The organism is Allorhizobium sp. Av2, assembly GCF_021462805.2.
In the GTDB taxonomy this organism is placed as follows: Bacteria; Pseudomonadota; Alphaproteobacteria; order Rhizobiales; family Rhizobiaceae; genus Allorhizobium; species Allorhizobium vitis_G.
The window spans coordinates 3,253,672-3,310,018 of the sequence record NZ_CP192696.1 but is presented as its reverse complement, the minus strand read 5'-3'; the positions used below and the strand labels follow the sequence as shown (position 1 = coordinate 3,310,018).

53 protein-coding genes, 2 tRNA genes and 2 riboswitches (1 of these 57 cut by a window edge) are annotated in these 56,347 nt (G+C 57.8%); of the genes, 38 read left to right on the top strand and 17 right to left on the bottom strand.

Going from position 1 to position 56,347, the window contains the following annotated elements; genetic code table 11:
- Positions 1-191 carry the 5' portion of a hypothetical protein gene (locus FS819_RS15530; protein WP_156548212.1) on the bottom strand. 172 nt of this gene lie to the left of the window's left edge, so only the first 191 of its 363 coding nucleotides appear in the window; the start codon lies at positions 189-191; the stop codon falls past the left edge of the window.
- 316 nt (positions 192-507) lie between these two features.
- On the opposite strand from FS819_RS15530, the gene FS819_RS15525 reads away from it, so the two are divergent.
- Positions 508-1,812: a PAN domain-containing protein gene (locus FS819_RS15525; RefSeq protein ID WP_234624558.1), complete on the top strand. Its 1,305-nt coding sequence runs from the start codon at positions 508-510 to the stop codon at positions 1,810-1,812.
- Positions 1,813-1,827: 15 nt separating this feature from the next.
- Entirely contained in the window at positions 1,828-2,496 is a 669-nt protein-coding gene (locus FS819_RS15520) for a hypothetical protein (RefSeq protein ID WP_156548088.1), read from the top strand.
- A gap of 302 nt (positions 2,497-2,798) precedes the next feature.
- Here the strand turns inward: FS819_RS15520 and FS819_RS15515 are convergent.
- A tRNA-Ser gene (locus tag FS819_RS15515) sits at positions 2,799-2,888 on the bottom strand.
- A gap of 429 nt (positions 2,889-3,317) precedes the next feature.
- On the opposite strand from FS819_RS15515, the gene rplU reads away from it, so the two are divergent.
- From rplU to FS819_RS15495, 4 genes are all read left to right on the top strand, one after another.
- A complete protein-coding gene (gene rplU, locus FS819_RS15510) occupies positions 3,318-3,632 on the top strand; it encodes a 50S ribosomal protein L21 (protein ID WP_015917518.1) in 315 nt (104 codons plus the stop codon).
- Between the two features lie 38 nt (positions 3,633-3,670).
- Entirely contained in the window at positions 3,671-3,943 is a 273-nt protein-coding gene (rpmA, locus tag FS819_RS15505) for a 50S ribosomal protein L27 (protein ID WP_015917517.1), read from the top strand.
- Between the two features lie 126 nt (positions 3,944-4,069).
- Positions 4,070-4,702 (top strand): GNAT family N-acetyltransferase, encoded by a 633-nt coding sequence (locus FS819_RS15500; RefSeq protein WP_060718758.1) that lies wholly within the window; start codon positions 4,070-4,072, stop codon positions 4,700-4,702.
- Positions 4,702-5,289, top strand: a complete 588-nt coding sequence (locus tag FS819_RS15495) for a GNAT family N-acetyltransferase (protein WP_070166302.1) — start codon at positions 4,702-4,704, stop codon at positions 5,287-5,289. The genes FS819_RS15500 and FS819_RS15495 overlap by 1 nt, the downstream gene beginning before the upstream one ends.
- Before the next feature lie 36 nt (positions 5,290-5,325).
- Here the strand turns inward: FS819_RS15495 and FS819_RS15490 are convergent, their stop codons facing one another.
- A complete protein-coding gene (locus FS819_RS15490) occupies positions 5,326-6,186 on the bottom strand; it encodes an endonuclease/exonuclease/phosphatase family protein (RefSeq protein WP_234624557.1) in 861 nt (286 codons plus the stop codon).
- Between the two features lie 87 nt (positions 6,187-6,273).
- Between FS819_RS15490 and obgE the strand changes: the two genes are divergently transcribed.
- The 8 genes from obgE (at position 6,274) to bfr (ending at position 12,822) form a co-directional block, all read left to right on the top strand.
- The gene (gene obgE / locus FS819_RS15485) at positions 6,274-7,374 is read left to right on the top strand and encodes a GTPase ObgE (RefSeq protein WP_156548087.1); all 1,101 of its coding nucleotides are present in this window, start codon (positions 6,274-6,276) and stop codon (positions 7,372-7,374) included.
- Positions 7,371-8,549: a glutamate 5-kinase gene (gene proB, locus FS819_RS15480; protein ID WP_156548086.1), complete on the top strand. Its 1,179-nt coding sequence runs from the start codon at positions 7,371-7,373 to the stop codon at positions 8,547-8,549. Before obgE ends, proB begins: the two co-directional genes overlap by 4 nt.
- On the top strand, positions 8,542-9,825 hold the full coding sequence (locus FS819_RS15475) for a glutamate-5-semialdehyde dehydrogenase (RefSeq protein ID WP_156548085.1): 1,284 nt from the start codon (positions 8,542-8,544) through the stop codon (positions 9,823-9,825). Before proB ends, FS819_RS15475 begins: the two co-directional genes overlap by 8 nt.
- The gene (locus FS819_RS15470) at positions 9,800-10,456 is read left to right on the top strand and encodes a nicotinate-nucleotide adenylyltransferase (protein ID WP_070166307.1); all 657 of its coding nucleotides are present in this window, start codon (positions 9,800-9,802) and stop codon (positions 10,454-10,456) included. The genes FS819_RS15475 and FS819_RS15470 overlap by 26 nt, the downstream gene beginning before the upstream one ends.
- 35 nt (positions 10,457-10,491) lie before the next feature.
- The gene (gene rsfS, locus FS819_RS15465; protein WP_060718751.1) at positions 10,492-10,956 is read left to right on the top strand and encodes a ribosome silencing factor; all 465 of its coding nucleotides are present in this window, start codon (positions 10,492-10,494) and stop codon (positions 10,954-10,956) included.
- Between the two features lie 163 nt (positions 10,957-11,119).
- Positions 11,120-11,602 carry a 23S rRNA (pseudouridine(1915)-N(3))-methyltransferase RlmH gene (rlmH, locus tag FS819_RS15460; protein ID WP_156548084.1) on the top strand — a complete coding sequence of 161 codons (483 nt, stop codon included), beginning with the start codon at positions 11,120-11,122 and terminating at the stop codon, positions 11,600-11,602.
- Between the two features lie 121 nt (positions 11,603-11,723).
- Positions 11,724-12,035, top strand: coding sequence for a (2Fe-2S)-binding protein (locus FS819_RS15455; protein WP_197434110.1), 312 nt, complete (start codon positions 11,724-11,726; stop codon positions 12,033-12,035).
- Positions 12,036-12,336: 301 nt separating this feature from the next.
- On the top strand, positions 12,337-12,822 hold the full coding sequence (gene bfr, locus FS819_RS15450; protein WP_060718748.1) for a bacterioferritin: 486 nt from the start codon (positions 12,337-12,339) through the stop codon (positions 12,820-12,822).
- A 63-nt stretch (positions 12,823-12,885) separates the two neighbouring features.
- On the opposite strand, the gene htpG is transcribed toward bfr, so the two are convergent.
- On the bottom strand, positions 12,886-14,817 hold the full coding sequence (gene htpG, locus FS819_RS15445; RefSeq protein WP_156548082.1) for a molecular chaperone HtpG: 1,932 nt from the start codon (positions 14,815-14,817) through the stop codon (positions 12,886-12,888).
- Between the two features lie 485 nt (positions 14,818-15,302).
- Between htpG and FS819_RS15440 the strand changes: the two genes are divergently transcribed.
- Positions 15,303-16,160: an RNA polymerase factor sigma-32 gene (locus tag FS819_RS15440; protein ID WP_015917504.1), complete on the top strand. Its 858-nt coding sequence runs from the start codon at positions 15,303-15,305 to the stop codon at positions 16,158-16,160.
- Between the two features lie 135 nt (positions 16,161-16,295).
- Here the strand turns inward: FS819_RS15440 and FS819_RS15435 are convergent, their stop codons facing one another.
- From FS819_RS15435 to thiB, 4 genes are all read right to left on the bottom strand, one after another.
- The gene (locus FS819_RS15435) at positions 16,296-17,777 is read right to left on the bottom strand and encodes a M48 family metalloprotease (protein ID WP_156548210.1); all 1,482 of its coding nucleotides are present in this window, start codon (positions 17,775-17,777) and stop codon (positions 16,296-16,298) included.
- Between the two features lie 294 nt (positions 17,778-18,071).
- On the bottom strand, positions 18,072-18,821 hold the full coding sequence (locus FS819_RS15430; RefSeq protein WP_156548081.1) for a thiamine ABC transporter ATP-binding protein: 750 nt from the start codon (positions 18,819-18,821) through the stop codon (positions 18,072-18,074).
- Positions 18,818-20,584, bottom strand: coding sequence for a thiamine/thiamine pyrophosphate ABC transporter permease ThiP (gene thiP / locus FS819_RS15425; protein WP_234624556.1), 1,767 nt, complete (start codon positions 20,582-20,584; stop codon positions 18,818-18,820). Before thiP ends, FS819_RS15430 begins: the two co-directional genes overlap by 4 nt.
- Positions 20,557-21,567 carry a thiamine ABC transporter substrate binding subunit gene (gene thiB / locus FS819_RS15420; RefSeq protein WP_156548208.1) on the bottom strand — a complete coding sequence of 337 codons (1,011 nt, stop codon included), beginning with the start codon at positions 21,565-21,567 and terminating at the stop codon, positions 20,557-20,559. The genes thiP and thiB overlap by 28 nt, the downstream gene beginning before the upstream one ends.
- A gap of 69 nt (positions 21,568-21,636) precedes the next feature.
- Positions 21,637-21,745, bottom strand: a riboswitch (TPP riboswitch).
- Positions 21,746-21,991: 246 nt separating this feature from the next.
- On the opposite strand from thiB, the gene FS819_RS15415 reads away from it, so the two are divergent.
- The 3 genes from FS819_RS15415 to FS819_RS15405 all read left to right on the top strand — a co-directional run bounded on the left by FS819_RS15415 (position 21,992) and on the right by FS819_RS15405 (position 25,375).
- Positions 21,992-22,732 carry a hypothetical protein gene (locus FS819_RS15415; RefSeq protein WP_071203091.1) on the top strand — a complete coding sequence of 247 codons (741 nt, stop codon included), beginning with the start codon at positions 21,992-21,994 and terminating at the stop codon, positions 22,730-22,732.
- Positions 22,733-22,892: 160 nt separating this feature from the next.
- Complete coding sequence (locus FS819_RS15410) at positions 22,893-24,665, top strand: ABC transporter ATP-binding protein/permease (RefSeq protein WP_156548080.1); 1,773 nt, start codon at positions 22,893-22,895, stop codon at positions 24,663-24,665.
- Positions 24,666-25,087: 422 nt separating this feature from the next.
- Positions 25,088-25,375 (top strand): hypothetical protein, encoded by a 288-nt coding sequence (locus tag FS819_RS15405; RefSeq protein WP_060718743.1) that lies wholly within the window; start codon positions 25,088-25,090, stop codon positions 25,373-25,375.
- A 269-nt stretch (positions 25,376-25,644) separates the two neighbouring features.
- Here FS819_RS15405 and FS819_RS15400 read toward each other — a convergent pair whose 3' ends face one another.
- The 4 genes from FS819_RS15400 to FS819_RS15385 all read right to left on the bottom strand — a co-directional run bounded on the left by FS819_RS15400 (position 25,645) and on the right by FS819_RS15385 (position 28,870).
- A complete protein-coding gene (locus tag FS819_RS15400) occupies positions 25,645-27,474 on the bottom strand; it encodes an ABC-F family ATP-binding cassette domain-containing protein (RefSeq protein WP_156548079.1) in 1,830 nt (609 codons plus the stop codon).
- Between the two features lie 3 nt (positions 27,475-27,477).
- Positions 27,478-28,137, bottom strand: a complete 660-nt coding sequence (locus FS819_RS15395) for a thiamine diphosphokinase (RefSeq protein WP_156548078.1) — start codon at positions 28,135-28,137, stop codon at positions 27,478-27,480.
- A gap of 179 nt (positions 28,138-28,316) precedes the next feature.
- Positions 28,317-28,565, bottom strand: a complete 249-nt coding sequence (gene rpsU, locus FS819_RS15390; protein WP_015917494.1) for a 30S ribosomal protein S21 — start codon at positions 28,563-28,565, stop codon at positions 28,317-28,319.
- A gap of 35 nt (positions 28,566-28,600) precedes the next feature.
- Positions 28,601-28,870 (bottom strand): hypothetical protein, encoded by a 270-nt coding sequence (locus tag FS819_RS15385; RefSeq protein ID WP_015917493.1) that lies wholly within the window; start codon positions 28,868-28,870, stop codon positions 28,601-28,603.
- 481 nt (positions 28,871-29,351) lie between these two features.
- Here FS819_RS15385 and FS819_RS15380 point away from each other — a divergent pair, with 481 nt between their 5' ends.
- The 6 genes from FS819_RS15380 to FS819_RS15355 all read left to right on the top strand — a co-directional run bounded on the left by FS819_RS15380 (position 29,352) and on the right by FS819_RS15355 (position 35,603).
- On the top strand, positions 29,352-30,218 hold the full coding sequence (locus FS819_RS15380) for an AAA family ATPase (protein WP_156548077.1): 867 nt from the start codon (positions 29,352-29,354) through the stop codon (positions 30,216-30,218).
- A 59-nt stretch (positions 30,219-30,277) separates the two neighbouring features.
- Positions 30,278-30,355, top strand: a riboswitch (SAM riboswitch).
- 69 nt (positions 30,356-30,424) lie between these two features.
- A complete protein-coding gene (metA, locus tag FS819_RS15375) occupies positions 30,425-31,354 on the top strand; it encodes a homoserine O-acetyltransferase MetA (protein ID WP_156548076.1) in 930 nt (309 codons plus the stop codon).
- A complete protein-coding gene (locus tag FS819_RS15370; protein WP_156548075.1) occupies positions 31,351-31,803 on the top strand; it encodes a GNAT family N-acetyltransferase in 453 nt (150 codons plus the stop codon). Before metA ends, FS819_RS15370 begins: the two co-directional genes overlap by 4 nt.
- Positions 31,804-31,809: 6 nt before the next feature.
- Complete coding sequence (locus FS819_RS15365) at positions 31,810-32,997, top strand: vWA domain-containing protein (protein ID WP_156548074.1); 1,188 nt, start codon at positions 31,810-31,812, stop codon at positions 32,995-32,997.
- 177 nt (positions 32,998-33,174) lie between these two features.
- Complete coding sequence (locus tag FS819_RS15360) at positions 33,175-34,185, top strand: aldose epimerase family protein (RefSeq protein ID WP_197434109.1); 1,011 nt, start codon at positions 33,175-33,177, stop codon at positions 34,183-34,185.
- A 182-nt stretch (positions 34,186-34,367) separates the two neighbouring features.
- The gene (locus FS819_RS15355; RefSeq protein WP_156548207.1) at positions 34,368-35,603 is read left to right on the top strand and encodes an MFS transporter; all 1,236 of its coding nucleotides are present in this window, start codon (positions 34,368-34,370) and stop codon (positions 35,601-35,603) included.
- 191 nt (positions 35,604-35,794) lie between these two features.
- Here the strand turns inward: FS819_RS15355 and FS819_RS15350 are convergent.
- A tRNA-Gly gene (locus FS819_RS15350) sits at positions 35,795-35,869 on the bottom strand.
- Between the two features lie 306 nt (positions 35,870-36,175).
- On the opposite strand from FS819_RS15350, the gene FS819_RS15345 reads away from it, so the two are divergent.
- The 4 genes from FS819_RS15345 (at position 36,176) to FS819_RS15330 (ending at position 38,955) form a co-directional block, all read left to right on the top strand.
- Positions 36,176-36,685 carry a prolyl-tRNA synthetase associated domain-containing protein gene (locus FS819_RS15345; RefSeq protein ID WP_156548072.1) on the top strand — a complete coding sequence of 170 codons (510 nt, stop codon included), beginning with the start codon at positions 36,176-36,178 and terminating at the stop codon, positions 36,683-36,685.
- Positions 36,686-36,882: 197 nt separating this feature from the next.
- Entirely contained in the window at positions 36,883-37,881 is a 999-nt protein-coding gene (trxA, locus tag FS819_RS15340) for a thioredoxin (protein WP_156548071.1), read from the top strand.
- A 177-nt stretch (positions 37,882-38,058) separates the two neighbouring features.
- The gene (locus FS819_RS15335) at positions 38,059-38,733 is read left to right on the top strand and encodes an LON peptidase substrate-binding domain-containing protein (protein ID WP_156548070.1); all 675 of its coding nucleotides are present in this window, start codon (positions 38,059-38,061) and stop codon (positions 38,731-38,733) included.
- Positions 38,734-38,766: 33 nt separating this feature from the next.
- A complete protein-coding gene (locus FS819_RS15330) occupies positions 38,767-38,955 on the top strand; it encodes a Trm112 family protein (protein ID WP_015917483.1) in 189 nt (62 codons plus the stop codon).
- A gap of 51 nt (positions 38,956-39,006) precedes the next feature.
- Here FS819_RS15330 and FS819_RS15325 read toward each other — a convergent pair whose 3' ends face one another.
- Positions 39,007-40,221 carry a ubiquinone biosynthesis hydroxylase gene (locus FS819_RS15325; RefSeq protein ID WP_156548069.1) on the bottom strand — a complete coding sequence of 405 codons (1,215 nt, stop codon included), beginning with the start codon at positions 40,219-40,221 and terminating at the stop codon, positions 39,007-39,009.
- An 86-nt stretch (positions 40,222-40,307) separates the two neighbouring features.
- Between FS819_RS15325 and tesB the strand changes: the two genes are divergently transcribed.
- The 8 genes from tesB to FS819_RS15285 all read left to right on the top strand — a co-directional run bounded on the left by tesB (position 40,308) and on the right by FS819_RS15285 (position 51,457).
- Positions 40,308-41,192: an acyl-CoA thioesterase II gene (gene tesB, locus FS819_RS15320; protein WP_156548068.1), complete on the top strand. Its 885-nt coding sequence runs from the start codon at positions 40,308-40,310 to the stop codon at positions 41,190-41,192.
- Between the two features lie 218 nt (positions 41,193-41,410).
- Positions 41,411-41,761: a P-II family nitrogen regulator gene (locus tag FS819_RS15315; protein WP_272492752.1), complete on the top strand. Its 351-nt coding sequence runs from the start codon at positions 41,411-41,413 to the stop codon at positions 41,759-41,761.
- 28 nt (positions 41,762-41,789) lie between these two features.
- On the top strand, positions 41,790-43,148 hold the full coding sequence (locus tag FS819_RS15310) for an ammonium transporter (RefSeq protein ID WP_156548066.1): 1,359 nt from the start codon (positions 41,790-41,792) through the stop codon (positions 43,146-43,148).
- Between the two features lie 292 nt (positions 43,149-43,440).
- Positions 43,441-46,068 (top strand): DNA translocase FtsK, encoded by a 2,628-nt coding sequence (locus FS819_RS15305; protein ID WP_156548065.1) that lies wholly within the window; start codon positions 43,441-43,443, stop codon positions 46,066-46,068.
- Positions 46,069-46,188: 120 nt separating this feature from the next.
- Complete coding sequence (locus FS819_RS15300) at positions 46,189-46,842, top strand: outer membrane lipoprotein carrier protein LolA (protein WP_156548064.1); 654 nt, start codon at positions 46,189-46,191, stop codon at positions 46,840-46,842.
- Positions 46,843-47,216: 374 nt separating this feature from the next.
- On the top strand, positions 47,217-49,502 hold the full coding sequence (locus FS819_RS15295; RefSeq protein WP_156548063.1) for a glycoside hydrolase family 3 protein: 2,286 nt from the start codon (positions 47,217-47,219) through the stop codon (positions 49,500-49,502).
- Between the two features lie 214 nt (positions 49,503-49,716).
- Positions 49,717-50,520 (top strand): exodeoxyribonuclease III, encoded by an 804-nt coding sequence (locus FS819_RS15290; RefSeq protein ID WP_156548062.1) that lies wholly within the window; start codon positions 49,717-49,719, stop codon positions 50,518-50,520.
- A gap of 28 nt (positions 50,521-50,548) precedes the next feature.
- On the top strand, positions 50,549-51,457 hold the full coding sequence (locus tag FS819_RS15285) for a HEPN domain-containing protein (RefSeq protein ID WP_156548061.1): 909 nt from the start codon (positions 50,549-50,551) through the stop codon (positions 51,455-51,457).
- A 399-nt stretch (positions 51,458-51,856) separates the two neighbouring features.
- Here the strand turns inward: FS819_RS15285 and FS819_RS15280 are convergent, their stop codons facing one another.
- Entirely contained in the window at positions 51,857-52,312 is a 456-nt protein-coding gene (locus FS819_RS15280; RefSeq protein ID WP_156548060.1) for a cyclic nucleotide-binding domain-containing protein, read from the bottom strand.
- A 37-nt stretch (positions 52,313-52,349) separates the two neighbouring features.
- Positions 52,350-53,033 (bottom strand): response regulator transcription factor, encoded by a 684-nt coding sequence (locus FS819_RS15275; RefSeq protein ID WP_156548059.1) that lies wholly within the window; start codon positions 53,031-53,033, stop codon positions 52,350-52,352.
- Positions 53,034-53,152: 119 nt separating this feature from the next.
- Here FS819_RS15275 and FS819_RS15270 point away from each other — a divergent pair, with 119 nt between their 5' ends.
- Both FS819_RS15270 and FS819_RS15265 read left to right on the top strand, forming a co-directional pair.
- Complete coding sequence (locus tag FS819_RS15270; RefSeq protein ID WP_156548206.1) at positions 53,153-53,713, top strand: L,D-transpeptidase family protein; 561 nt, start codon at positions 53,153-53,155, stop codon at positions 53,711-53,713.
- A 192-nt stretch (positions 53,714-53,905) separates the two neighbouring features.
- Positions 53,906-54,736, top strand: a complete 831-nt coding sequence (locus FS819_RS15265; protein ID WP_234624555.1) for an aldo/keto reductase — start codon at positions 53,906-53,908, stop codon at positions 54,734-54,736.
- 76 nt (positions 54,737-54,812) lie between these two features.
- Here the strand turns inward: FS819_RS15265 and leuC are convergent, their stop codons facing one another.
- Positions 54,813-56,222, bottom strand: a complete 1,410-nt coding sequence (gene leuC / locus FS819_RS15260) for a 3-isopropylmalate dehydratase large subunit (RefSeq protein ID WP_156548057.1) — start codon at positions 56,220-56,222, stop codon at positions 54,813-54,815.
- Between the last annotated feature and the right edge of the window lie 125 nt (positions 56,223-56,347).

Below are 56,347 nucleotides of genomic sequence, written 5' to 3'. Positions count from 1 at the left end.
CGTCCGGTAAGCCGATAGCGAGCCTCAGAGAAGTGCCAGATCTTTTCGAAATCCTGCTGGCTGATACGAGCTTTCAAAGCTCTCCTCGTAATCGCCTTTTCGGTTGAACCATCGCTGTGCGCAACCGACGGAATTTGAAGGTCAACTTCTTCCGCATCGTCCAGTATAAAGGCAAATTCGTCTGGCCACATCCGTTTCACGTAACGCTCCTCCCAAAGCTTTCCGTCCATTAGCGCCACGAGTGTAGCGCTTTTGCTGTGAGAGGCAAGGCTGATATGAACCACGCCACCCAGAGGCTTCGCGAGCTTCCGGATCGTTGCCATGTGATCTCAAATCGTTGTTGGAGATCGTGCATAGGATGCCCCAGGAGGTGAGGACTATCCCGATGCAGCAATGTCCTTGTGGGTGATCGACTAAGTGCAATTTTGATATGCACCACCCAGAAATTGGCAATCTTGCCAGCCCGAGCCACATGCTGTTTGATATACTCATGGTTGGGGTGTGGGTATGGGTAAAGCTTTTCGATCAGTTGTAAGCACTATTGTCGGGGCTGTGGTTGTTGCTGTCTGGAGCGGTTCAGCGCTGGGGGCAGAGAAACGGTTCGGTCCGTTCTCAATCAACGACGCAAAACCTGACGTTATCTCCATGGACGGCGTTATCGACGCGGGTTCAGCTTTGAATTTCCGCCGCGTGTTCCAGGCCGCTCCTAATGCAAAGCTGATAACGCTCAATAGCCCAGGCGGCGACGTGCAAATGGGGCTGCTTATCGCCGACGATATCCATCAGCGTAAGTTCGCCACTTACATTCCTAAGGAGAGCAAGTGCTATTCCGCGTGTTCCTACGTTTTCCTTGCCGGCAACGAGCGGAAGGTCGATGGTGAACTCGGCGTGCATCAGATTTCATCAGATTCGCCAGACCTTGTTGGGGCGCAGTTGGCAATATCCGACATCATTGAGGTGTTAAACCGCTTCAGCACACCGATGGACGTGATGCAGATCATGTTCAAGACCCCACCTGATGATATGCACGTTTTCACCCAGGATGAGATTGAGCGCTATAAGCTCAATCGTTCTGGTAGCGAGGCTTCCGGCACACCGACCACGATCAACATCCCAGCACCGACAACAGGCACTGCTTCCGGCACGTCAAATGCATTGGCAGAGGGAAATGCAACATCACCTGCTGCGCCTGCAGTTTCATCTGCAGCGCCACTTAAGGGCGATGTCGATTCGCAGGCTGAGCTGTCGCCGCTGGAAGAGTTTACGAAACGCGTAAATCGGATGGTGATCTACACCGGCATGGATATGTTCGGGGATGATATATCTTCCATTCAGGTCAATGATGCCGGTGTTTGCGCTCAGCGTTGCTTGGCTATGAACGGGCAGTGCAAGGCCTTCACCTTTAACGCGAATCCGAAGATTAAGAAAGGACCGAACTGTTTTCTGAAATCCAGCGCAGGTCGGGCGGATGGAAACAGTGTTGCTCTCTCCGGTCGCTTCTTGAGCGCTGCTGAAGCCGACCCCTCCAGCATCACGCTTGGCACCATCGATCCGCAAAGCTCGTTGTTTGAGGATATTGATCTGCCGGGCGGCGATCTCTTCCGATACCCCGAACGTTCAGCACAAACCCCAATTGACTGCCGACTGACCTGTATCGATGACAGACGGTGCATCGCATTCACTTACATCACGGCTAAAAAGGAGTGTTGGCTGAAGGGAGCTATAGGCACGCCGAGCTTCGTCAAAGGAATGGTTTCTGGTGTCAAGAAAGTTCAGACATTTGCGCCAACGAAGATCATTAGCTTAGATTGAAACCGGAGCATAATCATGACGAGCGGATCCGACCGACCGACGCTCACACAAGTCCAGATCATTCAGTCGTTGGCGGAAGCTTTATCCTGGTTCGAGAAAGAGATCAGCTGGGGTGTCAGTCCCGGCGAGCTTTACGCTGCGATGATCACCCGTGGCCAAATGGCACTGGATATCAATCAGCGCGGTTATGATGTCGTTTCTGCTTCCAATGAACAGATATCGGTCAAGAGTGTCACCACTTCCAATCATGTGGACTTCAACCAAAACACGTTTCACCATGTCGACCGTGTTATGGTGTTACGCGTTAATGTCGATGAAGAGAAGGGCGTGTCGGTTGAAGAGCTTCTTGACGTGCGAGCAGACGAGGCCCGTCGGCTGATGCGCGTTCAGGGCAACAAGTTTGTTTATCCGATCAGTCGTGCCCCTCGTGAGGCACGACCAGTCGAAGATCTAGAGATTACAGCAAGAGCACCGTATTCAGATATCGAGATCGTAAGGTATGAAAATGGTGTAATCCGGGTGTTTCGCGGTGGCGCGAAGCAGCCGATGGTCGTCAAGGAGATCCTCAGATCGATAGCGCCCAAAGTCGGCGTGGATGTCTTCAATTCGAAGGGCGGACTGAAGAATACGCAGCAACTCGGTGCCGACGTTATTCGTGCATTGAACGCTCAAAGCAGTCAGTGAGATGTTCTTGGCCTGAAGCTTTTCAGACGACATCGTTTGGCAAGAAGAGCTGTGGTGTGGCTTTAACATGTGCGTCCTGACATGTTAACCAATGGCGATATTTTTAACATGTTGGGCTGCACATGTTAAATTCCGGTTCTCGTAGCAACGCGGAACTCGTCCGTCGAATTCGATCCCAATAGGTTTCTGTGCCAGGTCGCGCCGATAACGTGGCCCTGCGATCATTTGTGATCGCAAGTTCGAATCTGCTGACCGTTATAATTCTTAGATAATAGGCTAAAATATTGAATTTATTAATTAAATGGCGGAGAGGGTGGGATTCGAACCCACGATACGGTTGCCCGTATGCCGCATTTCGAGTGCGGTGCTTTCGACCACTCAGCCACCTCTCCGCGGTCTGGTCGGCGCTTGTGTGGCGCGGGCTGTCTCATAGCGGCGATTGAGGGGGCTGGCAAGAGCGAAAAAGGCATAATTCTCTGCGGCGTGACGGATCGCTCGGATGGATCGCCGTGCTGGTATGCTGCCTGTCTGTTGCAGGAAAGACAAAGGGCGAGGGTGATGTGATGCGCGGGTGGTCTATCGTCTGGAATTCTCTTTGTGTTTAGGGGCTTTCGCCTTGACAGCTTGGGGCTTCTCACGTATGCGACGTGCGACTTTAGATATGGGTGATCCCTCTGTGTGGGTTCTCAAGTCTATAATCGCTTCTCGCTTTGCCGAGAGGTTTCCACCGGCAGATCTCAAGATCTGCTCTCCGACTGACAAAAAGACGGTCGTCCGGCACCTGCCGGTCAGAACCGGTAACGAACATGGAAGGATAAAATATGTTCGCAGTCATCAAGACCGGCGGTAAGCAGTACCGCGTAGCCGCCAACGACGTGCTGACCATCGAAAAGCTGGAAGCCGAAGCTGGCGCTATCGTTGAATTCACCGAAATTCTCGTTGTTGGCGTTGGTGCCGATGCGACGATCGGTGCGCCTTTTGTTGCTGGTGCAACCGTGAAGGCTGAAGTTGTCGAGCATAACCGTGGCAAGAAGGTCATCGCGTTCAAGAAGCGCCGTCGCCAGAATTCCAAGCGGTCGCGCGGCCATCGCCAGCACCACACAGTCGTTCGCATCACCGACATCGTCGCTGCGTAATCGGTCAACGGGAAACCAGGTTTTAAAGGAGAACTCCAATGGCACATAAAAAAGCTGGCGGTTCGTCGCGCAACGGTCGCGATTCCGAGTCCAAGCGCCTTGGCGTGAAGAAGTTCGGCGGCGAAGTCGTCATTCCAGGCAATATTATCGTTCGTCAGCGCGGCACGCAGTGGCATCCGGGCGCAAACGTCGGCATGGGCAAGGACCATACGATCTTTGCACTCACCACCGGCAATGTCACCTACCGTACGAAGTCCAACGGCCGCGTATTCGTGTCCGTCATGCCGAAAACGGCGGAAGCCGCAGAATAAAGCCGGTCGCTTACCAACAGCCGGCGTCTCATCGACCCGGCTGAGCGTACAGGTTCAGTCAGACAAAAGGGAAGATGAGGCGCCACCTCTCTTCCCTTTTTTCTTACCTCCAAAGGAGACTGAGCCATGGAACGCTTATTACTGAGGGATGACCAATTCCGGTCACCCGACGATCGGCTGAGGCCGGATCGGTTAAGGCAAAGTTGCCCCGTCCTCTTATCGCAGCGGCTGGTTATGCGCGCTCCGCATGTAGAAGACATTGACGCCCTTACCCATCTCGCCAATAACGCCGCCGTTGCGACCATGGTGTCGCGTATGCCACATCCTTACACGGCAGCCGATGCCGCCGATTTTGTGCGACGTTCCAATCTCGGCGAGATCGGTAAATGCGTCTATGCGATTACGAAGGGCGAAAATGGCGAATTTCTCGGGTGCTGCGCGCTCGAGCCGCATACCGACCTGGAGACACTGGAAATCGGCTATTGGCTGGGTGAGCCCTATTGGAACAATGGCTACGCCACCGAAGCCGCCCATGCCCTGATCGACATGGCCTTCCGGACCCGTGACATCGCCTTCATCGATGCCCGTTGCCGGGTCACCAATGTGGCGGCACGGCGGGTCATCCAGAAATGCGGCTTCCAGTTCCAGGGTTCCGGCATGGTCGGCCATCTGGCTGCCCGTGGCATGGTGCCGGTGGAATGGTACCGGCTGGATCGGAAGACCTGGATGTCACTGAAGAGCTGGGGGGAGATGCGGTGATGGCTGCGCTTGAAAAGCCCCGGCTGCAAACGCGGCTTCCCTCGCTTGGGCCTTGCCCGGTGATTGAAACGCAACGATTGGTGCTGCGTCCGCATCGGCTTTCCGATGCGGATGCCATTGCCGCCTCGCTGAACGACTGGCAGGTCACCCGGATGTTGAGCCGGGTACCGATGCCTTATGATCGGCAGGATGCTTGCGACTGGCTGAACCGCACCAGTGCCGGTGTCATGCCGGATTGGCATCTGGCCATCACGTCGGGCGATGACGTTCATATCGGCATGGTTGGCCTGGAGCTGCGCCATGGGCTTTGGCATCTCGGCTATTGGCTCAATCGTTTCTACTGGGGGCGGGGGCTGATGAGCGAGGCAGCCCGGGCTGCGGTGGAACGGTTCTTCCGGCGTATGCCGGAGGCGGTGCTGCATTCCGGCGCCTTTGCCGATAATGCCGCATCGTTGAAGATCCAGGACAAGCTGGGCTTCACTCTGACCCGCTGCGCCGATCTCTACAGCCTGTCGCGCAATGCCATGGCACCGCATATTGAAACCCGCCTGACGCAGGACGGGTTTCAGAGAGCGAAAGCGTTTTAAAAACAGTTGCGGCGGCCGGACGCGGTCGCCGCATCCTCAATCCAATTCCACCCAGACCGGAAAATGGTCTGAGCCGACCGCATCGGTATCGACGCTTGCCGCTTTCAGGCGATGGGCCAGCGAACCGCTCAGGAAGCAATAATCGAGATGCATGCGCATATCCGGCTTGCCGACCTCTTCCCAGCTGTAACTTTCGGCATTGAGTTTGCCGAGCCGGGCCAATGCGTCCAGAGGGGTGTCGGCGCGGGCGGTGCGACCGTAGTAAGCATCGATGGTTCCGACCATCTCGCGATACTCCGGCGAATCCGGCTGCATGTTGAAATCGCCCATCAGCAGGAAATCCTCCGGCAGCGGCGGTTGCGGCAGGGCAAATTCCTGCCCGCCGGTCATTGCTCCGCCTTCCTGGATGAAGTTGATGGCGCGGTCCTTGAGGAACCGGATCTGGGCGATGCGCTCGTCCGGTGCGACATGGTCGAGATGGACGGAATAGACCCGGAGCGCCCCGCCGGGCGCATCGATCACCGCTTCGGTCGCTGCGCGTTGATTGTTGAGCTTTTCAAAGGTGCGGGTGCGCGGCAAAAGCAGCATCCGATTGGCGAGGATCGGCCAGCGCGACAGCACCATATTGCCAAACTGGAAGCGTTTGTCGACGCGGCGGCCCTTGATCAGCGCCGAAGAGGCGTGCAGGTCGCAGGCCGGTCCATAGACCCAATGATATTCGGGAAAATGGTTGGCGAAAATTTCCGGCAGGTCGGCCCCGCCATTAGCGGGATAACCGCGGGTGACTTCCTGGAGGGCGATGACATCGGCACCCTCGAGGTTTTTGGCGATCCTGATGGGGTCGAATTTGCCGTCCAGGCCGATCCCGTATTGAATATTGTAACTGACGAAACGCACGATACTCTTTGACCTCCGCGTCAAGCGGCGATAACGATGGCCGCATATATGATATGAGTATCCTGACACAGGAAGTATGGCAGCGACATGAAATTTCTCGACGAGGCAAAGGTCTATATTCGATCAGGTGACGGCGGCGCAGGTGCCGTCTCGTTCCGCCGCGAGAAGTTCATCGAGTTCGGCGGGCCGGATGGTGGCGATGGCGGGCGCGGTGGCGATGTTTGGGTAGAGGCCGTCAATGGTCTGAACACCCTGATCGATTTTCGTTTTCAGCAGCATTTCAAGGCGACGGTCGGCACCCATGGCATGGGGCGCAACCGCACCGGCGCCAATGGCGAGCATGTGACGCTGAAAGTGCCTGTTGGCACCCAGATCTTCGAAGAAGACGCGGAAACGCTGATCGTCGATATGGTCACCGAGGGCCAGCGCTTCCGGCTGGCAGCGGGCGGCAATGGCGGCTTTGGCAATGCGCATTTCAAATCGGCCACCAATCAGGCGCCCGATTGGGCCAATCCCGGTCTGGAAGGCGAAGAAAAGACTATCTGGCTGCGGCTGAAGTTGATTGCCGATGCCGGTCTGGTCGGCCTGCCCAATGCCGGAAAATCCACCTTCCTGGCGGCGGTGACACGGGCGCGCCCGAAAATCGCCAATTATCCCTTCACCACGCTGCATCCCAATCTGGGTGTGGCGACCGTGGATGAGCGCGAGTTCATTCTGGCCGACATTCCGGGCCTGATCGAAGGTGCCCATGAAGGGGTTGGCATTGGCGACCGCTTCCTCGGCCATGTCGAGCGCACGCGGGTGCTGCTGCATCTGGTGTCAGCCCAGGAAGAGGATGTCGCCAAGGCCTACACCACGGTTGCCCATGAGCTGGAAGCCTATGATGGTGGTCTGGAAGACAAGCCTGAGATCGTCGCTCTCTCACAGATCGACGTGCTGGACGAGGATGAGCTGAAAAAGAAGCTCAAGGCCCTGCAAAAGGCCTGCGGCAAGAAGCCGATGATGATTTCCGCCATTACCGGCAAGGGAATGCTCGAAGTCCTGCGGGCATTGCGCGACGTGATCGTTGAAAATCGCAGCTATGACGACGAGACGATTTCGCAGCGTCCGAAGAAACATCGCCACAAGCTGGAAGATCGGCCCCAACACGAAGATGGACCAGAGGAGAGTGAGGAGGGCGAGGAATGAGCGCACCGCTTGCCTCTCTCTCGCGCTATAAGCGTATCGTCATCAAAATCGGCTCGGCCCTGCTGGTGGACCGGGGTTCCGGCCTCAAACATGCTTGGCTTGATGCCGTCTGTGACGATATTGCCGCACTGCGCGCCAAAGGTGTCGAGGTGCTGGTCGTGTCGTCTGGTGCCATCGCGCTTGGCCGCACGGTGCTGAACCTGCCAGCCGGTGCCTTGAAGCTGGAAGAAAGCCAGGCGGCGGCAGCCGTGGGGCAAATTGCTCTGGCGCGGCATTGGTCGGAAAGCCTGTCGCGGTCATCAATTGTTGCCGGCCAGATCCTGCTGACTCTGGGTGATACGGAAGAGCGTCGCCGCTATCTCAATGCGCGCGCCACCATCAATCAGCTGTTGAAGCTGGGGGCGGTTCCGATCATCAATGAAAACGACACAGTAGCGACCACCGAAATCCGTTATGGCGATAACGATCGTCTGGCGGCCCGGGTGGCGACGATGACCGGTGCGGATCTGCTGATCCTGCTCTCCGATATCGACGGGCTCTATACCGCGCCGCCGCATCTCGATCCTGACGCGAAACTTCTGCCTGTGATTGCCGAAATCACCCCGGAAATCGAGGCGATGGCGGGCGGTGCGGCCTCGGAATTTTCGCGCGGCGGCATGCGCACCAAGATTGATGCGGGCAAGATTGCCACAAGTGCGGGCTGCGCGATGATCATTACGTCGGGCAAGCTGCTCAATCCGCTGCGCGGCATTGATGAGGGTGCGGCCCATTCCTGGTTCGCGCCGTCTGCCATGCCGGTGACGGCCCGCAAGACCTGGATTGCCGGACAATTGCAGCCTGCTGGTATTCTGAGCGTCGATGCGGGCGCTGAAACAGCACTTCGGGCCGGTAAAAGCCTGCTGCCCGCAGGCGTGCGCGAGGTGTCCGGGCAGTTTCATCGTGGCGACACGATTTCGGTGATCGGGCTGGAGGGGCGGGAAATTGCCCGTGGCCTGGCGGGTTATGATGCCGATGAGGCGCGCCGGATTGCCGGGCATAAATCGGCGGAGATCGAAGCGCTGCTCGGCTATGCCGGGCGCTCGGCGATGATCCATCGTGACGATCTGGTGATGACGGAACAGACCGGCAGGAAAGCCGGCAAGAGTACAAAGAAGAAGGATGAGGCCCATGCTTGACACAGTCGCCAAGGCGGATGGTATCGACGCGCTGATGCTGGACATCGGTGCCAAGGCCAAGGCTGCTGCGCGACCGTTGGCCATTGCCTCTGCTGACCAGAAGAATGCCGCGTTGATCGCCATGAGTGAAGCGATCCTGACTGGAAAAAGCCAGATCATCGCCGCCAATGCCATCGATCTCAAGGCTGCGCAAGCGGCAGGGCAGGCGGCCTCCTTTATCGATCGGCTCACGCTGAATGACGAGCGAATCACCGCGATGGCCAAGGGCCTGCGTGAGGTGGCTGAGCTGAAAGACCCTGTCGGGGAAGTCATCGCGGCCTGGGAGCGTCCGAACGGTTTGAAGATCGAACGGGTGCGCACGCCGCTGGGCGTGATCGGAGTGATTTATGAGAGCCGCCCGAATGTAACGGCGGATGCGGGGGCGCTTTGCCTGAAATCCGGCAATGCCGTGATCCTGCGCGGCGGCTCGGACTCGGTCAATTCTTCGCGGGCCATTCATGCCTGCCTGGTGGCGGGGCTTGTGGCTGCCGGTCTGCCGGACCATGCCATCCAGCTGGTTCCAGTCACGGATCGCGCTGCGGTTGGCGCGATGCTGACCGGGCTGAACGGCACGATTGACGTGATCGTGCCGCGGGGCGGCAAGAGCCTGGTGGCGCGGGTGCAGGCGGATGCGCGGGTGCCGGTCTTTGCTCACCTGGAAGGCCTTTGCCATGTCTATGTCGATGGCTCCGCTGATCTCGACATGGCGAAAAACATTGTCGTCAATGCCAAGATGCGCCGGACCGGTATTTGCGGTTCAGCCGAAACCCTGTTGATCGACAGCGGGGCCATCGGCAGCCATCTGATGCCGATCCTCGAAGCCTTGACCGAGGCGGGATGTGAAATCCGGGCGTCTGCGGCGGTGTTGAAAGTCTTTCCCGGACTGAAGGCTGCCGTGGACGAGGATTGGCGCACCGAATATCTCGATGCGATCATTTCCGTTGCCGTTGTTGATGGCATCGGTGGGGCCATCGACCATATCGCCCGCTATTCTTCCAATCATACCGAGGCGGTGATTGCCGAGGACCCTGCTGTGGTCGAGCGGTTTTTCAATGAAGTGGATTCGGCCATCCTGCTGCACAATGCCTCGACGCAATTTGCCGATGGTGGCGAGTTTGGCATGGGCGGTGAAATCGGCATTGCCACGGGCAAAATGCATGCGCGCGGGCCGGTTGGCGTCGAGCAATTGACCTCGTTCAAGTACCGGGTGCATGGCACCGGCCAGATCCGGCCCTGACGTGAGCCATCCCGGGGTCGCTGCACACTATCTGCGCATGCCGCATACCGAGCGCGGCATGGTGGTCGGCCTGTTCGGCGGATCGTTCAATCCGCCGCATCAAGGCCATGTGCTGGTGGCCGAGATTGCCCTTCGCCGGTTGGGCCTGGATCAGTTGTGGTGGATGGTGACGCCCGGAAACCCGCTGAAAAACCACAGCCAGCTGGCGCCTTTGGCCGAGCGGCTGTCGCTCTGCGAGGGCCTGGCGCAGGACCCCCGGCTGAAGATCACTGCGTTTGAGGCAGAGCTGGGCACGAGCTACACCGCCCGCACGCTGGACCATGTGAAGCGGTTGAACCCGCATGTGCATTTCATCTGGATCATGGGTGCGGATAATCTTCGCTCCTTTCACCATTGGCAGGATTGGCAGAAGATCGCCATGACCTTTCCAATTGCGGTGATCGACCGGCCCGGTGCGACCCTGTCTTATCTGTCGTCGAAAATGGCGCAGCGCTTCGATTTTGCCCGGGTCGATGAAAGCGATGCCGGTGTGCTGTGGCGCAGACAGGCACCCGCCTGGACCTTCATTCACGGACCGCGCTCAATGCTGAGTTCGACAGCGCTTCGCACAGGGCCTGTCTTGAAAGATTAACTATTCAGTGCCACCTTATTCTTGGCTCACTGGCAATGGGTGCCTCTGAGTCGTTTTCGTGCTGTTACCGACGGAAAGGACAAACTCTGACAACAGTACACACCAAGGGCCGCGCCACTGTCGCGATCCCGCAAAGCCCGGAACGTGGCGTCGATGCCGCAGCCCGCGCGCTTGAGCTGGTCCTCACAAGCCTTGAGGACTCGAAAGCAGAAGATATCGTCTCTATCGACATTGCCGGAAAATCGGCGCTGGGCGACTACATGGTGGTCGTGTCCGGTCGCTCATCCCGTCACGTCGTGGCGATCTGCGAACATCTCGTCTCCGATTTGAAGGATGAAGGCTTTGGCGCTCCGCGCGTCGAAGGCCTTGAGACCGGCGATTGGGTGCTGATCGACGCCGGAGACATTATCGTGCATGTCTTCCGCCCCGAAATCCGCGAGTTCTACAACATCGAAAAGATGTGGGCCGCACCGGATATCGAGGAAAGCCGACTGCACTAACCCTCACAGGCGGTATATTTGCCGGTCTGGAGATGGTATCGAGCCCGATAAAGGCAATGATCGTCGCGTGTTTTCGACGGGATGATCCTTGTCTGCCAAGAAAGCGAGCGGGTTTCCGTTCAGCTGGTATTGGTTTTGCGGATCGAACCTTCAAGAGGATGGGATGCGGATAGGCATTGTTGCCGTTGGCCGGTTGAAAGCCGGGCCAGAGAAAGATCTTGTGTCACGTTATCTGGACCGCTTTGCCAAGGCCGGTCCAGCAAGCGGGCTGGAATTTTCTCGTGTCAGCGAGCTGCCGGAAAGCAGAGCCTCGAATTCGGCCACCCGCAAGCGGGAAGAGGCGGTGCAGATCGAAAAATCCCTGCCGGACAATCCTCTTGTCGTGGCACTCGATGAGCGCGGCAAAAGCTGGGACAGCCAGGAATTCGCGGCTTATGTGGGCGACCACAAGGATCGTGGTCGCCGCGACATGGTGATCGCTATCGGCGGGGCCGACGGGCTGGACCCGGATTTCCGCGACCGGGCCGATCTGGTGCTGAACCTCGGAAAAATGACCTGGCCGCATCAGCTGGTGCGCATCATGCTGGCCGAACAGCTCTACCGTGCTGTTACCATCCTCTCCGGCCATCCCTATCACCGTTCCTGACGCATTTTATGCGCACAATACAACATGTCTGTGATCGGCGCGTTTTTTCTTGACAGACAGCCTCCTCTTTAGCCATAAAACGAGAGAGTAGATGTCATGTTTGTTTAACGGGCTGAAGCCGATGCTGGTGTGCAGTTGCAATTTCATCACCGAGAAAGAGATCCGCGATACGATCACGGAATTTCTTGAGCAGGACTGTTGGCAGTTGATTGTGCCTGCAAAGGTCTATCACGCCATGGAAAAGCGTGGTCGCTGTTGTGGGTGCTTCCCGAATGTCGTGGATATCATCGTCTCGACCACCCAGGCCTTTCACGCTCAGCGCAATAGCGATGGCGAAAACCTCGTGAATTTCATGGAGCGCTTGAAGCGTTTCCAGGAAGAACAGAAAAACGAGCTTATCGAACGCCGCAATCGTGTCAGCCGATCTGCCTGATCACTGGCGCGTTGAGATACTGCAAACCCACCCACAGCCCCGCTTCATGCGGGGTTTTTTCGTTTTAGCAGCCTGCAAATGTGTCACGAGATCTCGTGTCAGGATTAGGCCATCCTCGTCTTTTTGGAATCATTCTAAAATTAATGCTCGACTTGGCAATTCAATCCTGCTTTTATCGCGCATATCGCTGGCAAGTTGTGCGAAGCGTTGTAAAACATTGGAGCGCACTGATAATTCTGTCGATTGCAGGCAATCGAAGCAGTTATCCGTGCCGGTAACCGTTTAAGATAGGGGTCCTGCGATGAAGGGCGATGCAAAAGTTATTGAACGTTTGAACCAGGCATTGTTTCTGGAACTGGGTGCTGTCAATCAGTATTGGCTGCACTACCGTCTTCTGGAAGATTGGGGCTATACCAAGCTTGCCAAGAAGGAACGGGCGGAATCCATCGAAGAAATGCAGCATGCCGACAAGCTGGTCGAGCGGATCATTTTCCTGGAAGGCCACCCCAACCTTCAGACTCTGGCGCCTTTGCGCATCGGTCAGACCGTCAAGGAAGTGCTGGAGGCCGATCTGGCTGGCGAATACGAAGCCCGGACGTCCTACAAGGAATCCCGCGATATCTGTTATCAGGCTGGTGACTACGTCACCATGAAGCTGTTTGAACAGCTGCTGATGGATGAGGAAGGCCATATCGACTTCCTCGAAACCCAGCTCGAACTGTTCTCCAAGCTTGGCGCCGAAAAATACGGCCAGCTCAACGCTGATTCCGCTGACGCTTCGGAATAACGTTGTTCCCATGAAAAAGGCCCGGTTTGCAGCTGCGAACCGGGCCTTTTTATTTTTCATTGATCAGGTGCGAAGCGCCTTTTCAAACAACCGTCCCATGCGCTCCGCAAAGGCCCGGGCATCGGCTGGTTTTTCGCCATCGAGAATGCGGGCCTGGTCGTAGAGCAAGTGGATCGCATCATTTTGCAGGGCTGGTGCATGTTGGGCACCCGCCATGGCCTTCACCAGCGCGTTATCGGCATTCAACTCCAGCACTGGCTTGGAAGTTGAGGCAAGCTGGCCTGCTCCGGCCAATATTTTTTCCAACTGACGATCATAACCGCTTTCCGGTGCTACGAGGCAGACGGGGCTTTCCGTCAGCCGGTCTGAGGCGCGGACATCGGCAACCAGATCTTTCAACTGCTCCTTGGCGAGCGCCAGGAAGCCGGCAATATCTGCCTTTGCCTGGTCGTTGGTATCCTGGTCGCTATCAGTCCCGGCGTCGGCCTTGGCGAATTTGGCAAGGTCGGCTGCACCCTGACTAACGGATTTGAAGGTCTTGCCTTCGAATTCAGGCGCATTCATCACCCAGAAACTGTCAATCTGGTCGGAGAGTAGCAGAACCTCGACGCCGCGGGCGCGAAAACCTTCCAGCTGCGGCGAGGCCTTCAGCTGTTCGATGCTGCTCCCGGCCAGGTAATAAATGCTGTCCTGTTCCGGCTTGAGGTCCTTGATATAGTCGGCAAGGCTTCGCTGGTCGTCGCCTGATGTCGTGGTGCGAAAACGGGTAAGTCCCAGCAATTGGTTGCGCCGTTCGAAATCCTCATAGAGCCCTTCCTTCAGCACAGCGCCGAAATTTTCCCAGAGCGTCTTGTAGGTTTCCGGCTCGTTCTGGGCCAGTTTTTCCACGGAGGTCAGGATGCGATTGGTCACGCCCTTGCGAATGGCAGACAGGATCGGGCTTTCCTGGATCATTTCACGCGACACGTTCAGCGGCAGGTCGGCAGTATCGACCAGCCCGCGCACGAAGCGCAGGTAACGCGGCAGAAGTTCGGCATCGTCGGTGATGAACACCCGCTTCACATAGAGCTTGATGCGGCCTTTGCGGTCGGGATCAAACAGGTCGAAAGGGGGCGTGCCGGGCACAAAGGCAAGGGCGGTATATTCGTGGCGGCCTTCAGCGCGGAAATGCACCGTCAAGGCCGGTTCGTCATATTGACCGGAAATGCCGCGGTAGAAATCGGCATAGTCCTCGCTGCTGATCTCGGATTTCGAGCGGGTCCAGAGCGCTGTGCCTTCGGTGATTCGGGTTGGTTCCTCGCCGGGCTTTTCAACCAGGGTAATTGCAACCGGGACATGGCCTGATTGCTGCTTGACGATCCGCTCGACGCGGGCGCGGGTAGCATAGTCCTCGGCATCCTCCATCAAATGCAGAGTGATACGGGTGCCACGGGCTGGCGCGTCGTCGGCATTGATCTCACTGATGGAATAGCTGCCCTTGCCATCGGAGGTCCAGGCCCAGGCCTGGACCTCACCGGCACGGCGTGTTGCCACATCCACCTTATCCGCCACCATGAAGCAGGAATAGAAGCCGACACCAAACTGGCCGATCAGCTGGGCATCCTCGCCGGTCTTGCCTGCTTCAGCCTTGCTGGCCTCGATCCGCTCCATGAAGGCACGGGTTCCTGAGCGGGCAATGGTCCCCAGCGCCTCGATCAACTCGGCCCGGCTCATGCCAATGCCATTGTCTTCGAGGATCAATTGCCTGTTATCCGCATCGAGCCGCAGCTGGATGCGGGGATCGGGATCGCTGGTGAGAAGGCCCGGCGTGGTAATCGCCTCATAACGCAGTTTCTCGCAGGCATCGGCGGCATTGGAGACCAGTTCCCGCAGGAACACATCCTTGTCCGAATAAACCGAATGCACCATCATATGCAGAAGGCGCGCCACATCGGCTTCGAACACATGTGATTCTGGCGTTGTTTCACCCAGCTTTTCGGCGGTTTCTGTCGACATTGTAACTCCCGTATGACGTCAGGCAGCAGGCCTGGACCGGTCCTGTGACCGGTCGCTCGGCATGCGGCAAAAAGAGCATTTTGCTGGCAGCGTAAAGGATGTTCCACCTGCGGCCCGCAACCGCCTTCAGGTGGCGAAAGATCAGCTGAAATTCAAGAGCTGAGATGTGGCGGGATGATCGTCATCCGCTTTTTTTGAGCTAAGCGAACACATTGATACGTGCGGGCATGGGGACGATGGGCGCGCAACAGAATTTGTCCAGCCCTATAGCTGGAACATTCCGCATCCTTAAGCGTTACAGCGACGTTGGTACGGGCAAAACACCATCTCATAACTGAGCACATTAGCTAAATCTATAAAAGATATGTCGCGCAGTGATCCGTTTGGCAAGTCCCATCGTAAAAGAATGAAACATTCATTGCCGTGGTTTCAACCTTTAAATTGCTCTCGACGCGGCCCGTGGTGCCGCGCGAATGGAGGTCGTAATGAATTCCCTGCAAGCCGATAAGAAGCTCATCAGGATTGCAATGGCCGCACCGTATCTGGAGCGCCAGGAGGAGCATGATCTGGCGGTACGCTGGAAACACGGCAACGACCAAGTGGCCCGCAACCAGATTGCCCATGCCCATATGCGGCTGGTGATTGCCATGGCCTCCAAGTTCCGTGGCTTCGGCCTGCCGCTCGGCGATCTCATTCAAGAAGGCTATATAGGGCTGCTGGAAGCTGCGGCAAGGTTCGAGCCAACCCGAGATGTGCGTTTTTCGACTTATGCCGGCTGGTGGATTCGCGCCTCCATGCAGGATTATATCTTGCGCAACTGGTCCATCGTGCGCGGCGGCACCAGTTCCTCCCAGAAGGCGCTGTTTTTCAACCTGCGCCGGTTGCGGGCTAAGCTTGCCCAGGGCGATCAACGCCTGACCGATCAGGCCATTCATCAGGAAATCGCCACAGCGCTTGGTGTCAGCCTTGCCGATGTCCAGTCGATGGACGCTCGCCTCTCGTCCAATGATACGTCCCTGCAAGCACCGATTTCCAACAATGGTGAAGAGGGTGCCGAGCGGCTGGACATGCTGGCCAGCGATGAGCCGACACCGGACGAGCAGGTGACGGATATGATCGATACCGAGCGTCGCCTGGATTGGCTGCGCGGCGCCATGGCCCATCTAAACGAGCGCGAAATGCGCATCATTCGCGCCCGGCGGCTTTCGGAGGATGGCGCGACTCTTGAAGAGCTGGGCTGTGAGCTTGGTATTTCCAAGGAGCGGGTGCGCCAGATCGAGACCCGGGCGATGGAAAAGTTGAAGGTCGCGCTGGTTCAGGCCAATCCCCAGATGGTGGCCTGACCAGACCACATAGATCGAACCAAATCTCTACAGTGTCCTTTGTGCGTTTTATAAAACGCACAAAGGACACTGTAACGTTTTAAATCTGCTGCATAATTCCTTAAATCGATTGCGATTTAAGGAATTATGCATAGGTTATTCCGAGACGATCTTGACCCGGCTGCCGAGCGCCGGGCTTTGCCCGGCGGGAATGGCGTTCAACACCTTGAACAATTCCAGCTTTCGATCCGTTCCCATCATCCTGGCCGACAGGCTGGCCAGCGTGTCGCCTTGTCCAACGGTGACGACCCGGACGCGCAGTGGTTTCAGCGTCTTGGCTTCCTCGGGTGTGATGCGCCGAAAGGTTTGGCGCAGAAGATCGGATGTCGGCGCCAGCTGGTCGCTGCCTTTTGGAACGGCGGTCAGGAAGCGGAAAATCTGATTGCCCAGTCGCACCACGGTGACGTCGAAATCCCAGCGATCAGCCGAGGCCCTGGCGGTCGCGGCCTCCATGCCATTGATCTTGGTTTCGTGAATGCTGTCCGGCAACAGGCCGGTGACCCAGCCGCTGGAAATATAGTTGGTCAGGCTGCGGTTCTGAGTATCGGCCACGCCGTCGAAGCGGATGGCGACATCGCCCGGCCCGGTGGCCATGACCGCCTCCACCTTGTTGTCGATCTGAAAACCGTCTGGCACGTCGAAGCGAATGCCGAGGCCGCCATGCAGGAACGTGTGGCCACGGACATAGCCCTCTTGTGGGCTGTCGCCATACAGCATGCCATCGATGCCATCGAAAAAGTAATCGCGGCCCTTGTCGCCGGTCGATCCGTCGGGTCCGAAGGCGCGGGCATGGTCGCGCGCCAGTTCCACCCGCTGCGGTGTGCTGGGATGGCTGGACAGGAAGTCCATGCTCTGGTCGGCATTCGGGTCGGATGAGCTGTAATGCTGATAGGCGGCCATGGAATCCAGGAAGCGCGCCGCCGCATAGGGATCGTAACCTGCTTCGCCCAGCGTGCGCACCCCGATCGTATCGGCCTGCAATTCCTGCTGGCGTGAGAAGGCAGCCAGCCGCAGCTTGCCACGGGCCAAGGCCTGCTTGCCAGCGAGATCGCTGGACAGGACCTCGGCAACCACCCGGCTGGCGATGACCTCGGCTTCCTCGCGCCGCTGGCGCTCGATGCCATGATTGGCGGTGACATGGGCCATTTCATGCGACAGCACGGCGGCAACTTCCGACGCGTCATTGGCCAGCGCCAACAGGCCTCGGGTGACGTAGAGATAGCCGCCGGGCAGGGCAAAGGCATTGATCGCAGGCGAATTCAGAATGGTGATGCGGTAGGACTGCTGCGGGTTTTCAGACACCACCGTCAACGCACCGGCAATTTTCGCCACCAGGCGTTCGGTTTTTTCGTCGTGATATTCGCCGCCATAGCTTGCCACGATACGGGGATGCTCACGCGCACCCATCTGGGCCCGGGGATCGTCCTTTTGGACTTCCTGAACGATCTGCGGTGAAGACGAGGGCGAGATGTTCGGCTGGTAGGACTGCTCAACCATCGACTGGCAGCCGGCAAGCGACAGGGCGGCGATAAGGCCGAGGCTCGCTTTTAATCCAGGGCGCATTTTTCCCACCACCATTCGCGTGGTCTGCCAGGTGCCTCGCTGTGCAGGGGCCATCAGGATCATATTGCAGCGCATCCTAGAAACGTCTTCGTCCCCTCGCCTGTTCAAGCCTTGCCCGCCATTTCGCCGGTATTGCGAAGCGGGATGTTTCACGATTTTTATCCAAATCCTTAACAGCATATTATTGAAATGGATAAAACTGCGCATCGCACAAGATCAGTCAATTGGATAAGAAAATGTTAATGATCGCATTGATTTGTGCTTTGTATGTACCACGCCATGCCAGCCAGTCGCGTCGAAATCATGGCCTCAAAGCCGGTCACGATCATGAAAAGGACCGAGAAAGGTCTTGAGTGCGGCTGGGCCTTCGCCGGAAAGGAAGGTTTTTGCGTCGCAATGCAATAAAATCCGGCCTTGATCCAGAAATAGCACATCATCAGCCAGACGCTTAACATCCTGGGGATCGTGGCTGACGATCAATACGCTCTGGCCGGTTTCGCGGTGCAGATCCAGCAGCAGTTCTGCCATGCTGGCGCGCAGGCCAGGATCGAGGGCGGCAAAAGGTTCGTCCAGCAACAATACCGGCTTGCGCCGCACCAGCGCACGGGCAAAGGCGGCGCGCTGTTTTTCTCCGCCGGAAAGCGTCGCGGGCTTGCGTCGGTCATAGCCACCAAGCCCCACTCTTTCCAGCGCCTCGCTCACCGCCAGCCGATCCGCCGCGCCAAGCCGTAGAGACGGATCGATGCCAAGGCCGATATTGGTGGCGAGATCGAGATGGGCAAACAGGTTATGGTCCTGGAACACCAGCGAGGCTGGACGCCTGGCGGGGGGCAGATCGGTGATGTCTTCCGACCCAATTCGGATACGGCCATGATCGGCGATCTCGAATCCGGCAATCAGGTTCAGCAGGGTGGATTTTCCGGAGCCCGACATGCCGGTAATCGCAGTGATCTTTCCGGATGCGATCTGATCGTGGAAAGCAAAACTCTGGTTTCCCAGACGCAGGTGCACGGTGTCGAGCACAATTGCTGCATCGGGAATAATGGCCGTCTCGCTCAAGGTCGATCCTCCAGTTTGCCAGCGCTTGAGCCGCCCGCCGTTCCAATCATGGTCAGCACAAGGCAGACAAGGCCGAGCAGCAGTGCCAGACCATCCGCATCGGCGGTGCGGTAGCTGCCCATCCGGCTATAGATCAGCCATGGCAACGTCGCCAGATTATTGGCACCGAACAGGGCAACCGCCCCAAGGTCTCCAAGCGATAGCGCCATGGCAAAGGACAGGGCCGTCAAGATCGGACGGCGCAGGCCCGGCCAGTCGATATGGCGGATCTTGGCCATTCCGCCAAGGCCGAGGCTTGCAGACAGGCGTGCCGTGCGGTGGTGATGGGTGGTAATGGCCGGTGCCAAGACCCGCATGGTAAAGGGCAGTGCCATGATCGCGTTGATCGCCACCACCACCGGCCCGGCAAACCCTGCCGCATTGCCCATCTGGCGCAGCAGCAGGAACCAACCGGTGGCCAGCACGATGACCGGCACCAGCAGAACCAGCGAGGATGTTGCGCCAATCAGCCGGGACAGAGTGGCTGCGGCCAGGGTTTTTCGCCGCAGGCCTGCCAGTGCTGTTCTGGCATTGATGAAGACGAGGCTGAGACCCAGCGCCAGCAGGGCGGCAGGAAAGGCGATGGCTAGGCTGAGACCGGCAGCCTGCCAAACCGAGGGATCACCCAGCAGTTTCAGGAGATCGGCTTTGACGCCAGCAAAAGCGATATTGGCAAGCGGCGTGACAAGGAAGAGCAGAGCAACCAGCAGCACAACCCCATCCCAGGCCCGCGCTGCCAGCCCCTTGCCATCGAGCCGCAGCACAGGTCGTTCATCGGGTATTGTTTGGTCGTCCGGTGCCGGAAACAGCGCCAAAAGGCCAAGCAACAGAGCCGTGACGGCTAGTTGCAGGGTGGCCAGGGACACGGCCAAGGGCGGATCGAAATCAAAGCGCAACGCCTGATAGATCGCCACTTCCAGCGTAGTGGCGCCCGGCCCGCCGCCTAGCGTCAACACCAGCGTGAAACTGGTGGCGCAGAGCATGAAGATCAGCCCGGCAATGCCGGGAAGCAAGGGGCTGAGGGCTGGCCATTCGATCATCCGGAAAATGGCAACCGGACCCATGCCAAGGCTGGCGGCCATGCGCCAATAATCGGGAGGCACCCGTTCCAGCCCGGCGAGCAGCAGGCGGCATGTCAATGGCATGTTGAAAAACACATGGGCAATGAGAATGCCGGTCAGGCCGTAAATGCTGACCGGTGTCTGGCGGCCGAGCAGCGCCAGCAGGTCATTGGCAAACCCGTTGCGACCCCAGATGCCGATCAGGCCCAGCGCACCAATCAGCACCGGCAGGCCCATGGGCAGGGCCATCAGCCGGATCAGCCAGCGGCGGCCCCAGAAATGCCGTTGCCTCGCCAGGGCAAGCGCCACAGGCAGGGCAAAGACAAGAGACAGCAATGTCGATAGCCCGGCCTGCACCAGGGTGAAGCGCAGGATGGACAGGGTGTAACTGTCCAGCGCCAGCGGCACGTTGCCACCGGTTGCCACCAGCAAGGCGGTGATTGCCAATCCGATAAACGCAAACAGGCTGGCAAGGCCAATGACCCCACCGGCAATCGGTAGCAGGTTTTGCCGTGCGAGAGCATTTTTGCTTGTCGTTGAACCGCGAAAATGCGCTCGCACTTTGTTTTTGCGCATTTCCGGACGCAAAACCGCTAAACACTTTTGCTGGAAATGCTTGAGAGCCATGCCGGACCTTACTTTGCCGCCATTGCCGCCTGCCATTCCGCAATCCAGCTCTTGCGGTTGGTAGCAACCTCCTGCGGGCTCATCAGGAAGGTCTTGGCTGGCTTGACCAGACGGTCGAAAGCCTCTGGCAGCGGGGTCGAGGTCTTGGTGACTGGCATCATCCAGTTGTTGGTGGGGATCTCATCCTGGAATCCTGACGTCAGCATGAATTTCAGGAAATCCTCGGCCAGTTGCTTGTGCTTGGCATTCTTTAGCAGGCCCGCCACTTCGATCTGGATGTAATGCCCTTCCGAAAAGGACGCGGCCTGATAACGATCGGTGTTTTCTGAAACCATGTGGTAGGCGGGCGAGGTCGTATAGGAAAACACCATCGGCACTTCGCTCTTGGTGAACAGGCCATAGGCTTCCGACCAGCCGGGAGTGACGGTCAGCACCCGATCTTTCAATTTTGCCCAGGCGGCGGGCGCGTCCTTGCCATAGACGGATTTAACCCAGAGCAGCAGGCCAAGCCCCGGCGTCGAGGTGCGCGGGTCTTCGATGACGATCTTCTGGGCGGGGTCTCCCTCCACCAGTTCCTTCAGGCTTTTGGGCGGATTTTTTATGGTCTGGGTGTCATAGACGACGGCGAAATGTCCGTAATCGTAAGGCACGAACATATCGTCTTTAAAGCCGCCAGGCACCTGGGCTGCCGAGGCATCAATGCCGTGCGGGGCGAAAAGTCCGGTCTGCCTGGCTTCCTCGGTGAGATTGGTATCCAGCCCCAGCGCCAGATCTGCCTCGCTGGAAGCGCCTTCCAGCTTCAAGCGGTTCAGCAGTGCCACGCCATCTTCCAGTCCGACAAACTTGACGGTGCAGCCGCAGGTCTTTTCAAAGGTGGCTTTCACCTTCGGCCCCGGGCCCCATTCGGAAACGAAGCTTTCATAGGTGTAGATGGTCAGTACCTTGTCTTCGGCCTGGGCGGCGGGCGTGCCAATGGCGAGAAGCGTCAGTACAGCAGTTGCTGGGATGGACAAGAACATGCGTGGGGACTGGTCAGCCATGGCTTTTCCTCTTTAATGTCAATAGCGCGAGATGGGAAAAGGCGGTATGGCAGCCGCGCATCTAATCCCTCCGCCGGTGTTAGCCGGATCAGGTTCCGCGGGTTGGCGGCGTCGCCTCTCAGCAATGGCAGACACCATTGCACCCCGTTAGATCTCTAGGAGGTTTAGCGGTGGGGAATGAAACTGACAAGGGGTGATTGGATGGGACGGTGAGTGACCCTTCATTGATCTTGGAGGGCCAGTGGATTTCAATCGTCACGGATCAGTATCGTCATTCATATTGCGCCGAATTTGACGCAAATGAGATATTTTATTGACGCCATGTCCTGCCATCTGGTTTACTGCGGCTCTTAAGCTTTGAAAAGTATACGCTTGCTTGCCTTGGTTGATGGAGGAACATCGCATGCCATTGGAAAAAAGTGATATTGATTTTGTATGCAACAGTGTGCGGTTTACCGGCAAATACACAGACCATGGTCAGACATGGTCTGACCTGCAGATCATGACGCTTGCCAAGGCAAGAACCATGGATAAAGGCGGTCGGGCAGAACAGTTCCTCAATCACTATCTGGCGGGCTCGGGTGAGCCGATCCATTTTTCGCTTCGGACATTGATGGAAGAGGACCCGGGGGTACGTGCTCGCATCTTTGGTGCAATCAATGCGGCGCGGGCGCCGTTGAAAAATTCAAAGGGGGAAAATTCAAGGACTGCGCCAATCCTGTCCCCGTCATCTCACCCTGCCTCTTCCGGCATCGTGGATATTCCGCAAACCAATTTTCGAAATCACGATTGGCAGTTTGCGACGGGCTCATTGAATGTGAACTGGCAATTTATTGAAGAAATCAATCGCAATGGCGTTATTATGATGAAAGTCGAGGTCTGGACGACCAACATCTACCGGTGGCATCCAGAGGATGATCGACGGACACAATGCGTGCATGAGGCGGCCGCCAATCTTCAACATCCCAAGCAGGAAAGCTATTTTCCGATTGATGATCGTATCCACGGATCTGGAATGCTTCCTGGCATGGTGACGCCGAATTATTCCAAGAAGAAGACCACGAACTATAAGCCAGCCAAGGATTTTCTGATGGTGGCCAAACCCGAAGCCGTGCTTATTCCCAAGGTGGCGCCTCCGCGTTGATCTTGTGCGATTGCGGTGCCATTCCAGTGAATGAAGCCCACTGAATGAAGTCCGGGGGGTGAGGATTTCTCTACGGCTTTTTATGGTTTGGGAGTAGCACAATAGCGTTATCGCGGGCATGATGGGAAACAGAACTTCTTTTCATGGCCGATCACCACTGATGACCGCATCCAAGACCATACTTCCGGACAACGAACCCGCCGCGCCGGACCTGACATTTGCCGAACAGATGCGCATGGCTGGCCAATCCTTCTGGTCCAGCCATGTCAGAGGACGAATTCTGCTGCTGGCGCTTTCGCTGCTCGCGGTCATTCTGCTTCTGACCTACGGCCAGATATTACTCAATCGCTGGAACCAGCCGTTCTACAACGCCTTGGAAAATCGCGATCTATCGGCCTTCTGGCAGGAGTTGCGCAATTTTTTCTTCATTGCCGCCTTTCTGCTTGTCATCAATGTGGCGCAGACCTTTTTCAGCCAGATGACCGCGCTTTACATGCGCGAGGGATTGGCCCGCGATATGGTCGATCAATGGCTGAAGGGAAGGCGCGCCTATCGGCTGTCGGTTTCCAGCCCGCTTGGTGTCAATCCGGATCAGCGCCTGCATGAAGATGCGCGCAAGCTGGCGGAATCGACGACGTCGCTCACCGTCGGCCTGGTCCAATCCACCATTCTGCTCGTCAGTTTCATCAGTGTGCTCTGGAAATTGTCGGGTGATTTTTCGCTGACGCTGTTCGGGCATCAGATCGCTATTCCCGGTTATATGGTCTGGGCGGCGCTGATCTATGCGGGTGGGGCGGCGGTGGCCAGCAATCTGGTCGGCGCGACGCTGACCCGTCTCAACGCCACCCGCTATGCCCGCGAGGCCGAGCTTCGTGCGGCCCTGATGCGCAGCAACGAGCATCTGGAGCCGATTGCGCTCGCGCGCGGCGAGGATGTCGAGCGCGCCCAGATCCATGCCACCATCGACCGGGTGCTGGCGATTATTTCCAAGCTGGCGCTGGCGCTGACCAATCTGACCTGGGTGTCGGCAGCCTTCGGCTGGCTGGCGCTGATCGTGCCGGTGCTGATCGCCTCGCCAGCCTATTTTGGTGGGACGATGACCTTCGGCGGCCTGATGATGGCGGCCTCGGCTTTCACGCAGGTCTATACGGCGCTGCGCTGGTATGTCGATAATTTCGGGGCGATTGCCGATTGGAAGGCGACGTTGCTGCGGGTGATGGTGCTGCGCGCCGCCCTGATCGAACCGGCGCTGACCGAGACGGTGGAAGGCCAGATCCGGGTGGAGGCCGGAAAGCCGGGCGAACTGGCTTTCGAAGATGTCTATATCCGCACCCCCGTCGAGGCTGAGGCCCATTGGGGCGGTTATCATCTGAAAGAGGACAATCCCACCATCCTTGCCGGTGAACATGTGATGGTTAACGGCGATCCCGGCATCAACCGGCGGCAATTCTTCAATGCCATCGCCGGACTCTGGCCCTATGGCGAAGGCTTGATCCGTCTGCCGCAGGAAGATCATATCCTGTTCGTGCCGCAGTCCCCCTATCTGCCGGAGGGACGATTGCGCGACATTCTGGCCTATCCTGAGGATGCCTCCACCTATGGTGAGGAGGCTATGGCGCTGGCGCTGAAGACGGTGAAACTCAGCCGCCTTGCTAGCGCGCTGGACGAGCGGCAGCGTTGGGACCGGGTGCTGGACAAGGATGAGCAGATGGCGCTGGCCTTTGCCCATATCCTGTTGCGCAAGCCCCGTTGGGTGGTGTTCAACGATGTGCTTGATGGCGTGGAGCCGGAAACGGTGGCGATCCTGACCGGCGTGATGACGCAGTTAGAGGAGGCGACGCTGATCTATATCGGTCGCGCCCAGGGCTTCATCGATGCGGTATCGCCGCGCATCCTGCATCTGGAACGGATGGACGTGCCGGTGCCGGAATAGGCCTGCTCGACAGCATGACGCCTTAAAGCGGGTATCATCTCGTCCGATTTAAGGAATTATCCAGTAGACTCTCTGCCCACAGAAGCTTACTGCATAATCTTTAAACCAGATATGGATTAAAAAAGCGAAATTGCGCGCCAAGCTGACTATGACATCGCCCTCGGGGCGTTCTGCACGGGCGCTCGCAATATCAGAATTCATTGGGCCGTTTTCCACGTGCCACCGCATCATGCCAATAGCCGTTCACAATGGCAGTCGGTATTCCGTTGCGACTATCTCAAGCCTGTAAGGCACTTGAGATGGTCGTTTTTTTTTCAAGGCAGGGATGCATGCGCGTCTTCGGGCCTTGGTATAACACAAAAGAGACAGAGCATTTCCTGGAGCGTCCCTGGCGCTGGAAATGGTCCCACTAGAGGCTGGATATGATCGAATTGACACCCACGCAGATCCGCGGACTGAAGCTTGCCAAGGACGGCGATCTATATCCCCAGCCGTTGAAGAAATGGACGCATCTGAACGCAGAGGTGACCTATTCCCGGACCGACCGTTTCAAGGAACGGCCGCAGAAGATCAAGTTCCTCACCACCACGACCGTGACGGAACTGACGGACCTGGGCCTGCTGGAACGGTGCAATACGGCGGAAGAAGCCGAGCAAGATTCCCGCCGGATCACCATGGCCGGCAAGATGTGGCTGCTCAAAACCAAATAATGGTTACTGCATCATTCTTTAAACCGGAATCGGTTTAAAGAGAAAATTATGCAGCAGATATAAAGCACTACAGCCAATGCCTGGAAATGTCTTTGTGCCTCCAGGCATTGGGAATGCAAGGCGTCATGCCACACATGTAAAGCGCTAGAGCATCGGACCGAAAAGTGGGAACCGGTTTTCGGATAAATCCGATGCGTAAACAAAAACTTAGAGCATCGGTCCGATGCTCTAGACCGGACCTTTGCGCACGCTGCTATAGAGCGCTTGGGTTACCCCTCCAGTTCTTCGCGCAGCATTTCCAGTTCCAGCCATTCTTCTTCCATGCGGGCGATGGACTGGCGCAGCACTTCCATTTCGGCGGCGAGTTTGTTGAAGGTAGCGGGGTCCTTCACGAACAGGTTGGGATCGGCCATTTTCGCCTCCCGCAGACCGATCTCCTTCTCGGCCTTTTCCATTTCCTTCGGCAGGTTTTCCAGCGCGAATTTCTGCTTGAAGGACAGTTTTCCCTTGTTCTTGGCTGTCGTATCGGCGCTTTTGCCGCCGCTGTCCTGCGTCTTGGCTTTTTCCGCTTTTTCCATGCGCTTGCGCTCGTCTTCCACACCCCGGCGCTGCGCCAGCATGTCGGAATAGCCGCCGGCATATTCGATCCAGCGGCCATCGGGGGCCTCCGGATTGGCGGGGGCGATGGTCGAGGTCACGGTGCGGTCGAGGAAATCGCGGTCATGGCTGACGAGAATGACGGTGCCGGAATATCCGGTAACGATTTCCTGAAGCAGGTCCAGCGTCTCGATGTCGAGGTCGTTGGTCGGCTCGTCGAGGATCAGCAGGTTGGAGGGCTTGGCCATGATCCGCGCCAGCATCAGCCTGGCCCGCTCGCCGCCGGACAGGTTGCGGATCGGGGTGCGGGCCTGTTCCGGCTGAAACAGGAATTCCTTCATATAGCCGGTCACATGTTTCTGCTCGCCATTGACCAGCAGGTTTTCGCCGCGTCCGTCGGTCAGGTAATTGGCCAGCGTGTCATCAGGGTTCAGATCCTCGCGCTTCTGATCGAGCGTGGCAATTTCCAGATTGGTGCCGAGCTTGATCGTGCCTTCGTCAGGCGAAAGTTGACCGGTCAGCATTTTCAACAGCGTGGTTTTGCCAGCGCCATTCGGGCCGACCAGGCCGATACAGTCGCCGCGATGCACGCGGATTGAAAACGGCGCGATGATCGTCCGCTCGCCATAGGCCTTGGTGATTTTCTCGGCCTCGATCACCAGCTTGCCGCTTTCCTTGCCCTCGGTGGCACTGGCAAGGATGGTTCCCTGCGGACCTTTATGGCCGCGATAGTCGGCGCGCAGGGTCTGGAGGTTGCCAAGCCGGCGCATATTGCGCTTGCGCCGTGCCGTTACGCCGTAGCGCAGCCAATGTTCTTCGCGCTCGATGGCTTTGCCCAGCTTGTGCTGTTCGATCTCTTCTTCTTCCAGCACCTTGTCGCGCCATTCCTCGAAATGTCCAAAGCCGCGCGCCAGACGGCGCGACAGGCCGCGATCCAGCCAGACGGTGGCGGTCGAGCATTTCTCCAGGAAGCGACGGTCATGGGAGATGAGGACAAGAGCGCTGCGGGTCTTGCGCAACTCTTCTTCCAGCCATTCGATGGTCGGCAGGTCGAGATGGTTGGTCGGCTCGTCCAGCATCAGGATGTCGGGTTCCGGTGCCAGCACCCGCGCCAAAGCAGCACGGCGCGCTTCACCGCCCGACAGGCTTTTCGGATCTTCCTGGCCGCTCAGACCCAGATGTTCCAGCAGATACGTGACCCGGTACGGGTCGTCGCCGGGGCCAAGGCCTGCCTCGGCATAGGCCTGCACGGTGGCGTGGCTGCCGAAATCCGGGGCCTGTTCGAGATAACGGATGGTGGCCGAGGGGTGGCGGAACACTTCGCCCGACTGGGCCTCGACCAGACCCGCAGCGATCTTCATCAGGGTGGACTTGCCAGAGCCGTTGCGGCCGACAAGGCAGATTCGGTCGCCCGGTTCGACTTGCAGGCCAGCGCCGTTGAGCAGCGGTGCGCCGCCGAAGGACAGGAAGATATTGTCAAGTTTCAGGATTGGCGGTGCCAAGGGTCACGCTCCGGTCATGTCATAAGGGCGGGCAAGGATCACGGCGTCGCCGCTGCCAAGCGACAGCGTTACCGGACCTTCGGCCACATTGGAAATGGTGCGGGACGATCCGAATGGTAGATCGAAGCCCTGTAATGGATAGCGGGCACCGGCGATGGTCAGCCCGGTCAGCGCGGAAAAGCCGAGAATAGAAAACAACGAACCCTGCGGTAGGTCCAGGGTCACGGTTTTGCCCGGCAGAAGCGGCCACGCCTCTTCCTCGCCGGAGGTGAGGTGCAGATCAAGCCCCTGGGCCGCCAGTGCCACCGCCAGCAGCAGATGCATCAGCGCATGGTCGGATCGTTCTCCCCCAAGCGCGCCCGCCAGCAGGAGAGAGGTCGCGCCGCGCTTGCGGGCTTCTTCAATGGCGATTTCACCATCGGTGAGGTTCTTGCGGGCGGGATAGGGAAGGCGCGGGATATCCGGAAACCGGTCTGCGGGCAGATCGTCGGAACTGTCGAAATCACCCACCCAAAGCTCAGGTGTCAGTCCCAGCGGTTCGGCATGGCGCATGCCGCCATCGGCGGCAATGGCGCGGGTTCCTGCAACAGTGCCGAGCAGCCGGGGCGTGATGGCGAGGGGACCGCCGAGCAGAATGGTGAAGGTGCTTTCCGTCATGGCCATGCCATAACGCATCTGAGGCCAAATGCAAAAGGCGTTCCGTGATCAACGGAACGCCTGCGGCATTTTCCAGTCCGATTGCCCGAGGCATAATTGCCTGGAACAAAGGATTCGAGACCTGCACGGATTTGCCCGGTCTCGATTTCATGGCCAAGGGCGATGTGTCCCTTGCCCTTCGGCCCTTACCCTTGGGCGCGCGGTGCAAAAACTTTTTTCTTCGGCGCAGGCAGAAGGCCCTCGCGCTGAAGCTTCTTGCGGGCCAGCTTGCGGGTGCGGCGCACGGCCTCGGCCTTTTCGCGGGTCTTCTTTTCCGACGGCTTTTCATAGGCCGAACGGGCCTTCATTTCACGAAACAGGCCTTCGCGCTGCATTTTCTTCTTCAGCACGCGCAATGCCTGCTCAACATTGTTATCCCTGACGAGTACCTGCACTGTCTCTCCTTTGATGGTTGAGGATGATAATCTGGTTATTTCGAATTGACTGGCGTTGCCCAGGCCCCGCCGGCCTTTTGTGTTTTTGAGGCCGTGCCTGACCGTGGCGAACGGCTGACATCGATCTCGTCCTCGGCAATCGACCGGTCGAACGTTTCGCTCTCGAAGCGAACCCGATACCGCCGAGCGCCCTGGGATTCCGGCAGGGTGGCAAGCACCTTGCACACGCCGACCGACCGGGAAAGCCTGACGGGACCGTCTTTCAGCACGACCATGTCGCCTGTCTTGTATAAATGCGCCGTCATGCCGGTCTCCTTGCAGGACTACTGCTCGCGGATCAAATGCCGAAACGAAAATGCGCCGGGAAACCGCTTTGGTTTCGCCGGGGCGAAAAGATGCGGACAACAGTGCGAACGGCGCGGTGCGGATTTTTGCAGCGCTGTGCGCCGATATCGGCGCTCACGTGCCGCTGCAAAAACGAATAGTCCCTGCCCAATCCTGCCATCGAACCGCACCCGGTTCAGCGGCACAGACAAAAACCGGAACGTCCGGTCTTGCAGCTCAGTCAGGCAGAGGAAAGTTTAACTCATGCCCATTCGGGGCCAAAGCGCTTTCCTGCCGGAAAAGGTGACCCCATCCTGAATGGTCGAGCAGGATGTGGGGGCCAAACTGGCAGATTTCAAACAAAATACAAGCTTTATTTGTGAAGAGATTGGCCTGCACTGGCTTGTCGCTGGCTGTGCCGCTGATTACTTTCACCGAAATTCACGATGAATTGGAGAGATCATGCCATTTGCCGGGCAATTCACCGGAAGCGCGGATTATATCGCCGACAAGGACCTGACGGTGGCCGTCAATGCGGCCATCGCGCTGGAACGGCCGCTGCTGGTCAAGGGGGAGCCAGGCACCGGCAAGACCGAGCTGGCCCGCCAGGTTGCCGCGGCTCTTGGTCTCGACATGATCGAATGGACGATCAAATCCACCACCAAGGCGCAGCAGGGGCTTTACGAATATGATGCCGTGTCGCGCCTGCGCGATAGCCAGCTGGGAGATCCGCGTGTCAGCGATATCGGCAATTATATAAGGCGCGGCAAGCTCTGGGAGGCTTTTGCGGCGGGGAGAAAGACCGTGCTGCTGATCGATGAGATCGACAAGGCCGATATCGAGTTTCCCAACGATCTGTTGCAGGAACTGGATCGGATGGAGTTTCACGTCTATGAGACCGGCGAGCGGGTGAAGGCGCAGGTGCGCCCGATCGTTATCATCACCTCCAACAATGAGAAAGAGCTGCCCGATGCCTTCCTGCGTCGGTGTTTCTTCCATTATATCCGCTTTCCAGATGCCGAGACGCTGGCGCGGATCGTCGAGGTTCACTATCCCGGCATCAAGCAGCGGCTGCTCCAGGCGGCCCTGACCCGGTTTTACGAGATCCGCGAAACGCCGGGCCTGAAAAAACGTCCATCGACCTCGGAAGCCTTGGACTGGATACGCCTGCTGGTGGCCGATGAGGTCGATCCCGTCGATTTGCGCAGCGATGCCGCCAATGCCCTGCCCAAACTGCACGGCGCGCTTTTGAAGAATGAGCAGGACGTGCATCTGTTCGAGCGGCTTGCCTTCATGGCCCGCCGGGATGGAGCGCGGGACGGACGCTGATCCTTGCTGCGGTGCAGCTTATGTTTTCATTGATTCGTAACGGGTGAAGGCGTAAATAGCTGTCTTCTCGTGGTGATTTGGCCGGCCGGCTTGCAGCCACGTAAAATAAATTGCTAAAGGGCCGAGGCAAGTTATCCAAGACTTTCCGAGGCCGATGGCGATAGCAAAGCTGCCGCACCGTGCCGTGACAGGAAAGTTTAAAGCCGATGCCGATCAAGATTCCCGATACGCTCCCCGCCTTCGACGCCCTCGTTCATGAGGGTGTGCGGGTCATGACGGAAACCGCAGCGATCCGTCAGGATATTCGCCCGTTGCAGATCGCCCTGCTCAATCTCATGCCCAACAAGATCAAGACCGAGGTGCAGTTTGCCCGGCTGATCGGCGCATCGCCATTGCAGGTGGAACTGACCCTGGTGCGGATTGGCGGGCATAAGGCCAAGAACACGCCCGAAGAGCATCTCCTGTCCTTCTACCAGACCTGGGAAGAGGTCAAGCACCGCAAGTTCGACGGACTGATCATTACCGGTGCGCCGGTGGAAACGCTGCCCTTTGAAGACGTCACCTATTGGAGCGAGATGCAGCAGATTCTCGACTGGACGCAAACCAATGTTCACACGACAATGAATGTCTGCTGGGGGGCGATGGCGGCGATCTATCACTTCCACAAGGTGCCGAAACATGGGCTGAAGGAAAAGGCCTTCGGCGTGTTCCGCCACCGCAATCTGGCGCCGTCCTCCATTTATCTCAACGGCTTCTCGGATGATTTTCAGGTGCCGGTGTCTCGCTGGACGGAGGTGCGCCGCGCCGATATCGAAAAAGTACCGGACCTGAACATCCTGATGGAATCCGATGAAATGGGCGTGTGTCTGGTGCAGGAGGACAAGGGCAATCGGCTCTACATGTTCAATCACGTTGAATATGATTCCACCTCGCTGGCCGATGAATATTTCCGCGACGTCAGCGCTGGCATCCCGATCCGCCTGCCATATGATTACTTTCCCCATAACGATGATACATTGACGCCGCTCAACCGCTGGCGCAGCCATGCGCATCTGCTGTTTGGAAACTGGATCAACGAGATGTATCAGACCACCAGCTATGATTTGAACGATATCGGCAAGGAGTGCGGCAAATGACTGGGGATCTTCTGGTCCGTCCTTTGACTAATGACGACGAGGCAGACTGGCGCCGCCTATGGCGCGCCTATCTCGCCTTTTACGAAACGGAGCTTCCGGAAGAGGTCTATGCGACCACCTTTGCCCGGCTGACGGGGCAGGGAGCTGGCGAATTTCGCGGCTTCCTGGCTGTGGCTGAGGGTAAAGCTGTGGGCCTTAGCCATTATGTTTTTCATCGGTCCTGCTGGTATATTTCCGATGTCTGCTATCTTCAGGATCTATATGTCGATCCTGAGGTGCGTGGGCTGGGTATTGGTCGGGCGCTGATTGCAGCGGTCAATGCTGCGGCGGTGGAAGCAGGCGCAGGCAAGGTCTATTGGATGACCCAGGAGTTTAACAGCACGGCCCGGCGCCTCTATGATCAGGTGGCGGACAAGACCCCCTTCATCATCTATCAGCAACCGCTCTGAGCGCCGATGTTCCTGCCTTTCTTCCTCAAGCTCAAACAACAGAAAATCCCGGTCTCCCTCGGGGAATATCTGGCCTTGCTGCAAGGGGTGGAGCGCGGCCTTGTCGATTTCGACATTGAGGCTTTCTATTATCTGGCGCGCACGACGCTGATCAAGGATGAGCGGCATATCGACCGTTTCGATCTGGCCTTTGCCGAATGTTTCAAGGGGTTGGAAGCGACCGGTTGGCCGCAGGCGGGTGTGTCTGAGACCGCTCTGCCGGAAGAATGGTTGCGCAAGCTGACCGAAAAACACCTGTCCGACGAAGACAAGAAACTGATCGAAGCCATGGGTGGTTTCGACAGGCTGATGGAAACGCTGAAACAGCGGTTGGCCGAGCAGAAGGAGCGCCATCAGGGCGGCTCGAAATGGATCGGCACAGCGGGGACCTCGCCCTTCGGGGCCTATGGCTACAATCCGGAAGGGGTGAGGATCGGTCAGGACGGATCGCGCCATCGCCGCGCCGTCAAGGTGTGGGACCAGCGGGAATTTCGTAATCTCGACGATTCCGTCGCGCTTGGCACCCGCAATATCAAGGTGGCGTTACGGCGGCTGCGACGGTTCGTGCGGCAAGGCGCGTTGGACGAATTTGATTTGAGCGGCACGATCCGCGCGACGGCGGAGCATGGCTATCTTGACATCAAGACCCAGGCGGAACGGCGCAATGCCGTCAAGCTGCTGATGTTCTTCGATATCGGTGGCTCCATGGACGATCACGTCAAAGGCGTGGAGGAGTTGTTTTCGGCAGCCCGGTCGGAATTTCGGCATATGGAGCATTTCTACTTCCACAATTGCCTTTATGAACGGGTATGGAAAGACAATCGCCGCCGCCGGACCGACGTCATCCCGACGGAAGAAATTATCCGCACCTATGGGCCGGATTACCGGGTGCTCTTCGTCGGAGATGCGGCGATGAGCCCCTATGAGATCACCATGATCGGCGGATCGGTGGAGCATTGGAATGGTGAGCCCGGCGCCCTCTGGCTTTCGCGCATCACGGAGCATTTTCGCAAATGTCTGTGGCTCAACCCGATGCAGCAGGAACATTGGGCCTATACCCATTCTATCGGTTTGATTTCCCGTCTCATGGGCGGGCGAATGCATCCCCTGACGCTTGGCGGCTTGGAGGATGCGGCACGAGAGCTGTCGCGCTAACCCGGCTTGCATCGTCTATGGTGCGTTGATACCTGCTGTAACGCCTTATGGTTGCTGGATATTTTATCTCTGATCGATTTCGGTTTGAGGAATTATGCAATAAACCTATGTGACACAGCAGAAACGATGACGCGCCCGCCTCAGGCAGGCACCGTCGATGCAAGGGTGAGGAAGCATATGCAGCGTCTGGAATTTGGCACGACCACCAAGGGTGAAACGGTAGAGCAGGTCACGCTGCATGGCGGTGGCCTGAAGGCCAGGGTGCTGACCTGGGGTGCGGTGATCCAGGATCTCAGGATGGAAGGCCATGTGGCACCGCTGGTGCTGGGTTTCGAGCATTTCGAAGACTATGCCATCCACTCTCCCTATTTTGGTGCGACGCCCGGGCGGTTGGCCAATCGCATTGCAAACGGACGTTTCACCCTTGACGGTGAAGACTATCAGCTGGAATGCAACGAGCGCGGCCTCACCCATCTGCATGGTGGCAGCGACGGTATCGGCAGGCGCAATTGGACGATTGCCGATCTGGACCGTGACCGGGTGGTGCTCGAGATCACCGATCCGGCGGGCCGGGCGGGCTATCCCGGCAATGCCCATATCCGGGCGACCTATCACCTCCAGGATGACGGTGTGCTGGCGGTGGTCTATGAGACGACCACGGACGCGCCGACGCTCGCCAATCTCTGCCAGCATTCCTATTTCAACCTGGATGATTCGCCTGACATGCTGGATCATGAGTTGATGATTGCCGCCGACCACTACCTGCCTGTCGATGAGCGTCTGATTCCGACCGGAGAGCAGCGCCCGGTAATCGGTACGCCGTTTGATTTCAGGCAGATGGGCGTCATGCGTCGCACAGAAGACGGTGTTCAGGTCCCCTTCGACAACAATTTCTGTCTGTCGCAGACACGGGTGGCCAAGCGTAGCGTCGCCATGGCCCGCAGCCTGAAGTCCGGCGTTTCCATGGAAGTGCGCACCACCGAACCCGGCGTTCAATTCTACGCGGGGGTCTACCTCAATATACCGGTTACCGGACTTGAGGGCCGTCGCTACGGTGCTTATGCCGGTTTCTGTCTGGAAACCCAGATCTGGCCGGATGCCATCAACCAAGCCGGTTTCTCAAGTGCTGTCCTGCGGCCCGGTGAAACCCTGCGGCAGGAAACAGACTACGTGTTTTCAGTGAGTTGATCCTCTTCTGAACGCATTTATCTAAAGTTGTGCTTGGAACAATCAAGGCGTAATCATGTTTATATCACCCGTCCCCCGCAGCAGCTGGCGGGGAGGGGACGGTTGTGGGAGGACATGACTTGGTTTCTGAAAAAGCATCGGTTTCCGAAAAAGCACTGATTTCAAAAATCACCTGGCGGCTGATGCCGTTTCTGGGGCTTCTCTACCTGATTGCCTATATTGATCGGCAGAATGTCAGTTACGCCAAATTGCAAATGGTCGATGCGCTGGGTTTGAGCGAATATGCCTATGGGCTTGGGGCATCACTGTTCTTTATCGGCTATTTTCTATTTGAAGTGCCGAGCAATCTCTTTCTCGAACGGTTCGGCGCCAGCCGGTGGTTTGCCCGCATTCTGGTGTCCTGGGGCGCTGTAACCATTGCGCTTGCCTATACCCAGAACGCGACGATGTTCTACATCCTGCGCTTTCTGCTGGGCGTCTGCGAGGCGGGGTTCTTTCCGGGCGTGCTCTATCTGCTGACCCTGTGGTTTCCAAGAGACTATCGGGGCCGGATGGTTGGCCTGTTCATGATTTTCAGCGCCCTTGCCAATGCCATTGGTGCGCCCCTGGGCGGCGTATTGCTCGATCTCGACGGTTTCCTGGGCTATCAGGGTTGGGAGTGGGTGTTTCTGGCCACCGGTATTCCGGCGGTTCTGGCCGGTATCGTCACCTGGTTCTATCTTGCCGATACCCCAGCCAAGGCGAATTTTCTGACGGATGCTGAAAAAGCCTGGCTTCAGGCACGGCTGGATGCTGAAAACACCGGAATGGACAGCAATGCCGACAATGGCTTCAAGGCGCTGATCAATCCGCGCGTGCTGCTGATGTCGCTCTGCTATGTCGGCTTTCCGCTGGCCGCCTATGGTTTGAGCTATTGGTTGCCAACCATCGTCAAGGGTTTTGGCGTGTCCAATACGGTGAATGGCCTGATCAACATCATCCCTTGGGTTGCGGTTGCCATCGCACTTTACGTCGTACCGTCGGCGGCTGACCGGACAGAGAACAAGACACCTTATATCGTCATTCCGGCCTTTGTCGGTGCCGTCAGTCTTGTGATGTCGGCTATGTTGACAGACCAGGTGTTGCAATTTGCGTTTCTGTGCCTTGCCGCCGCCGGGATCTTCGCAGGCCAGCCGGTGTTCTGGAGCCTGCCATCGCGCTTTCTGAAAGGGGCCGGTGCCGCAGCCGGTCTGGCGGCCATCAACTCGGTCGGCAATCTCGGAGGGTTTGTTGCCCAAAATGTCGTGCCTTTGATCCGCGACCAGACAGGCAGCACGATTGCTCCGATGTTCTTCCTGGCGGCTTGCCTTGCCATTGCTGGCGTGCTGGTCATCATCATTGGCAGGGTGATGGGACATAAGCCGATACGGGCGTCCTGACGCACTTCAAATTTCGGTGTCGCCATTCGGATCGCGTTTGGCGGTGCCACTTTTGCCAAGGGCACGTTATGACAGCTTATCAGGGAAGGTTTTAACGCCGTCAGTTTTGCAGTCCAAACTGCGCAACCGGATACAGAAAAGCACTGTCTCCCTTTCGGGAAATCATATATCTGAATTTATCTTTGGAAAATTGGAGCGGGCGAAGGGATTCGAACCCTCGACCCCAACCTTGGCAAGGTTGTGCTCTACCCCTGAGCTACGCCCGCTCATTATCCACCGGTCCGGGGTAGTACGCTGAACCGTGGGTCGCTGTGTTGCGGCGACGGGCGGTATATGGCCCAACTGCTTTTCGATTGCAACAGGGAAATGACGGCGGCTCCAAGATTTTTTCCAATCAAGGCTTAAGTTATTCTGTGGCAATGAGAATTTTGAACGTTTTGTGAGGGCCGGAAATGAGGGCTGGTCAGGGACTGTTTGAATATACGATCGGCGCATAAAACAGTTGAAGGAGATCGCTTGATATCGTTTAACCGCAGTGTGCCGCCGAGACTATATTCTGAAGCAGGACCATCATGACAGAGATTGTGCCGAAATCACCCGCAGACCTGTTTGCCTTTCTTGATAGCCTGGGTATCGAGCACCGGACAGTGTCACATCCGCCAGTCTTTACCGTGGCAGAATCGGTGTCCCTACGCGATGAGATCCCTGGCGGTCATACCAAGAACCTGTTCGTCAAGGACAAGAAGGATCAGTTCTTCCTGCTGGTGGTCGAGGAAAACGCCATTGTCGATCTGAAGACCGTCCATACGCTGATCGGTGCGGCCAGCAAGGTGTCCTTTGGCAAGCCGGAAAAGCTGATGGAGTATCTGGGGGTTGTCCCCGGCTCGGTGACGGCGTTCGGCGCAATAAACGACACGGGCAACAAGGTGACATTCGTTCTTGATGCAGACCTGATGCAGCATGAGATCATCAATTGCCATCCGCTGTCGAATGACGCTACAACCTCGATTGGCCGCGACGACCTCCTGCGCTTTCTGATGGCGACTGGACATGAGGCAAACGTCTTGAAAGTCACGGCCTGAGGCACGATTTAAACGCTTACATGGTTCATTGAAATTCAAGGAACCCTGCAAAGATCATGTGGCCGGGACAAGGGCTGCGACATGGTTCCCGATCTCTGTTGCTGTATGAAACGGAAATTGCGGACGGTGGAAATAAGGCGGCACCTGGAATGCGTTTGCAAAACGCCCGGGCTGTCAGGAACAGGCGGGAGATGGTGATGAGCAATTCTGGTAATCCCTACGGCGGCTCTTATCGCGGGCAGATGACGGCCAATGCGCAATTCGGCACGGCGCCTGCTGCGGCAGCACCAGCGTCTGCAGGAGCAGCGCCCGCGGGTGGTCTGATCAAGGATACGACCACCCAGGGCTTTGCCAAGGATGTGTTGGAAGAATCTCGCCGCCAGCCGGTTCTGGTGGATTTCTGGGCGCCGTGGTGTGGTCCTTGCCGCCAGTTGACGCCGATCATCGAAAAGGCGGTCAATGAGGCCAAGGGCAAGGTCAAGCTGGTCAAGATGAATATCGACGACCATCCGGCTATTGCCGGTCAGCTTGGTATCCAGTCCATTCCTGCCGTCGTCGCCTTTGTCGATGGCCGCCCTGCCGATGGCTTCATGGGCGCGCTGCCGGAAAGTCAGGTCAAGCAGTTCATCGACAAGCTGGGTGGACCAGACGGCGGTGCTGATCAGGCGGCGGAAATCGAGGCTGTGCTGGAAGAAGCCAAGGGGCTTTACGATGACGGCGATTTCGACGGCGCTGCCCAGCTCTATGCAGCGGTTATGCAGGCCGATCCGGAAAATGCCAGGGCGGTTGCCGGTATTGCCGAATGCATGCTTGCCCTCAACCAGCATGAACGGGTGCGCCAGATTGTCGATGGTCTGCCTGAAGAACTGGCAAAAGCCGTTGAAATTCAGGCCGTGGCCAAAAAACTGGAGCAAATCGAGGAGGCCCGTAAGCTGGGTGACCCAGTGGCGCTGGAACAGCAACTGTCACTTAACCCTGACGATCACGAGGCGCGGCTGAAGCTCGCCAAGATCCGCAATGTCGAGGGCAAGCGCGAAGACGCGGCTGATCATCTGCTATTGATCATGAAAAAAGACCGGACCTTCGACGACGATGGCGCTCGCCGCCAACTGGTTGAATTTTTCGAGGTCTGGGGTCCGAAGGACCCGGCCACCATTCAGGCTCGGCGCAAGCTGTCTTCGATCCTGTTTTCGTAACGGGCTTGAAGGCAGAGAATGGGACGAGCCCTGTTCAAGGGCTGATCCCTATATGCTCAGGCGGGCGGAAGTTGTGTTCTGTGGCAGGCGCATCTTGAGATTTGCCGGGCGCATGCCACATTATAAGGAATTAAAGAGCGACAGGGCATTGGCTCGGTGCTCTTTCAGGAGGTTGTAATGCAGGTCGGCAATGCGCGATATCTGACGGCGGCTGATTTTCCGGAAACATTGCCGGTTTTTCCGCTGGCAGGAGCTCTTCTGCTGCCCGGTGGGCAATTGCCACTGAATATATTCGAGCCGCGCTATCTGGAAATGTTCGATGCAGCGCTGCGCAGCAATCGGCTGATCGGCATGATTCAGCCGGCATTGACCGAGCCCTATGAGATCGCCACCGGCATTCCGGCCCTATGCAGCATGGGATGTATCGGTCGGATCACCTCTTTCGCCGAGACGGGCGATGGCCGCTATATTCTGTCGCTGGGTGGAATATGCCGTTTCAGGCTGAGCGAAGAGCTGAAAACCACCCACCCATTCCGCACGGTGCGAATTTCGCCGTTCATGGCCGATCTCGCGGCTGAAGGTCAGGAAAACAGCGTGGATCGGGATCGGTTGCTCGCGGTGTTCCGGGCCTATCTCGATGCCAACAAGCTGGAAGCGGATTGGGAGAGCGTCCAGCGCGCCAGCAATCTGACCCTGGTCAATTCTTTGTCGATGATGTCACCTTTCACGCCTGCTGAAAAACAGGCCTTGCTGGAGGCTACCGATCTGCATAGCCGCACGGAAACGCTGATTGCTATTACTGAAATTTATCTGGCACGTGGTTTCGGCGATGTGGAGCCGGTTTTACAGTAACGGTGAAGCGACAAACAATGAGGGAGCGCAGCCATGGATCAGCGGATGAACGGTGTCGATCCGAAAATGCTGGAATTGCTGGTCTGCCCGCTGACCAATGGCCGCTTGACCCTTAACCGGGAAAACAACGAGTTGGTCTCGGAAAAGGCACGGCTTGCCTATCCCATTCGCGATGGCATTCCGATCATGCTGGTCTCGGAAGCCCGCAAGATTGAAGACTGAAGGCGCTGTCTTGAGGCCGTTGGCCTCGCCAGTCGCCAGTCACAGTCTGTTTCAGATCGCCTGACCGGTCAGAAGTTTCGGACCGCCCTTCACCGCTGTTCCTGCCGCCTCGGAAATGAAATAGCTTTTCAGTTTTGGCAGCCGTTCCACCAGGCCGAGCCCGAAATCCCGGGCGATTCTGACCGGCGTAATATCGTTGGAAAACAGCCGGTTCAGCACGTCGGTGGTGACGCCCATGCGGAATGTGTCGAAGCGACGCCAGGTCTGGTAGCGTTCCAGAACGGTGAGGTCGCCGATATCGAGGCCGAGGCGATCGGCATCGACGATTGTTTCCGCCAGCGCGGCCACATCCTTGAAGCCAAGATTGAGGCCCTGGCCGGAAATCGGATGAATACCATGAGCGGCGTCCCCTGCGAGCGCCAGCCGTGGCCCGATGAAAGAGCGGGCCAGCGTCAATCCCAGCGGAAAGGCGCGCCGGTCGCCGGTGGCACGGATAGCGCCGAGTTTGTGGCCGAAACGGCGCTCCAGTTCGGTTTCGAACATCAGGTCGTCCTCGGCCACCAGCCGGTCCGCATCCTCGCTGCGCTCAGTCCAGACCAGCGACGAGCGATTGCCGGTCAAGGGCAGGATCGCGAAGGGGCCAGCGGGCAGGAAATGCTCCTCTGCCACCCCTTGATGAGGACGCTCATGTTCGACCGTGGTGACAATCCCGGACTGGCCATAGGCCCAGGTGACGGTCTTGATCCCCGCCATGTCCCTGATGCGCGAGCGCACACCGTCACAGGCGACAACCAGACGGCAGTCAAGGGTTGTGCCATCGGAAAGCGCGACTTCGGCCTTATGGCCGTTCACGGAAAAGCCTGCGGCTTTGACGCCATGGCGAATGGAAATTCCCGCCTCTCCGGCAGCGTCGAGAAGCGCCCCGACCATGGCGACATTGGGCACCATATAGGCGAAGGGCTTGCCCTCCTCGACTTCGCCGTCAAAGGTCAGGTAGACGGGCCGGACCGGATCGCTGGTGCGCGAATCGGTGACGATCATCCGGTTGATCGGCTGGGATTGCGGCGCAATCGTGCTCCAGACGCCGAAAACCTCCAGCATTTTGGTGGCTGCCGCAATCACCGCCGAGGCCCGTGGGTCCTTGCGCCACTGGCCTTCGGGGGCTGCTTCGATTACCGTCACGTCCAGATGCGGCGCGGCGCGCTTGACGGCGAGCGCCGCCGAGAGACCGACATATCCGCCTCCGACTACAACCAGATCCGCCATCATCTACTCCCTTGCAGCTTGTATCGTGCTTCGGGTCTTATATAGATCACTTGGACCCGACTTCCTACCGCCGGAGCTTTTCCAAAATGCCGCAGACAGAAAATTCCGCCACGCCGATGGAAAAACTGATCGAAACGCTGAACCTGGAGGCCTTGGAGGTGAATCTGTTCCGAGGCATCAGCCCTCAGGTTGGGTGGCAGAGAGTGTTCGGCGGCCAGGTCATCGCTCAGGCCTTGATGGCAGCGCAGCGCTGTGTCGATGGCGAGCGTTATGTTCACTCCCTGCATGCCTATTTCCTGCGTCCAGGCGATCCGGCGGTGCCAATTCTTTATCAGGTCGAGCGCACCCGTGACGGCGCCAGCTTTTCGACTCGTCGGGTCGTTGCTATCCAGCACGGCCAGATGATCTTTTCGATGTCGGCCTCTTTTCAGCAGGAAGAAGAAGGCTATTCCCACCAGCTCGTCATGCCCAATGTGACGCCGCCGGAAGGGTTGATGGGTGAACGGGAATTTCGCGAAATGTTTCTGTCGCAAGCGCCCGCCCATATCCGGGCCTATTGGGCAAGAGAGCGGCCGGTGGAATTTCGCCCCACCTCCTTCCTGCATTATCTGACAAAGGACAAGCTGGAACCAAAGGCCGATATCTGGGTGCGCATGACGGGTACGGTGCCGGACGACCGCCGCCTGCAGGCAGCCGTGCTGGCCTATCTCTCGGACATGACGCTCCTGGATGTCGCGCTCTATGCCCACGGCGTTTCTGTTTTCGACCAGCGGATCCAGGCCGCCAGCCTTGACCATGCGATGTGGTTTCACCAGCCCGACAAGCTCGATGACTGGCTGCTCTATTCCCAAGACAGCCCCAGCGCGTCGGGTGGCCGGGGAATGACCAGAGGCTCAATTTATACGCGGACAGGCCAGCTGGTTGTTTCCGTTGCCCAGGAGGGCTTGATTCGGAAAAAGGCAAATGATTAAATTTTGTGCGATTTTTTGAATTTGCACAAAAAAAACCATGTTTTCGCCCATTCCTGTGCCTTTTTTTTGGTGTTCTCCATTATAGTCTTTTTATTTCAATAGCTTACCTGTCTCCTGAAACTTGGCACACGGTTTGAATGTAGGATGACAGTCGCTGCCCCCTGTCGTAGGTCGGCGTCGAGGAGAGACGGCGTTTTTCGCCGAGGATAAACCAGAGGATGGGAAACCAGATGAAGATTGTGATGGCCATTATCAAGCCGTTCAAGCTGGACGAAGTGCGCGAAGCACTGACGGCTGTCGGTATCCAAGGCCTGACCGTCACGGAGGTCAAGGGATATGGACGGCAGAAGGGGCACACGGAAATCTATCGCGGCACGGAATATGCCGTGAGCTTCCTGCCCAAGCTGAAGATCGAGGTCGCAGTGGCGACGGATGTTGCCGAAAAGGCGGTGGAAGCGATCGCCTCTGCTGCCAAGACCGGTCAGATCGGCGATGGAAAGATTTTCGTCTACGGGATCGATCAGGCGGTGCGTATCCGCACCGGTGAAACCAATACCGAAGCCTTGTAAGACCGGCCGTCAAGGGGAGTTCATATAGATGTCGTTTTCCACATTCAAATCTCAAGCTATGCGCCTCGGGGCTGCATCGGCGGCCTTGATGGCACCGGCGATTGCCTTTGCGCAGGATGCAGCGCCAGCCGTTGCGGCGGCAGCTGCTCCTGTTCCCGATAAGGGCGATACCGCCTTCATGTTCCTGTCCACCATCCTGGTTCTGTTCATGGCGGTTCCGGGTCTTGGTCTATTCTACGGCGGCCTGGTGCGCGCCAAGAACATGCTGTCCGTGCTGATGCAGTGCACCGTCATCGCCGCGATGGTGATGATCGTCTGGGTCATCTATGGCTATTCCTTCGCCTTCGGCGGCGGCGAAAGCCCGTTCTTCGGCGGCTTTGCCAAGATGTTCCTGGCTGGCGTCGACACCACTACAACGGCTGCTACCTTCAGCAAGGGCGTCGTCATTCCTGAATATATCTTCATGCTGTTCCAGATGACCTTCGCAGCGATCACGCCTGCTCTGATCATCGGTGCCTTTGCGGAACGCATCAAGTTCTCGGCTGCGATCCTGTTCTGCCTGCTTTGGGTCACCTTCGTCTATTTCCCGGTCGCCCATATGGTCTGGGATGCCAAGGGCTATCTCTTCGGTCTCGGCGCCCTTGATTTCGCTGGCGGTACAGTCGTTCACATCAATGCTGGCGTTGCCGGTCTTGTTGGTGCGATTCTGGTCGGCAAGCGCACAGGTTATGGCAAGGACATGATGGCCCCGCATTCCATGACGCTCACCTATGTCGGTGCCGCCATGCTCTGGGTCGGCTGGTTCGGCTTCAATGCCGGCTCCAACCTCGAAGCCTCCGGCGGTGCGATGCTCGCCACCGTCAACACCTTTATTGCCACGGCTGCGGCTATCCTGTCCTGGTGCGTGGTTGAATCCTTCACCCGCGGCAAGGCCTCGATGCTGGGCGCTGCCTCCGGCATGATTGCTGGCCTCGTTGCCATCACGCCTGCCGCCGGTATTGTCGGCCCGATGGGCGCCATCGTCATGGGTGTGATCGTTTCGCCGCTCTGCTACTTCTTCGTTTCTGTCGTGAAGAATAAGTTCGGCTATGACGACACGGCTGACGTGTTCGGCGTGCATGGCATTGGCGGCATGTTCGGTGCTATTTCCACCGGCATTTTCGCCAGCGCTTCCTTGGGTGGCGTCGGTTATGTCGGCGAACAGACGATGGGTGGCCAGGTCATGGTGCAGCTTCAGGCTGTGGTTATCACCGTCCTGTGGACCGGTATCGGCTCTGCGATCCTCTACAAGATCGTCGATGTCATCGTTGGTCTGCGTGTGCCGGTCGAAGCCGAGCGCGAAGGTCTCGACCTCGCCTCGCACGGTGAAGCTGCTTATCACTCCTGATCCCTGTTGCTTCCCTTTGGGGGGGCGATCAAGGTGCTTCGTTACCAGAAAACCAACCCGGGCCTCGTGCCCGGGTTTTTTGATTCTGGACAATCGCGCTCTATATACGCTCATAGCGAAAGACTGGTTGCACCACGATGGCAAGGCGGGCTTTCGACCGGATGGGTTATCCATGGTTAAAGGAGCGTTAACCCGTGTTCTGGTAATCTCACCTTTCGCAAGCCGGTTCGGGTCCTGCCCGGCGCATCCGGTTTCCAAGTTTTGTTGAAATTGCACTGGCAGGCGAACACCTATGAGCAGAAGCACGCTGGCAATATTGGAAGAGCGGTCGCCTCGGATGATCGTGATGGGTTTCATCATGCGGCAATTCCTGGCGCTGCTTGGATTTGCCCTGTTCCTGGGCCTGGTGGCAGCCATTGCCGCGCTGGCCACCTGGAATGTTGCCGATCCCAGTTTTTCCTATGCGACCAGCCGGGCGCCCACCAATATTCTCGGTTATCCCGGCGCTGTGTTCGCTGATCTCTCCATGCAGTTTTTCGGGCTTGCATCGGTTGCGGCACTATTGCCGGTTCTGGCCTGGTCGCTTTCGCTGATTTCGGGCCGCAAGATCGCCCGCCTGCCACGTCGGCTTGCCGCCTGGGGTACCGGGGCGGTTGCGGGCGCTGCCGTGTTTGGCTGTTTTCCGCCGCCCGGCACCTGGCCGATTCCCAACGGGATCGGTGGGGTGATCGGCGACATGATTCTGCGCTTTCCCGCACTGTTTGTCGGAGCCTATCCGACCGGAACCTTTGCCATGGTGCTGGGCGTGATCTTCATCGCCCCGATGCTGTGGCTGATGTTGTTTGCCGCTGGTATCATCGGCAATGAAGAGGATGATTTCGAAGCGGAAATTCTGGCTGCCCGCGCAAGCTCACAGGCGGGGTCCCGCAAGAGCAAGGCCGTGCCTATCGTCGATGAGGATGAAGACGATGATGACCGTACCGGGCCTTTCGCGCTGGCTGCTGGTGCGCTCGCCCATGTCTGGTATACCGGTCAGGCCCGAATGCGGCGTCTCGCCGGTCTGAAGCCAAAAAGGCGCGAGCGCTCGGATTTCGACCAGCCCTATGATTTCAACGATGATGAGGTCATGCCGGTTCAGGCTGGACGCCCGGACCACCGTGCCGATCCGTCCTTTGAGCCGGGTGAGCGGAGTGCGGGTCGTCGCCGTATTGCATCGCCGCCGGTGTCACCGGACGACGCGCATGACGAGCCACCCTTTGACCTGCGCACCCGTGGGCGCTCGGCTGATGACATCCTATTCGACGATGAAGACGAAGATCGGGCTGCAAAGCCTTCTGCCCGCCGCGCGGCGGCTCCTGCTGAGCGTCCGCGCCCGGCTCCGGTCGCTGGTCCAAGAGGTGCGCGCGGGTTCCAACTGCCATCGGTTCAGCTTCTGGCCGAACCGCGTGCGGTTGCCAAGGATGCCAGCCTGTCGGCTGACCAGCTTGAACACAACGCCCGGACGCTGGAAGGTGTGCTGGAGGATTTCGGCGTCAAGGGTGACATTATCGAAGTGCGGCCCGGCCCGGTTGTCACGCTTTATGAGCTTGAGCCAGCGCCAGGGATCAAATCATCCCGCGTTATCGGTCTTGCCGATGATATTGCCCGCTCGATGAGCGCTATTGCCGCCCGTGTTGCCGTCGTGCCTGGCCGCAACGCCATTGGCATCGAATTGCCGAACAGAACCCGCGAAACCGTGTATTTGCGGGAAATGATCGGTAGCCGCGACTTCAACGGCTCGACAGCCAAGCTGCCGATGGCGCTGGGCAAGACCATTGGCGGTGAACCTGTGATCGCCGACCTCGCCAAGATGCCGCATCTGCTGGTGGCCGGTACGACCGGGTCGGGCAAGTCGGTGGCGATCAACACCATGATCCTGTCGCTGGTCTACCGTTTGCCACCGGAGAAATGCCGGTTGATCATGATCGATCCGAAAATGCTGGAACTGTCGATTTATGACGGTATTCCGCATCTGCTCTCGCCTGTCGTTACCGATCCGAAAAAGGCTGTCGTCGCCTTGAAATGGACGGTGCGCGAGATGGAAGAGCGCTACAAGAAGATGTCGAAGATCGGCGTGCGCAATATCGACGGCTTCAACAGCCGCGTCGAGCAGGCGATTGAAAAGGGTGAAGTGCTGACCCGCACCGTGCAGACCGGCTTTGACCGGCAGACCGGCGAGGCCATGTACGAGACCGAGACCTTCGATTTGCAGCCCATGCCCTATATCGTTGTTATCATCGACGAGATGGCCGACCTGATGATGGTGGCGGGCAAGGATATCGAAGGCGCGGTGCAGCGCCTGGCGCAGATGGCGCGCGCGGCTGGCATTCACGTGATCATGGCGACGCAGCGTCCATCTGTGGACGTGATCACCGGCACCATCAAGGCGAACTTCCCGACCCGGATTTCCTTCCAGGTCACCTCCAAGATCGACAGCCGTACTATTCTGGGAGAGCAGGGCGCCGAACAGCTGCTGGGTATGGGCGATATGCTCTATATGGCTGGCGGCGGACGCATCCAGCGTGTTCACGGACCTTTCGTCTCGGATAATGAGGTGGAAGACATCGTTGCCTATCTGAAAACCCAGGGTGCACCGGATTATCTTGATGCCGTGACCATCGATGAGGACGACGACGAAGGCGGTGGACCGGCAGGGACCGGCAATCTGGCCGAATCGGACGATCCTTACGATCAGGCCGTCGCCGTCGTGCTTCGGGATGGGAAAGCCTCGACCTCCTATGTTCAACGTCGGCTGGGCATCGGCTATAACCGTGCCGCATCGCTGATCGAACGCATGGAACAGGAAGGCATTATCGGCCCGGCCAACCATGCGGGCAAACGCGAAATCCTCGTTCCAACGGAAGCTGACATCGAGCGGTGACGGCGACGGGCTGGTGTGGAACGTCCAGGCGCTGAAAGGCGTTTCGGCGTTCACGATCCAGTGTTTGTCACCATGGCGCCCGGTTTGCGCTGTAGGGAACAGGGGCAAAAGGAGAAAAGAATGCAAAAGAAGACGTTTGCCCCGGCAGGCATGACAGGGATGATTGGCCGCCGGGGATTTATTGGCCTGGCGGCTGCCGGGATCGCTGTGGCAGCCACAGTATCACCCGCATATGCCCAGGCCCAGGCCAGCGCCGCGCAGAGGATTGCCGATCATTTTGCCTCGGTGAAAACCATGATGGGCGAGTTCGTGCAGTTTGGCCCACGCGGTGAACAGACAGCCGGAAAATTCTATATCGAACGGCCCGGCAAGCTGCGCTTCAACTATGAGCAGCCGTCGCCGATGCGGGTGATTTCCGATGGCCGCAACGTGGCAATCGGCAACCTGAAAATGAAGACCTGGGATGTCTATCCGCTGTCGAAAACGCCGCTGAGCCTGCTTCTGTCCGACCGCATCGATCTCGGCCATCAGATGGTGCGGCAGGTCAAGGAAGAGCAGGATCTGACCACCATCGTGCTGGGCGATAAGTCGATTTTTGGCGACCAGACGATTACCCTGATGTTCGACCCGAAGACCTTCGAGCTGCGGCAGTGGACGGTGACCGATGCGCAGGGCAAGGACACGTCGGTGATGATCTTTAACGTCCAGCAGGGCGTCAATTTCGATGAAAAAGTCTTCGAAGTTCCCTATGACGATATCCGCAATCGCGGTTAGATGTTGCCTTTGGATAAACTGGAACTCGATTTTCCCGAAAAGACCAACGAAAACAAGAGAAGCGTGAGACCGTCTGGTTCAATCTGAACCTGACAGGCTGTCGCGCATTTCAGAGATAGATATAGAGTTGCGTTTCGATTTTTTGAACGCTACGGTTATCATATAACGGATCACATTGGCGCATCTTGCGGTTCATCATGCGCAAGATGCTTTACTGCCGTGGCTTTTTTCTGATCGTGCCTGGGAGGAGTGCGATCAGAATCGAGTGGAATTTCGGAGGATTTTCCGCCCATGTCCGGCGGGCAATTGATTGCAAACATCCGGATCGGAATATTGCGCGTGACGTAAAGAATTTGGCTTTGGAGGAGGCCCCCATGAACAATAGAACGCGTGCGCCCATATTGGCGCTATGCGCTGTGGCTGGCGTCACGGTTGCTTTTGGCGCATATGGCAAGACCATGGCCACAAGCAGTCAACCGGCACTGAGTGCGCGTGCGAAGAGCATCATCACCATTGAAGGGAAACAGTTCAAGGATCTGAATGCCAATGGCGGGCTTGATCCTTACGAGGACTGGCGCTTGAGTGCCGAGCAGCGGGCAGCCGACCTCTTGTCACAGATGACCCGGCAGGAAAAAGCCGGCATGTTGATGATCGACACGCTAAATGCCGGCTGCGGCGGCGCAATTGATGCGAAGGCCGTGGACTATATTGTCAGCCAGAAGATGACGCGCTTCATCCTGCGCTCCGTTGCCGCTGCAAAGGCAGAATCCTGCGATGGTCCGCCAGCCAATAGTCGCGGCGGCTACGTTGTTACGCCGCAGCAGCTGGCCGCTTTCTCGAATATCATCCAGGAGATGGAAGAGGGCAGCCGCCTGGGCATTCCGGCGGTGTTCAAGGACAATGCGCGCAATCACGTTGAAGCCGATCCACGCTTCGGCATTTCGGCAGGCTCTGGTGCTTTCACGCAGTTCCCGAAGGAAGCCGGTCTGGCCGCCGCCGCCTTGGGCGAGGAATCGCGGAAGACCGGCAAGGCACCGACGACTGGCGACATGGCCGATATCAAAACTTTTGCCGAGGTGATGGGAGCGGAATACAATGCCGTCGGCCTTCGCGGCCTATATGGTTATATGGCCGATCTGGCCACTGAACCGCGTTGGTATCGGGTTCATGAAACCTTCAGCGAAGACGCCGATTTGACCGCGAATATCGTAAAGACGCTGGTCAATGGCCTGCAAGGTGGGCCGGTCAATCCAAAGACTGCGGTGGCAATGACCCTGAAACATTTCCCGGGCGGCGGCCCGCAGGAACTGGGCCTGGACCCGCACTATTCCTTCGGAAAGAACCAGATCTATCCTGGTGATACCTTCGCTTATCACCTGAAGCCGTTCAGGGCGGCAATCGATAGCGGGGTGTCGTCGATCATGCCGTATTACGGTGTGCCGATCAACCTGACCTACGAGGGCGTGACCTACGACCAGATTGGTTTTGCGTTCAACAAGCAGATCGTCACCGATCTCCTGCGTGGAAAACTCGGTTTCAAGGGCTATGTCAATTCCGATACGGGCATTGTCGATACCAGGGCCTGGGGGCTGGAAGGCAAGACAATAGCGGACCGTGTGGCGACAGCCATCAACGGTGGCACTGATATTCTCTCTGGGTTCCACACCAACAAGACGATCACTGATCTGGTCGATTCGGGCCTGGTGCGTGAAGCCCGTGTTGATGAGGCGGTTAAACGCTTGCTGCAAGAACAGTTCCAGCTCGGTCTGTTTGAAAATCCCTATATCGACGCGGGCAAGGCCAATACCGTGATTGGTGCGCAGGATAGCCGTGCCAAGGGGTTGGACATCCAGAGGAAGTCGATTGTCCTGTTGCAAAACCAGACAGGGGCCGATGGCCGAAAGCTTTTGCCGTTAAAGGCTGGTGCCAAGGTTTATACGATGGGCATGGGCAAGGCGGATGTCGAGACGTTTGGTTATAAGGTGACCGACGGCAATTATGATGCCAGCAAGGGCCAGACCCGGCCAAGCGCTGCGGGTGCTGACTATGCAGTCATCCGGGTTCTGGTCAAGGATAGCGGTGCAGCCTATGACAGCAAAAGTGACGCCAGCGGCAACAATCCTGCCCATAGAACTCCCGCGGGATTGCCCGGTGCGGGGGAAACATGGGGAAGCCAGGACCCTTGCCGTCTCTATCCGGCAATCAATGCGACGTGCTCCGATACACCGGCGCTGATCTTTGGCGGTGCCTTGCCGTGGGAGGTCGATGACATCAGCTTCACCGGCATGGCCAGCCAGACCTCTCGCAGCATGTCTCCGTCCCTTGCGGACATCAAGGCGGTGATGGCCGAGATTGGTGATCCGAAGAAAGTGGTTCTAAGCATCTATTTTCGGGCGCCCTATGTGTTGGACGAGGCCAGCGGACTGAAAAATGCCGGCGCAATCATGGCGACCTTCGGTGTCACGGATGTTGCGATGATGGATCTGGTCTCCGGCAAGGTCAAGCCGCAGGGCAAGATGCCGTTTGCCTTGCCAAGAACGAAGGACGCCGTCACCTACAATCGATCCGATATGCCCGGCTTCAAGGAAACCACCAGGCCAGACGGATCGGCGCTGGAGGGTGGCGAATTGTATCCGTTTGGGTTTGGTTTGACGGATTGACCCATCGCTGACCGAGGCTTGGTTTCTGCCCGAGTCTCGGTCAAGAGTGTCTTGGTTTTTCCGGCAGCGTCATGCTTTGATCGAGCCTGCAAAGATGCCGCATCTTGCGAATGTATTCCGAGATCGTCAATTTCAAGCCTTTCCATTGTCCGGTTCGATGCTGTAGACGGAAGACGGCGATGCCGGGCAAGGTCCGGCGCTGAAGGAACCCGGCATGACTTTTTCCCTGACCACCTGGAATATCAATTCGGTGCGGCTGCGTATGCCCATCGTCGAGCATTTTCTCAAACTGCGCCAGCCGGATATTCTCTGCCTTCAGGAAATCAAATGCCAGAACCATGAGTTTCCGTTGGAGGCGTTTCAGGCGCTGGGCTATCCCTATGCCATTCTGCATGGCCAGAAGGGCTATCATGGCGTTGCCACCGTCTCGAAATTTCCTTTGACCGAAGATCACCGGCAGGATTTCTGTGGCGTCGGTGACAGCCGCCATATTTCGGCGATTTTCGAGTGGAACGGGCGGCGTATTCGCCTGCATAACTTCTATGTGCCAGCGGGCGGTGATGAGCCCAACCGGGACATCAATCCGAAATTCGGCCATAAGCTGGATTTCGTCGAGGAAATGAAGGCGCTATCGGCCAGCGCCGAGCCGGAGACGTCCGCTATCCTGGTTGGCGACCTGAATATTGCACCGCTGGAGCATGATGTCTGGTCCCATAAAGCACTGCTGAAGATCGTCTCCCATACCCCGGTGGAAACCGCAGGCCTGCTTGACGTGATCGACCGGGGTGGCTGGGTGGACCTGATGCGCCAGCTGGTCGATCCATCGCAAAAACTCTATACGTGGTGGAGCTACCGCGCCAAGGACTGGGACAGCGCCGACAAGGGCCGCCGCCTCGACCATATCTGGTCATCACCAGATTTGTTGCCGTCGCTGAAAACCATCGAGATCTTGCGCGAAGCGCGCGGCTGGGAAAAGCCGTCCGACCACGTGCCGGTGACGGTGCAGTTCGCGCTTTGATGTCAATTTGAGTGCAACGGAGGGGTGGATGGATCAGGACCGGCTCAATCATCTGCCCGCCCGCAAGCAGCGCGAGCTGCAGCGGGTGGTCCGCATTCTCTTCGATGAATTTGAGGCCGCGCAAAAGGGCAGGCTTTCCGATAAAAACAAGGGCGGCCGTATCCTCAAGCTGATCCTGTTCGGCTCCTATGCGCGTGGCGATTGGGTCGAGGATCATGCCAGCGGCTATTATTCCGATTATGACCTGCTGGTGGTGGTCAATACCGAGGTTTTTGCCGACGAGGATGAGTTCTGGCGAGGTGCGGAAGAGCATCTGACACGGGAGGAAGTGGCGACCAAGCGCTTGAAAACTCCTGTTAGTTTCATCGTTCATTCCCTTGAGGATGTGAATGATCGTCTGTCGCGTGGCCAGCCCTTCTTCATCGATATCGTTCGTGACGGCATTCCGCTCTATGAAGCGCCGGGTTTTCCACTTACGACACCAAAACCTCTGGACCTTGAGGAGAGACGGCTTCAGGCGCAGGCTTATTTTGACGATTTTTTTCTGGATGCATCCCGCCAGTTTGAGCTGGCATCAGAAGCGATGCTCAGAGGTTATCACAAGCAGGCAGCTTTCCAGCTTCATCAGACAGTTGAGCGGCTTTATCACTGCTTGTCTTTGGTGTTAACGCTATACACTCCCAAGCTGCATGATCTTAAAGAATTACGATCAAGAGCTGAAGGCCTTGATGCACGATTGATTGAGGCTTGGCCGCGCAATAGCCGTTTTGCTCGCCGATGTTTCGAAAGGTTGCGTCGCGCTTATGTCGAAGCCCGTTACTCGTTAAAATATGAGATTGCGGATGAGGAATTGGCTTGGCTGGTAGAGCATATCACACAGTTGCAGTGTGCGGTCGAACTGGCCTGCAAGGAGCGGTTGGAGAACCACGATATATAGAAGTATCAGTAATTGCTGTGATTGATTGGCGACGGTACATGATATTGTCGCTTCGATATGCCGTTTACCCCCCTCTGCCTTGCCAGGCATCTCCCCCTCAAGGAGGGAGATCGACCCGGAGTTGGCCGCTCGCTTCAAGCCATCTGAACAAACCGTCGGAAATCGCCAATGTTTCCGAAGAATGAGCGGCTACGTCTATCCGATCTCCCTCCTTGAGGTGGGGTGAGGAAGGGTCGGCGTAGCCGAACAATCGATCCAGTGGATCGATTGTACTGACGAACGCCCGGAGCCATGCGAAGGGCCAAGCCTGGCAAGGCAGAGGGGGGTGAACCTCACGGTAAAACGATGATGCAGTCCTGCTGCCCCACCAGACAATGCGACATGGTGAGCCGTCGCGTGTTACCGAAAACGCTCTTCCATCCCCTTTGCACCGGTCGCCAGTGCCATGAGATTTTGCCGGATGCGCTCCTGCATGACCAGGCCAAGCTTTGGATATTCCTCCAGCAGCCGGTGGAACAGCGGGCGGGGAATGCGCAGCACTTCGGAATCCTCCAGGGCGATGGCGGTGTATTTGCGCTCCACCATGGTGGCCAGTGCCAGTTCCGATAGCATGGTGCCAGGACCGGCCACGGCGGCGACTTGCGGCTTGCCATCGCGGCCCGTGTTGGAAAGCTCGAACCGGCCGCGCACCACCACATAGGCGCATTCAGCCGGGGAGTGTTCCCGAAACAGCGGCTGGCCCTGGCCGATGGGCCTGTGTTCGGCACCAAAGGCGATCAGCCGAAGTTGGTCCGGCTCCAGCCCCTGAAACAGTGCCAGGGATGAGAGCAGTTGCATGTCATCGCTCAGCGCCATCGAGAATGCTCCGGTTCAGGGTCCGTTCAATGTCCGTTTAGGGAATAATCTTGTAACCGCCGTTTTCGGTGACCAGAATTTCGGCGTTGGACGGGTCCCGTTCTATCTTCTGGCGCAGGCGATAGACATGGGTTTCCAGCGTATGGGTGGTGACGCCGGAGTTGTATCCCCAGACTTCTTCCAGCAGCACGTCGCGGGTGACGACTTTCTGCCCGGCGCGGTAGAGATAGCGGATGATGGCCGCTTCCTTTTCGGTCAGCCGGATTTTCTTGCCGTCTTCGATGGTCAGCAGCTTCTGGCTTGGCTTGAACAGATAGGGGCCGACGGTAAAAGTCGCATCCTCGCTCTGCTCGTGCTGGCGCAACTGCGCACGGATGCGCGCCAGCAGAACCGCAAAGCGGAATGGTTTGGTGACGTAGTCGTTGGCACCGGCTTCAAGCCCCAGAATGGTGTCAGAATCGGTGTCGTGGCCGGTCAGCATGATGACAGGGGCCTTGAAGCCGCCCTTGCGCAGCAGTTTCACGGCTTCGCGGCCATCCATGTCAGGCAGGCCGACATCCATGATCATCAGGTCCACCTGGCCGTTGCGGGCGGCCTGCACGCCCTTGGTGGCGTTGGATTCCTGCTGGATCGAAAACTCCTCATAAAGGGAAAGTTGTTCCACCAGCGTTTCGCGCAGGTCATCGTCGTCATCGACCAGAAGGATCGTCCGAGCAGCCATACCTGATATACTCCCAAGCAGCGAACAGGCCAGATTGCACTGTTCTTGAAATCATTGTCTTATCTAGCCAACTCACTCTACAAGAAAAGTGTTCGACAAAGCAAAACTCCGTGAGCGAAATGCCAAACCCAGTTTCCAGAGCCGGGGCTCAACCGCGCCAAGGTCTTCGCAGTATTGTGGTGCGCCGCAAGCCCGGTTGCAAGAGCCAGGCCATCGTTCAGGCCGGACCGCTGCGGTTTCCCGCCGCCATCGGACGGTCGGGCATCACGGCTTTCAAGCGCGAGGGCGATGGCGCAACCCCACGGGCATCGATGCGGTTGCTTTGCGGCTACTTTCGGGCGGAGCCTCGTGGGGCGATACGCTCACGCCTGCCCTTGAGGTCGATTCGTGCCGATATGCTGTGGTGCGATGCGCCGGGCCATCCGGCCTATAACCGTCCGGTCAAGGCGCCTTTCAACCCCAGTCATGAGCGGTTGCAGCGACAGGACCGGCTTTACGATGTTTGTCTGGTGATGGATTGGAACATCAACTGCCGCAAACAAGGCAGCGGGTCTGCAATCTTTTTCCATATTGCCCGCCCGGACTATGCCCCGACGGAAGGCTGCGTGGCGATCAGCCCCGCCGACATGCGTCGCCTGCTGGCGTTTGTTTCGCCAGAGACTGTCGTCACGGTTTTGTAAAAAATCCCTTTCCCATCCAAACAGATGTCTGTCGGGGTGTGAAAGCGGCAACGCTTGCCTATCTATGGAACCGGCATCTTTGAATGTGCATTCCCAAACGAGCCGCAGTCTCGGCTGCGCCTCTGTCTTTTTCCAGGGCAGTCATGGCCCTTGCCCGATCTTAAACCCCGATCTCGAATGGGAGACTCTTACGTGGCAGATCAATCCAATATTACTTTTTCCGACGGCAACAGCATCCCACAGGTGGGTCTCGGCGTCTGGCAAACACCCAATAGCGAAGCGGCACCTGCGGTGCGTTCGGCGCTGTCATCGGGTTATCGCCATATCGATACGGCTGCCGTCTATGAAAACGAGGAGGGTGTCGGCGAAGGCATCCGCTCGTTCGGCATCGACCGCGGCGATATTTTCCTGACCACCAAGCTGTGGAACAATGAGCAGGGCTTCGACAACACCCTCAAGGCCTTCGATGCCAGCCTGAAACGGCTCGGCACCGATTATGTCGATCTCTACCTGATCCACTGGCCATCACCGCATCGTGGCCTGTTTGTCGAGACCTGGAAGGCCTTCATCCAATTGAAGGAGGAGGGCCGGGCGCGTTCCATCGGCGTGTCGAATTTCTACGCGGAACACCTGAAGACGATCATCGATGAAACCGGCGTGGTGCCTGTCATCAACCAGATCGAACTGCATCCGGATTTCCAGCAGAAGCAAGCCCGCGAATTCCACCAGGCCCGTGGTATCATCACCCAGTCCTGGAGCCCTCTGGGCCAGGGCAAGTTGCTGGACAATCCGGTGATCGGCAAGATCGCCGCCAAGCATGGCCGCACGGCGGCGCAGATCATCATCCGCTGGCATATCGAAAGCGGGCTGGTGGTCATCCCGAAATCCGTCACGCCGTCGCGCATCGAGGAGAATTTCAAGGTGTTCGATTTCAGCCTTGATCCACAAGACATGACTGAGATCGCTGCGCTCGACAGCTCATCGACCCGCATTGGACCCGATCCGATGACCGCCAGCTTCTGATTTCACGTGAATCATTGAGTGAAAACAAGAAAGGCGGCTCTTGAGCCGCCCTTCTGATCAAAAGTTCGAGACTATCTCACTTCCACTCGCGGATATCGACGAAGTGGCCGGCAATGGCAGCGGCAGCGGCCATGGCGGGGGACACGAGGTGGGTGCGGCCCTTATAGCCCTGGCGGCCTTCGAAATTGCGGTTCGAGGTCGAGGCGCAGCGTTCCTCCGGCTTCAGGCGGTCGTCGTTCATCGCCAGGCACATGGAACAGCCCGGCTCACGCCATTCGCAACCAGCATCGAGGAAGATCTTGTCGAGACCTTCGGCTTCCGCCTGTTCCTTGACGAGGCCAGACCCCGGAACCACCATGGCAGAAACTGTCGAAGCCACCTTGCGGTCCTTCAGCACGGCGGCTGCGGCGCGCAGGTCTTCGATGCGGCCATTGGTGCAGGAGCCGATGAACACCCGGTCGATGGCGATATCGGTGATCTTGGTGCCGGGCTTCAGGCCCATATAGTCGAGCGCGCGCCACTTCGACGTCCGCTTGTTTTCGTCAGCGATATCGTCGGGGTTCGGCACGACGCCCTGAACCGAAATCACATCTTCCGGCGAAGAGCCCCACGAGACGATGGGCGGCAGGTTGGCGGCATTCAGCACGACGGTGCGGTCGAAATGCGCGCCTTCATCGGTATGCAGCGTCTTCCAGTATTGAAGCGCCATCTCCAGCTCTTCACCCTTCGGCGCGCGGGGCTTGCCCTTGATATATTCGAAGGTCTTTTCGTCAGGCGCAATCAGGCCAGCGCGGGCGCCGCCTTCGATCGTCATGTTGCAGACGGTCATGCGGCCTTCCATCGACAGGGCCTGGATGGCTTCACCAGCAAATTCGATGACGTGGCCGGTGCCGCCAGCCGTGCCGATTTCACCTATGATGGCGAGAATGATGTCCTTGGCGGTGACGCCAGCAGGCAGCTTGCCATCGACACGCACCAGCATGTTCTTGGCCTTCTTCTGGATCAAGGTCTGGGTGGCCAGAACATGTTCCACTTCCGACGTGCCGATACCATGCGCCAGGGCGCCGAAGGCTCCGTGGGTCGAGGTATGGCTATCGCCGCAGACAATGGTCATGCCGGGCAGGGTAAAGCCCTGTTCAGGGCCAACGATATGCACGATGCCTTGGCGCTTGTCCTTTTCGGAATAATATTCGACGCCGAAGTCAGCGGCGTTCTTGGCGAGCGCCTCGACCTGGATGCGGCTTTCCTCGTTCTTGATGCCCTCGGCCCGATCCGGTGTGGTCGGTACGTTATGGTCAACGACGGCCAGTGTGCGGGTTGGTGCATGCACCTTGCGGCCAGCCATGCGCAGACCTTCAAAGGCCTGCGGGCTCGTCACCTCATGCACGAGGTGGCGGTCGATATAGAGAAGACAGGTGCCGTCATCCTGGCGATCCACCAGATGGTCATCGAAAATCTTGTCGTAGAGGGTACGAGGTGCGCTCATGGCTGTTCATCCGTCGAAGGGTTGAAAAGGGATTGGGTCATATGACCGCGTCAAAGGTTGTTTGCAAGACTGTCGCAGTGAAAGGCCGCTGGCCGAACCGCGAGGAGCGACTTATGCCAGCTGAG

What these genes read in the sequence shown, in the direction of transcription:
- rplU (WP_015917518.1), top strand. Translation starts at nt 3,318, where the DNA reads ATGTTCGCAGTCATCAAGACCGGCGGTAAGCAGTACCGCGTAGCCGCC.
- FS819_RS15370 (WP_156548075.1), top strand. Translation starts at nt 31,351, where the DNA reads ATGACTGGGGATCTTCTGGTCCGTCCTTTGACTAATGACGACGAGGCA.
- FS819_RS15525 (WP_234624558.1), top strand. Translation starts at nt 508, where the DNA reads ATGGGTAAAGCTTTTCGATCAGTTGTAAGCACTATTGTCGGGGCTGTG.
- FS819_RS15280 (WP_156548060.1), bottom strand. Translation starts at nt 52,312, where the DNA reads ATGGCGCTGAGCGATGACATGCAACTGCTCTCATCCCTGGCACTGTTT.
- FS819_RS15290 (WP_156548062.1), top strand. Translation starts at nt 49,717, where the DNA reads ATGACTTTTTCCCTGACCACCTGGAATATCAATTCGGTGCGGCTGCGT.
- FS819_RS15335 (WP_156548070.1), top strand. Translation starts at nt 38,059, where the DNA reads ATGCAGGTCGGCAATGCGCGATATCTGACGGCGGCTGATTTTCCGGAA.
- FS819_RS15500 (WP_060718758.1), top strand. Translation starts at nt 4,070, where the DNA reads ATGGAACGCTTATTACTGAGGGATGACCAATTCCGGTCACCCGACGAT.
- bfr (WP_060718748.1), top strand. Translation starts at nt 12,337, where the DNA reads ATGAAGGGCGATGCAAAAGTTATTGAACGTTTGAACCAGGCATTGTTT.
- FS819_RS15475 (WP_156548085.1), top strand. Translation starts at nt 8,542, where the DNA reads ATGCTTGACACAGTCGCCAAGGCGGATGGTATCGACGCGCTGATGCTG.
- FS819_RS15395 (WP_156548078.1), bottom strand. Translation starts at nt 28,137, where the DNA reads ATGGCCATGACGGAAAGCACCTTCACCATTCTGCTCGGCGGTCCCCTC.
- FS819_RS15440 (WP_015917504.1), top strand. Translation starts at nt 15,303, where the DNA reads ATGAATTCCCTGCAAGCCGATAAGAAGCTCATCAGGATTGCAATGGCC.
- FS819_RS15385 (WP_015917493.1), bottom strand. Translation starts at nt 28,870, where the DNA reads ATGACGGCGCATTTATACAAGACAGGCGACATGGTCGTGCTGAAAGAC.
- FS819_RS15520 (WP_156548088.1), top strand. Translation starts at nt 1,828, where the DNA reads ATGACGAGCGGATCCGACCGACCGACGCTCACACAAGTCCAGATCATT.
- proB (WP_156548086.1), top strand. Translation starts at nt 7,371, where the DNA reads ATGAGCGCACCGCTTGCCTCTCTCTCGCGCTATAAGCGTATCGTCATC.
- FS819_RS15415 (WP_071203091.1), top strand. Translation starts at nt 21,992, where the DNA reads ATGCCATTGGAAAAAAGTGATATTGATTTTGTATGCAACAGTGTGCGG.
- FS819_RS15300 (WP_156548064.1), top strand. Translation starts at nt 46,189, where the DNA reads ATGCAAAAGAAGACGTTTGCCCCGGCAGGCATGACAGGGATGATTGGC.
- FS819_RS15455 (WP_197434110.1), top strand. Translation starts at nt 11,724, where the DNA reads ATGCTGGTGTGCAGTTGCAATTTCATCACCGAGAAAGAGATCCGCGAT.
- htpG (WP_156548082.1), bottom strand. Translation starts at nt 14,817, where the DNA reads ATGTCGACAGAAACCGCCGAAAAGCTGGGTGAAACAACGCCAGAATCA.
- FS819_RS15330 (WP_015917483.1), top strand. Translation starts at nt 38,767, where the DNA reads ATGGATCAGCGGATGAACGGTGTCGATCCGAAAATGCTGGAATTGCTG.
- FS819_RS15345 (WP_156548072.1), top strand. Translation starts at nt 36,176, where the DNA reads ATGACAGAGATTGTGCCGAAATCACCCGCAGACCTGTTTGCCTTTCTT.
- FS819_RS15410 (WP_156548080.1), top strand. Translation starts at nt 22,893, where the DNA reads ATGACCGCATCCAAGACCATACTTCCGGACAACGAACCCGCCGCGCCG.
- FS819_RS15405 (WP_060718743.1), top strand. Translation starts at nt 25,088, where the DNA reads ATGATCGAATTGACACCCACGCAGATCCGCGGACTGAAGCTTGCCAAG.
- FS819_RS15470 (WP_070166307.1), top strand. Translation starts at nt 9,800, where the DNA reads ATGGCACCGGCCAGATCCGGCCCTGACGTGAGCCATCCCGGGGTCGCT.
- leuC (WP_156548057.1), bottom strand. Translation starts at nt 56,222, where the DNA reads ATGAGCGCACCTCGTACCCTCTACGACAAGATTTTCGATGACCATCTG.
- FS819_RS15495 (WP_070166302.1), top strand. Translation starts at nt 4,702, where the DNA reads ATGGCTGCGCTTGAAAAGCCCCGGCTGCAAACGCGGCTTCCCTCGCTT.
- FS819_RS15355 (WP_156548207.1), top strand. Translation starts at nt 34,368, where the DNA reads ATGCCGTTTCTGGGGCTTCTCTACCTGATTGCCTATATTGATCGGCAG.
- FS819_RS15325 (WP_156548069.1), bottom strand. Translation starts at nt 40,221, where the DNA reads ATGGCGGATCTGGTTGTAGTCGGAGGCGGATATGTCGGTCTCTCGGCG.
- tesB (WP_156548068.1), top strand. Translation starts at nt 40,308, where the DNA reads ATGCCGCAGACAGAAAATTCCGCCACGCCGATGGAAAAACTGATCGAA.
- thiB (WP_156548208.1), bottom strand. Translation starts at nt 21,567, where the DNA reads ATGTTCTTGTCCATCCCAGCAACTGCTGTACTGACGCTTCTCGCCATT.
- FS819_RS15275 (WP_156548059.1), bottom strand. Translation starts at nt 53,033, where the DNA reads ATGGCTGCTCGGACGATCCTTCTGGTCGATGACGACGATGACCTGCGC.
- FS819_RS15365 (WP_156548074.1), top strand. Translation starts at nt 31,810, where the DNA reads ATGTTCCTGCCTTTCTTCCTCAAGCTCAAACAACAGAAAATCCCGGTC.
- rlmH (WP_156548084.1), top strand. Translation starts at nt 11,120, where the DNA reads ATGCGGATAGGCATTGTTGCCGTTGGCCGGTTGAAAGCCGGGCCAGAG.
- FS819_RS15270 (WP_156548206.1), top strand. Translation starts at nt 53,153, where the DNA reads ATGCCAAACCCAGTTTCCAGAGCCGGGGCTCAACCGCGCCAAGGTCTT.
- obgE (WP_156548087.1), top strand. Translation starts at nt 6,274, where the DNA reads ATGAAATTTCTCGACGAGGCAAAGGTCTATATTCGATCAGGTGACGGC.
- thiP (WP_234624556.1), bottom strand. Translation starts at nt 20,584, where the DNA reads ATGGCAGGCGGCAATGGCGGCAAAGTAAGGTCCGGCATGGCTCTCAAG.
- FS819_RS15285 (WP_156548061.1), top strand. Translation starts at nt 50,549, where the DNA reads ATGGATCAGGACCGGCTCAATCATCTGCCCGCCCGCAAGCAGCGCGAG.
- FS819_RS15380 (WP_156548077.1), top strand. Translation starts at nt 29,352, where the DNA reads ATGCCATTTGCCGGGCAATTCACCGGAAGCGCGGATTATATCGCCGAC.
- FS819_RS15435 (WP_156548210.1), bottom strand. Translation starts at nt 17,777, where the DNA reads ATGGTGGTGGGAAAAATGCGCCCTGGATTAAAAGCGAGCCTCGGCCTT.
- FS819_RS15360 (WP_197434109.1), top strand. Translation starts at nt 33,175, where the DNA reads ATGCAGCGTCTGGAATTTGGCACGACCACCAAGGGTGAAACGGTAGAG.
- rsfS (WP_060718751.1), top strand. Translation starts at nt 10,492, where the DNA reads ATGGGTGCCTCTGAGTCGTTTTCGTGCTGTTACCGACGGAAAGGACAA.
- trxA (WP_156548071.1), top strand. Translation starts at nt 36,883, where the DNA reads ATGAGCAATTCTGGTAATCCCTACGGCGGCTCTTATCGCGGGCAGATG.
- metA (WP_156548076.1), top strand. Translation starts at nt 30,425, where the DNA reads ATGCCGATCAAGATTCCCGATACGCTCCCCGCCTTCGACGCCCTCGTT.
- FS819_RS15305 (WP_156548065.1), top strand. Translation starts at nt 43,441, where the DNA reads ATGAGCAGAAGCACGCTGGCAATATTGGAAGAGCGGTCGCCTCGGATG.
- FS819_RS15295 (WP_156548063.1), top strand. Translation starts at nt 47,217, where the DNA reads ATGAACAATAGAACGCGTGCGCCCATATTGGCGCTATGCGCTGTGGCT.
- FS819_RS15315 (WP_272492752.1), top strand. Translation starts at nt 41,411, where the DNA reads ATGGGAAACCAGATGAAGATTGTGATGGCCATTATCAAGCCGTTCAAG.
- rpmA (WP_015917517.1), top strand. Translation starts at nt 3,671, where the DNA reads ATGGCACATAAAAAAGCTGGCGGTTCGTCGCGCAACGGTCGCGATTCC.
- FS819_RS15310 (WP_156548066.1), top strand. Translation starts at nt 41,790, where the DNA reads ATGTCGTTTTCCACATTCAAATCTCAAGCTATGCGCCTCGGGGCTGCA.